Source organism: Pseudorhizobium xiangyangii (assembly GCF_020531965.1).
GTDB lineage: Bacteria > Pseudomonadota > Alphaproteobacteria > Rhizobiales > Rhizobiaceae > Neorhizobium > Neorhizobium xiangyangii.
In genome coordinates this window covers 56,742-114,412 of the sequence record NZ_JAJAWH010000014.1, presented here as the reverse complement: position 1 = coordinate 114,412, position 57,671 = coordinate 56,742, and the positions used below count along the sequence as shown (strand labels likewise).

Here is a 57,671-nt window from a genome sequence, read left to right as displayed (position 1 = left end):
TATGGCTGATGACACCAAGGTCATGACTGACCATGACGAAGGTAAGGCTCCGGTCCCGGCGGGCCTGCTCGAGCAGGTTCAGAATTTCCGCCTGGATCGATGCATCGAGCGCAGAGGTCGGTTCATCCAGCAGCAGGATTTTCGGCTCGACGATCAGCGCACGCGCGATGGCGATGCGCTGCCGCTGCCCACCGGACAACTGATGGGAATAACGGAAGCGAAAACCGGACCCGAGGCCGACTTCATCGAGCGCGCGCGCAATGCGGGCATCGACATTGTCGAAGCCGTGGATCGCGAGCGGCTCCAGCAGCAACCGGTCGACCGTCTGGCGTGGGTGCAGCGACCCGTACGGATCCTGGAACACCATCTGAACCGTGCGGTAGAACTCCCGGTCTCTTTTCCGGCCGTTGAAGTTGCGGCTATCGACCGTGAGACTGCCCTCCTGGAAGGCGGACAGGCCCGAAATCGCCCGCAGGAGCGTGGACTTGCCCGACCCGGATTCGCCGACGATACCGAAGGATTCTTGATGCTGAACATCGAGGCTGACACGGTTCAATGCCGCAAAGTCCTCGTAGACGACCAGCATGTCGCGAACAGAAAGCGCGGTTGTCGTCATAGTGCCCACTCCGGCTTTCGTTCCAGCACCGGAAGCGGATGGCGATCAGCGCCGATCTGCGGCAGGCAATTCAACAGACCCTGCGTGTAGGGATGCTGCGCCTCGTGCAGGTTTGCCGAGGATAGTTCCTCGACCACGCGTCCCGCATACATGACGAGAACGCGATCACAGAAGGTCGAAACAAGCCGGAGGTCGTGGGAAATGAAGATCAGTCCCATGCCACGATCCGCGACCAGCTTGTCGAGGATCGACAGAACTTCGAGCTGCACAGTCACGTCCAGCGCGGAGGTCGGCTCATCGGCGATCAGCAATTCGGGACCACAAATCAGCATCATGGCGATCATCGCGCGCTGCCCCATGCCGCCCGAAACCTCGTGCGGATAGAGATCGAAGACACGCTCGGGATCCCGGATCTGCACTGCCTCCAGCATGGAAAGCACCCGCGCCCGCGCCTCGCTGCGGCCGACACTCTCATGCGTCTTCAAGGTTTCGATGATCTGGCGTCCGATGGTCATCACCGGATTGAGGGAATATTTCGGATCCTGCAGGATCATCGCCAGTCGCTTGCCGCGCAAATCACGACGCTGCCTGGCAGACATCGTCAGCAGATCCGTTTCTCCGAAGGCAAGCTTCTTGGCTCGGATCTCGGCACTGGGCGATGTCAGCCCCATGATCGCCCGCCCGGTCTGGGACTTTCCCGAACCGGATTCGCCGACGATGGCAAGGCGTTCGCGACCGAGTGTGAAGGAAACACCGCGGACCGCCTCGACCTTGCCGGTGCGAGTGGGAAAGCTGACGCGCAGATCGTCGACCGTCAGGAGCGGCGTCATTGGCCCGCCTCCTTCGGATCGAGTGCGTCACGCAGGCCATCCCCCAGGAGATTGAACCCGAGGCTGACGATGAGGATGGCAGCGCCGGGCATGGCCGCAACCCACCACTGATCGAGGATGAACCGGCGGCCCGAGGCAATCATTGCGCCCCATTCCGGCAGCGGCGGCTGGGCACCGAGACCGAGGAAACCGAGGCCAGCAGCCGTCAGGATGATGCCTGCCATGTCGAGCGTCACGCGTACGATCAGCGACGAAAGGCAGAGCGGCATGACGTGACGCAACACGATGCGGAAAGGCGATGCACCCATCAACTGGACCGCGGATATGAACTCCGAGTTCCGGAAGGTCATCGTCTCGGCACGGGCGATGCGCGCATAGGGTGGCCACGAGGTGATGGCAATCGCCAGGATGGCATTCTCGATGCCCGGCCCGAGTGCCGCGACCAGGGCAAGAGCGAGAACTAGCTTCGGAAAGGCGAGGAAGATGTCGGTGATGCGCATCAGGACCGCATCCACCCACCCACCGGCATAACCGGAAACGGTGCCGACGATCAGCCCGACAGGGGCGGCGATCACCGCCACGAGCACGACGACCAGCAACGTCAGCCGGGAGCCATGGATGAGACGCGAGAGAATGTCGCGCCCTTGGTCGTCGGTGCCGAGCAGATAGCCATCCGACCCCGGCGGCAGGAGGCGCGCATAGCGCAGATCGCCCTGCAAGGGATTGTGCGGCGCCAGCACGTCGGCAAAGGCCGCAACGAACAGAAGTCCGATGATGATCATCAGGCCGAAGAGTGCCAGCCGGTTCTCTGCAAACCGCTGCCAGATCACATAGGCTCGGCCGATGCGCGCTTGCTTTCGAGACGTCGGACGGTCGGACAGCAGCCATTCCCGGCTGTAGGGTTTGAGATGTTGTTCCACGACGCTCATCGGCTCCGGGTCCTTGGGTCAAGCGTCCGGTAAAGGAGGTCGGACAGGAGGTTGATGCCGATGAAGACGGAGCCGATCACCACCGTTCCGCCGAGCACGGCATTCATGTCGGCGTTCTGGAGCGAATTGGTGATGTAGAGGCCAAGCCCGGGCCAGGCAAAAATGGTTTCGGTCAGCACGGAGCCTTCGAGAAGGCCGGCATAGGAGAGCGCAATCACCGTAACCAATGGCACGGCAGCGTTGCGAAGCGCGTGGAACCAGATGATGCGCGCTTCCGACAGCCCCTTGGCCCGTGCTGCCACAACGTATTCCTGGCTAAGCTCGTTCAGCATGAACGAGCGTGTCATGCGACTGATGTAGGCGAGCGAGAAGTAGCCGAGCAGCGACCCCGGCAGGATGATGTGGCGGAACAGGTCCCATACCACGTCCCACTGGCGCTGCATGACCGCATCGAGAATAAAGAAGCCGGTGACGGGCGTGAAGCTGTATTCGTAGATGATGTCGACGCGGCCGGGATAGGCGACCCAGCGGAGCTTCGCGTAGAAGAGCAGCAGCGACAGCAATCCGAGCCAGAAGATCGGCACGGAATAGCCTATCAGCCCGATCACCCGGACAATCTGGTCGATCAGGCTTCCGCGCTTGACCGCAGCCAGCACACCGAGCGGCACGCCGAAGACGGCGCCGATGATCGTTCCGACGGTAGCAAGCTCGATGGTGGCGGGAAACACCCGCTTTATGTCGGCCAGTACGGGGTTGGTCGTCAGAACCGACGTGCCGAAATCCCCGCTCAGCGCCTGTTTCAGGTAGATCCAGAACTGCTGCCAGAGCGGCAGATGCAGTCCGAGTTCCATGCGGACGCGCTCGACGACGTGAGCCGGCGCCCGGTCTCCGACGATAGCAAGCGCCGGATCGATCGGAATGACGCGGCCGATGAAGAAGGTGACGGCCAGGAGGCCGAGGAAGGTGGTGACGACCGTCAGCAGAAAGCCGAGGATCGCCATGCCGCGACGCCTGGCGCGGCTTTTGCCGCGCCAGGGTTTCGCATTCGTGTCAATAATTGCCAACGATCCGGACCAACTATTCCTTCGAGACCGAAGAGACGAAGTTGGTATCGAAGCTCGGACCAAGCTTGTAGTTCTTCAGCTTGTCCGAATGCCCTGCCACTTCGGTCTGCTGGAAGACGATGACATAGGGTCCGTTCGCCAGGACTTCCTTCTGGAGATCCTGGTAGATCGCGGCACGCTTGTCGCTATCCTGTTCGAGGAGAGCGGCCTGCGTCTTCTTGCTGAGTTCTGCCGGATCCCAGGCATTACGCCATGCGAGCGTCTTGTTCGTGCCTTCGTCGGAATTGTCGGAATTGAACGTGAACGTTTCCGCATTCGAATTCGGATCGAAGTAGTCCGAGCCCCACTGGCCGATATAGATGTCGTGTGTGCGGGCACGATACTTGGTAAGCGTCTGCTTGCCGTCGCCCGGAATGATCTCGAGCTTGATGCCGGCCTGCGCCAGCGTCTGCTGGACGTTCTCGGCGATGCCGGTGACCGGCTGGGTGTTGCGGACGTCCATCGTCACCGTGAAGCCCTCAGGGACGCCGGCCTTGGCCAGCAGTTCCTTCGCCTTTTCAACGTTCAGGGTGTAGGGCTTGTCATCGAGTGCGCCGAGCTGGCCGGCGGGCAGGAAGGTCTGGCGGATCGTGCCGATGCCCTTGATCAAGGTCTCACCGATCGCGTCATAGTCGATGAGGTATTTGAACGCCTCGATGACTTCCGGCTTCGCAAGCGTCTCGTTCTTCTGGTTAAGGCTGTAATAGTAGATCGTGCCCTTCGGCGCGGACGTCGTCGCCATCCCCTCCTTGCCGGAGATCGCCTCGATGTCGCCTGGCTCGAGATTGCGGGCCACGTCGATATCGCCGTTTTCCAGCGCCAGGCGCTGTCCGGCGCTTTCCTTCATATGGCGATAGATGACGCGGGCAAGCGTGGGCTTCTCGCCGAAGTAATTGTCATTGCGTTCCAGCACCACCACTTCGTTGGCGCGCCATTCGCGGGTCTTGAATGGGCCGGAGCCGGCATAGCCGGTCTTCAGGAATTCGTTGCCGAAGTCGGTGTCGTACTTGTAGTCGTCGTTCGGCGTGACGGGTTTCGCATTCTCCGTTACCAGCTTCTTGTCCACGACGGACGCCACGGTGGACGTCAGCACGTTGAGCACGAAGGTCGGCGCATAGGGCTTGTCGACCGTCAGCACGAACGTGCTCTCGTCGGCCGCCTTCGCCTTTTCCGTCACGTTGTCGCCCGACAGGCCGAACTGAGTGAGAAGGAAGGCCGGAGACTTGTCCAGCTTGATCGCACGTTCGAACGAGAACGCAACATCGTCGGCGGTGATCGGATTGCCGGACGCGAATTTCAGGCCGGACTTCAGCTTGAACGTGTAGGTCAGGCCATCGTCGGAAACAGTCCAGCTGTCGGCCAGTTCACCCTTGACCTTCGACGTATCGGCCTGATCGAGGCGTACGAGCAGGTTATAGGTGTTGGCAGTGACCTCCGCAGTCGAGAGCTCGAACGCTTCCGCCGGATCAAGCGAAATGATGTCGTCAAATGCAAAGCCCAGAACGAGCGTATCCGCGGGCGTTGCAGCAAACGCCTGCGGAGCTCCCGCCAGCAGCAGCGCCACGGCAGCGCTGGAAGCCAGCAGACGCACGCGTTTATTCAGCAAGTCGATCATGTTTTTGTTCCCCTGTTGATGAGCTGTTTTTAGCTGCCCAGCGGCTATTCGCGCAAGGCAGACGCCAGGATCCTGAGCCAGTTCTCCCGGCAAATCTTCCCCAGTTCCTCGTCAGCGTATCCCGCGTCCCTGAGGGCCGCAACCAGATTTTGATTGCCGGCGGCGTCCTTGATTCCCTCTGGAATCGTGGCTCCGTCGAAGTCCGATCCGAGCGCCACATGATCGATGCCCATGCGCTCCACCATATGGTCGATGTGGCGGACCATGTCGGACAGCGGCGTTGCCGCATTGTCCCTGCCGTCGGGGCGCAACATGGTCACGGCATAGTTGAGGCCGACCAGCCCGCCGCTCTCCTTGATCGCGTCAAATTGCCTGTCCGTCAGGTTGCGCGCCACCGAGGTAAGCGCATGCGCATTCGAATGGCTGGCAACGAGCGGCTGGTCCGTCGTCTTCGCCACGTCCCAAAAACCCTGCTCGGTGATGTGAGCAAGGTCGACGAGGATGCCCATTCTGTTGCACGCCTTGATCAGTTCGAAGCCAAGGTCGGTAAGACCCGGCGCTGTGTCGGGAGACATGGGATAGGCAAACGGCACGCCATGGCCGAAAATATTGTGCCGGCTCCACACGGGCCCGAGCGAACGCAGACCTGCCGCGTAGAAAACCTCGAGGTTTTCGAGGTCGGGATCGAGCGCCTCGCAGCCTTCGATGTGCAGGACGCTCGCGAAGATGCCATCCTCCATCGACTTGCGGATATCTGCCGTGGAGCGGCATAGACGCCAGGCTCCCGCCCGATCGAGGCGCAGTGCTATCGCTGCTTTCTCAAGCGCAATCTCAAGCGACGGTTCGAGGGCCAGAGGCGCCGAAAGCGGCGTCTCGTAGTGACCGTTTGCGTCCGGCTCCTTGAGGATAAGATCACCCGAAGGAATGTAGATGGCGCAGAACCCGCCCGCGAGCCCGCCCTTCTTCGCACGGGGCGCATCGATGTGACCTTCGGAGATGCCGTCCATGAACTCAGCGACCGGATCGCCGCCGGATTTCATCGTCCGCCAAAGCCGCAAAAGCACATCATTATGGCCGTCGAACACCAATTCCATTCGCATATCCTGATTGTGGAGAAAACCGCTTGAAGTGATTTGTGGCGATAATCCTAGCGGCCTCGCCCTCGACCGCAAGGGAGGAATGCGCATTTTCCGCATCGCCCTCCAACGGGCCTGCTACGTCATAACGACGCACATGCTGTCCTACCAAGCCATCACTTCACCGCCGCGGTAGCGCTCGACTTCCTCCAGCAACCAAGAGCGGAATGCCACGACCGGCCGGAAATCGGTCTTGGTCAACGGCGCCACGGCATAGTAGGCGCTGGGGCTTCGGACCTGATGAGGATAGGCCTGCACGATCTGCCCGCTCGCCAGCTCGGAATCGATGAGGAACAGCGGCATCAAGGCCACGCCGAGCCCGGCCGCACAGGCCTGCGCGACATTGGAAAACTGCTCGAACCGCATTCCCTGCGATGTGGCACCCGACAGCCCGAGGCTCTGGAACCAGTGGCTCCACGCTCCCGGTCGGGATGCCATGTGCAAGAGCGGCAATGCCAGAATGTCCCGTGGCTCCTTGACCGGATGGCTATCGAGAAAGGCCTGACTGCAGACCGGCGCCACCATCTCCTCCATCAGAAAGGTGCAGTCGGCTCCCGGCCAGTCCGGCTGGCCGATGTGGATGGCAATGTCGATGCCGTCGCGGTCGAAATCGAAGACGCCGATGCGTGTGGCGAAGTTCAGCGTGATCTCCGGGTGCCGAGCCACGAAACTCGGAATGCGCGGCATCAGCCAACGCGTGCCAAAGGTTGGCAGGATGGCAAGATTGAGCGTATCGCTATGCCGTTTGGTCATGGCCTGCAGCGATGCCGATCGGATCTGCGACAGCGCCGCTCCGACTGATTTCGCATAATCCGCGCCTACCGACGTCAGTATGACGCCACGGCTCGTCCTTTCAAAAAGCAGAACGCCCAGAAGCTCCTCCAGGCCCGAAACCTGCCGACTTATGGCCCCTTGCGTAAGTGCGAGCTCTTCGGCCGCCACGGAAAAACTGCGCAGGCGCGCAACCGACTCGAAGGCGGCAAGCGCGGCGGTAGACGGCAGGAGACGGCGGCTCAGAGTGCTCATGGTCTATTACTATCAATCATGCCCTAATGAGTAAACGCGCCTTGCCGATAGACAAGACGTCATCGATAATCGAGCTCCAAACTGGAGGCATACTTGTGAGCGGACGCGCGGCATTTTCCTGGAACGACCCCTTTCTACTTGAAGAGCAGCTTTCGGATGAAGAGCGGATGATCCGTGACTCGGCCGCAGCCTTCAGCAAATCGGAATTGCTGCCACGTGTGCAGGAAGCCTATCTGAACGAGGCGTCCGAGCCGGAACTGTTCCGGCTGATGGGCCAGGCCGGGCTTCTCGGCGTAACGCTGCCGGAAAAATACGGCGCCGCCGATGCAAGCTACGTCGCCTACGGCCTCGTAGCGCGCGAAGTAGAACGCATCGATAGCGGCTATCGGTCTATGATGAGCGTCCAGTCGTCACTGGTGATCTACCCGATCTACGCCTACGGCTCCGAGGAGCAGAAGGACAAGTACCTGCCGGGTCTCGTTTCCGGCGAACTGATCGGCTGTTTCGGCCTGACAGAGCCGGATGCCGGTTCCGATCCGGGCGGCATGAAGACGCGCGCGGAGAAGATCGAGGGCGGCTACCGCCTGCGCGGCGCCAAGATGTGGATCTCCAACTCCCCGATCGCCGATGTCTTCGTCGTCTGGGCGAAGTCCGAAGCCCATAACAACGAGATCCGCGGCTTCGTGCTCGAAAAGGGCATGAAGGGCCTGTCCGCCCCCAAGATCGGCGGCAAGCTGTCGTTGCGCGCCTCGATCACCGGCGAAATCGTCATGGACGGCGTGGAAGTCGGCGAGGATGCGCTGCTCCCCAACGTTTCAGGTCTTAAAGGACCTTTCGGCTGCCTCAACCGCGCCCGCTACGGCATTTCCTGGGGCGTCATGGGCGCGGCGGAAGACTGCTGGCTCCGCGCCCGCCAGTACGGCCTCGATCGCAAGCAGTTCGGTAAGCCGCTTGCAGGAATGCAGCTCTACCAGAAGAAGCTCGCAGACATGCAGACGGAGATCGCTCTCGGACTTCAGGCGTCGCTCCGCGTCGGCCGCTTGATGGACGAGCACAAGATGGCTCCCGAGATGATCTCCATCGTCAAACGCAACAATTGCGGCAAGGCCCTGGATATTGCCCGTCAGGCCCGTGACATGCACGGCGGCAACGGTATCCAGATCGAGTACCACGTCATGCGTCACTCGCAGAACCTCGAGACGGTCAACACCTACGAGGGTACGCATGACGTCCATGCTCTCATCCTCGGCCGCGCGCAAACCGGCATTCAGGCGTTCTTCTGATCAATCCGTGGTCGGCCTATGGTCGGCCGCGTTATCGCGGCCGACCATTCTTCACAGCAATTTCTGCGTTGTCTGACAACTGCGTCTTGGATCATCGGCGCCGGCGTCCTACATAGGACATGCGAGGCATCTCGCTCCTCCCGCTTCAAACGGCGGTCAAAATTAGTCCCTATGTTCCCGGCAGCAGCGGCAGCGTTCTCCCAAGCACCGACGTTGCAGCCGCCCGTCCAGGCGCCAACCAGATATGACGCCCACTCGCAATGAAGGTCCATTCCATGCACAGCTATCCCGACGTTCAGCTTTTCATCAACGGCACGTGGCGCGATGCCATTGGCGGCGAGACGCTGCCGGTCATCGACCCGGCGACGGAAGAGGTAATCGGCAAGATAGCGCATGCCCGCAAGGCAGATCTCGATCTGGCGCTGGAGGCTGCTGACAAGGGCTTCAAGATCTGGCGCGAGACGTCTGCTTTCGATCGCTCCAAGATGATGCGCAAGGCCGCCGACATCCTGCGCTCGCGAGTCGATGCGATCGCCTACGTGATGACCCGCGAACAGGGTAAGCCGCTGGGGCAATCCAAGATGGAAATCATGGGTGCGGCCGACACGATCGACTGGTTCGCCGAAGAAGCACGCCGTACCTATGGCCAGGTCATCCCATCGCGCTTCAGCGGCGTGTCGCAGATGGCCATCAAGTTGCCGGTCGGCCCCGTTGCCGCCTTCACACCGTGGAACTTCCCGATCAACCAGATCGTCCGCAAGCTCTCCGCTGCGGTTTCCACCGGTTGCTCGATCATCGTCAAGGCACCGGAAGAAACCCCGGCTTCGCCAGCCGAACTGATCCGTGCCTTCGCCGATGCGGGCGTGCCCGCAGGCGTGGTCAATCTCGTCTATGGCATCCCCGCTGAAATCTCCGAATACCTCATCTCGCACCCCATCATCCGCAAGATCTCGTTCACCGGCTCGACCCCGGTCGGCAAGCATCTCGCGGCACTGGCCGGCAAGCACATGAAGCGCGCCACGATGGAACTGGGCGGCCACGCGCCGGCGATCATCTTCGACGACGCCGATCTGGAAAAGGCGATCGAGGTTACCGCGGGCTCCAAGTTCCGCAATGCCGGCCAGGTCTGTGTCGCGCCGACGCGCTTCCTCGTTCAGGAAGGCATTGCCGACAAGTTCCTCGAAGGCTTCGTGAAGGCCGCAGAAGCTCTCAAGGTCGGCAACGGACTGGAGGACGGCATCGGAATGGGCCCGCTTGCCAACGACCGCCGCATCCCGGCCATGGAAGACATGATCCACGACGCGGTCAGCCACGGCGCCACGCTGAAGACCGGCGGCAAGCGCATCGGCAACAAGGGGTACTTCTTCGAGCCGACGGTACTGGCCGACGTTCCCACCTCGGCCAAGATGATGAACGACGAGCCCTTCGGTCCGCTGGCGATCGTCAATCGCTTCTCCAGCCTTGAAGATGCACTGGAAGAAGCAAACCGCCTGCCCTTCGGTCTCGCATCCTACGCGTTTACCGGCTCGGTGAAGACCGCGCATGCGCTCAGCCGCCACATGGAGGCCGGCATGCTCACGATCAATCACAACGGCCTGGCCATTCCGGAAGTGCCGTTCGGCGGCATCAAGGATTCCGGCTACGGCACGGAAGGCGGCTCGGAAGCGGTCGAAGCCTATCTGGAAACTCGCTTCGTCACCCAGATGAACTGAGTTACCGGTACAAACTAAGAGGCCGGCGGATCGCTCCGCCGGCCTCTTTGTATTTATGCGCTTGCCTCACAATCAGACAGCAAACACCTGTGCGCGACGCAGGCTCACATAACCCTGCTGCCCCGCGCGCACCGAAAGCTCGGGCTCCACATCAAACTCCAGATGATCGCCGTCCGTGGTGATGGTGATCACGCGACGCCCGCCCGGACGGTCCAGCACGCGGGTGATGGATGCCGCAATACCTGGCCCTTCCTGCGACCAGGACAAATCGCCCGGCCGCGCATAAAGCTCGGCGGCACCGTCGGCCAAATCACCGGCGGCAATGGACGCGCCTCCCGCATAGGCTATGCCGCCACGAACCTCAGCCGACAGCCGGTTGGCGTCGCCGAGGAAGCGCGTGACGAAGGCGGACTTCGGGTCGCGGCACACCTGCTCCGGCGTACCCTGCTGGACGATCTGGCCCTCGTTCAGGATAACCACCCGGTCAGCGAGATCGAGCGCCTCTTCCTGGTCATGCGTAACGAACAGCGTGGTAATGCCAAGCTCGTCGTGAATCTCGCGCAGCCAGCGGCGGAGATCGCGTCGTACATTGGCGTCGAGAGCGCCGAACGGCTCGTCGAGCAGAAGCACTTTCGGGTCGACTGCCAATGCGCGCGCGAGAGCCACACGCTGCCGCTGCCCACCCGAAATCTGCGCGGGAAACCGGCCACCCAGCCCCTCCAGTCGGACAAGGCGGAGAAGGTCCTCCACGCGCGACGCGATCTCCGCCTTCTCACGCTTCACCTTGGAGACCTTCATGCCGAAGGCAATGTTTTCCGCAACCGTCATGTGCGGGAAGAGCGCGTAGTGCTGGAAGACGAAACCGACACCACGATCACGAACCGGAATGTCGGTGGCATCCTGCTCGCCGAAGTAGATGTGGCCGCCGTCGGCATATTCGAGACCGGCAACCATGCGCAGAATGGTGGTCTTGCCGGAGCCGGACGGCCCGAGCAGCGCAACCAGTTCACCGCTCTCGATATCGAGCGACACGTCCTTGACGGCGCGGAAGGTGTTGAACGTCTTGACGACGCGGTCGAGACGGATCTTCATGGCTTGGTCTCCGAAGCAACTGCAACCTGGGTAACGAGCGCAGGGCGAGGCACGCGACCCGCGCCCTGACGCTCCAGCGCCACTTTCGCAATGATGGTAATGACGGCGAGGATCGCCAGGATGGATGCGGATGCGAAAGCCCCGGCAGCCTGATAGTCGTGGTAAAGAAGCTCGATATGCAGCGGCAGCGTGTTCGTCTGGCCGCGTATATTTCCGGAGACGACGGAAACGGCGCCGAATTCGCCCATGACGCGGGCATTGCAGAGCACGACGCCGTAAAGCAGCGCCCATTTGATGTTCGGCAGCGTGACGGTCAGGAACGTGCGCCATCCCGATGCGCCAAGCGACGTTGCCGCCTCTTCGAGATCACGACCCTGCGCCTGCATCAACGGAATGAGTTCACGCGCAACGAATGGAGCCGTGACGAACATCGACGCGAGAATGATACCTGGCAATGCAAACAGGATCTTGATCTCGTAGGTATCGAGAACCGGCCCGAACAACCCCTGCAGCCCGTAGACGAAGAGATAGGCGACGCCCGCGACGATCGGAGAGATGGAGAACGGGATTTCGATCAGGACGAGCAGGAAGCGACGCCCCGGAAAATCGAACTTGGTGATTGCCCAGGCAGCGGCGATTCCGAAGATCGTGTTGATCGGAACGGCGATCAGCGCCGTGATCACCGTCAGAAGGATGGCGTGGCGCGTATCCGGGTGGACCAGCGTGGAGGCATAGACGCGCCAACCATCCGAGAACGCCTGAAACCCGATGAGGATGAGCGGTGCGAGAACAAGGATGGCGCCGACAATCAACACGATGCCGATCAGCAGCCCCCGGAAAAGCGGGTTGTCCCCGACACGCGGCGGCTTTCTACCCGTACGAATGGCGCTCATCGTCAGCTCCTCACCGTATAGCGCAGGGCGCGGGCCTGCAGGATGTTGGTGACGGCCAGCATGACGAAGGCGGTGATCAAGAGAACGGAGGCAATCGCTGCCGCTGCCTGGTAGTCGTACTCCTCGAGCCGGATGAAGACGAGCAATGCGGTGATCTCGGTCGACATCGGTTGGTTGCCGGCGATGAAGATGATCGCGCCGAATTCACCGAGCGAGCGGGCGAAGGAAAGCGACAGTCCGGCAAGAATTGCGGGCGTCAGCAGCGGCAGGATGACCTTGCGGAAAATCGTCCAGTCGCTTCCGCCGAGCGACTGCGCCGCTTCCTCGAGCGCCGGGTCGAGATCTTCAAGAACCGGCTGGACCGTCCGCACGATGAAAGGCAGGCTTGTGAAGGCCATCGCCACCATGATGCCGAGCGGAGTGTAGGCAACCTTGATGCCGAAATCGGCAAGCACGGAACCGAACCAGCCGTTGCTCGCAAACAGCGCGGTCAACGAGATGCCGGCCACGGCAGTCGGCAGTGCAAATGGCAGGTCGACCATAGCATCGACGAAGCGCCAGCCGGGAAAGCGGTACCGTGTCAGCACCCAGGCAAGTGCCAGCCCGAAGACGAGGTTGAACACCGTTGCCCCAAGGGCGCACAATACCGTGACCCGATAGCTCGCCACGGCGCGCGGTGAGGAAATGATCGCCCAATAGTCCGACGGGCCGAGGCTCGCAGCCTTGAAGGCAAGCGCAGCCAGCGGCAACACGACGATCAGGCCGACATAGAAGAGCGTCACGCCGAGTGACAGAGGCAGGCCCGGCAGCACATTACGTTTCAAGCGTAGATTTCCAGGTCCATGAACAGCAGGACCCGGCAGACTTTCATCCGCCGGGCTTCAATCTTGACAGGGTGCGATTACCGGCTGCCGTAGATCTTGTCGAGGGCTGCACCGGAGGCGAAGTGTTCTTCCTGAACCTTCGGCCAACCACCGAAGACATCCTCGACAGTCACCAGCCGGATTTCAGGGAACTCGTCCTTGAATTCGGTGGAGATTTTTTCGTTGTGGACACGATGGCCGAATTCGGCTGCGATCCGCTGGCCTTGTTCCGTGTAGAGGAAGTCGAGGTAAGACTTGGCGAGGTCACGCGAGCCGCGCTTGTCGACCACCTTGTCGACAATCGCCACCGGAAACTCCGCGAGCAGGCTGACGGAAGGAACGACGCTTTCAAACTTGTCGGTGCCGTACTGCTTGGCGATCGAGCGGGTTTCCGCTTCGAAGGTGACGATCACGTCGCCGATCTCGCGCTCGACGAAAGTCGTCGTGGCCGCACGACCGCCGGTGTCGAAGACCGGAACGTTGTCGAAGATCTTCGTGATGAACGCCTCGATCTTCTCCTCGTCACCGCCGAAGGCCTCCTTGGCAAAGGCGACCGCAGCGAGATACGTGTAGCGGGCGTTACCGGAAGTCTTGGGGTTCGGGAACACAACCTTCACATCGTCGCGGGCAAGATCGTCCCAGTTCTTGATGTTCTTCGGGTTGCCGGCGCGCACCAGGAAGGACGGGAAGGAATAGAAGGGCGACGCGCTGTTGGCGAAATCCTGCTGCCAGTCGTCGGTGACGAAGCCCTGCTTTACCAGGAAGGAGATGTCGGTGACCTGATTGAAGGTGACGACGTCCGCCTCCAGGCCTTCGACGATGGCGCGAGCCTGCTTCGACGTGCCGGCATGCGACTGGTCGACGGTAACGCCGGGGTGCTGCTTGATGAATGCCTCATTCTCGGCGGCAAAGACTTCGCGCGCGACATCGTAGGACGCATTAAGCAGAGTGGTCGGTGACTGCGCGAATGCAGGCGCGGCAAACAGGGCGGCAAGTGCCGTACCGAGGATCAGGAAGCGGTTCATGGAAGGCTCCGGTAAATCGTTGATGCCGCAAACCTATCCGGGCCCGGGACCGGCGGCGAGAAACCGCCAACTCTGGAGCTGAAGCGCGTTAGAATTTCTGTTCCTTTTATGGAGCCAGACGCAACTCTTTTCCCGAGCTAAAGCCGATGGTCCGGGAACAGAGTGCCGTGCCTGCCGCCGAGATAGCGGTCGATGCTCTCGCTTTGAACATCTGCCAGGGTGGCAGGCGACCACTTCGGGTTCCGGTCCTTGTCTATGATCGCGGCACGCACGCCCTCGTAGAAGTCGTGGTTACGAAGGATTTCGAGCCCTGCCGCGAATTCACGCTCCAGGCATTCGACAAGACCGGAACTCTCGCGGCCGGCCCGAATAAGTCGCAAGGCGAGCTTCAGGCTCGTCGGCGACCGTTTGAGGATGGTTTCCCTGGCATGCCTTGCAAAATCATCGTCCTCGCCTGAGAGCGCGTCCAGCACCTCCTCTACGGTGTCGAAGCCAAAGCAGCGGTCGATCAGTGCACGGTTCTGCTCCAGGGTGCCTTGACCGGGAGAGATTGCGAAGTCCGCGATGACCGCCTCGACACCCTTGTCTCCCGCTTCGGCATTGAGCGCCCCAAGCGCCTCGATCATGTCCGGCAACCGCCCGGATGAAACGCAGGCGTCCGCGAGACCCGCGTAGATCGCGTCGGCGCCATTGATTTCCAGTCCAGTCAGACCCATCCATGTTCCCACTTCGCCCGGCGCCTTTGGCAGAAGCCAGGTGGCACCCACGTCCGGGAAATAGCCTATGCCGGTCTCGGGCATGGCAAGCCGTGTCCGTTCCGTCACGACACGATGGCGACCATGGGCAGACAGGCCGACGCCACCGCCCATGGTGATGCCGTCCATCAACGCCACGAATGGCTTCGGATAGTGCGATATCGCATAGTTGAGCGGAAACTCCTCGCGCCAGAAACGGGTGGTTTCCGGATCGTCAGCCTTGCCCATGTCGAAGAGCACCCGGATATCGCCGCCGGCACAGAAGGCTCGGCCTCCCTCTCCCGCCAGAACCACGGCGGAAATGGAAGGATCGTCGGCATGATCGTCGAGCGCGGCACGTATGGCCTGGACCATCGGCAGATTGATGCTGTTCAGCGCCTTCGGCCGGTTCAGCCGGATGACGGCAGCCGATCCGACACGATCGAGAATGACTTCCTCTGTGTTGCCGGCCAGATCACTCACGCTCATCTCCTGTATGTCGCCCGCCATTATCGGCTATCGGCCAGAATCATCTCGGCCGCCTTCTCGGCAATCATGATAGTCGGCGAATTGGTATTGCCGGAAACGATATTGGGCATGATCGAGGCATCTGCCACCCTTAACCGCCCGAAGGCCCGCAATCGCAGCCGCGGGTCGACGACGCTTTCCGGGTCCGACCCCATCCGTGCCGTTCCCACCGGATGGAAAATCGTGGTGCCAATGTCGCCGGCAACCTTCTCGAGATCCGCATCGGTTTCGTATTCGGGGCCGGGCTTGTACTCCTGCGGGTGGTAGCGCGCGAAAGAGGGCTCCGAGACTATTTTCCGTGTCAGCCGGATCGAGCGCACGGCCACGTCGCGGTCTGCCGCTGTCGAAAGGTAGTTCGGCTGTATGGCCGGCGCGGCGGCAAAATCGGCGCTCTTCACATGAACCGATCCGCGGCTTTCAGGGCGCAGGTTGCACACGCTTGCCGTCATTGCCGGGAAGGCGTGAACGGGATCACCGAACTTGTCGAGCGAGACCGGCTGGATGTGATATTGCAGGTCCGGCGTCTCCTTGTCCGGCCCAGAGCGGGTGAAGATGCCGAGCTGGCTCGGCGCCATCGACATCGGGCCGGAACGGCGGAAGGCATATTCCAGGCCGATCGCTGCCTTTCCGAGCAGGCGAGAGGCCTTTTCGTTGAGCGTGGGCACCCCGGTCACCTTGTAGATCATGCGAAGCTGCAGATGGTCCTGCAGGTTCTCTCCGACGCCCTTCACCTCGCTGACCGTGTCGATGCCGGCGTTTTGCAGAACATCGCCACGGCCGATGCCGGACAGTTCCAGGATATGCGGAGAGCCGATCGAGCCGGCGCTGAGAATGGTTTCGCACGAGGCGTAGGCGCGCTTTGCAACACCTTCGTGCTGAAATTCGACACCCCGGACCTCGCCCTCTTCGATGATGAGCCGGCGGACATGCGCCTTGGTCAGCACCCTTAGGTTGGCACGCCGCTTGGCGGGCCGCAGGAAGGCCTTCGCCGTATTCCAGCGGATGCCGGACCGCTGGTTGACGTCGAAATAGCCGGAGCCTTCGTTCGTGCCGCGATTGAAGTCTTCGGTGATCGGAATTCCGGCCTCTTCGGCCGCCTTCTGGAACGCTTCGAGGACGGCCCAGCGGACGCGCGCCTTCTCCACCCGCCACTCACCGCCCGATCCATGCATCTCGTCGGAACCGCGGTAGTGGTCCTCGGATTTCCTGAAATACGGAAGGATGTCGTCCCAGCCCCAGCCCTCGCAGCCCATCTGCCGCCACAGATCGTAATCGCGGGCCTGTCCGCGCATGTAGATCATGCCGTTGATCGAAGAGCAGCCGCCGAGAAGCTTGCCCCGAGGGTAAAAGAGCGAGCGTCCGTTCAGCCCCTGCTCTTTCTCCGTCGTGAAGCACCAGTCGGTTCGCGGGTTGTTGATGCAATAGAGATAACCAACGGGAATGTGGACCCAGTGGTAATTGTCCGTGCCCCCTGCCTCCAGAAGCAGCACGCGATTGCGCGCATCCTCGGACAGCCGGTTGGCGAGCACGCACCCGGCGCTCCCCGCCCCTACCACGATATAGTCATACCGCTCCATCTTGCCTCCAAAGGCCGGCCGTTGCCGCAGGCGCTCGCCTGCGATCCGATCCGCCTCGACTTGTTCATGTTCGACGCGCCGCCCGACGCGTCTTCCCGTGCTAGTGCCGGTGTTCGAAGCCCAATCGCCGCCCAAGGCGGGATGCGTAGAACTCTCCGATGAGGCCGCGCCGGAAGAGCAGCACGCAGGCCATGAAGACGACACCCGTGATGATCGTGACCGGAAAATCCGATGTCGCCAGATAGTTCTGCAGCGTGACGACGAGGCCCGCTCCGAAGATCGGCCCGATCAACGTTCCTATGCCACCAAGCAGCGTCATCAGGATCACCTCGCCAGACATCTGCCAGGTCACGTCGGTGAGCGTCGCGAACTGGAAGACCAGCGACTTCACGCCACCGGCAAGACCTGCCAGCGCAGCCGACATGACGAATGCACCGAGCTTGTAACGGGCCACGGAATAGCCGAGCGAGGTTGCCCGTGCCTCGTTCTCGCGGATCGACTTCAGGATCATCCCGAACGGCGAGTTGATGAAACGCCAGATGATCACCATGCCGATCAGGAAGACCGCCAGCACGAAATAGTACATGTTCGTCGCCACCGAGAGATCGATGAAGCCGAAGAGGTGCCCGCGCGGCACCTGTTGGATGCCGTCTTCGCCCCGGGTGAATTCCGCCTGAAGGCAGAAGAAGAAGAACATCTGCGACAGTGCCAGCGTGATCATCGCGAAATAGATGCCCTGGCGACGGATCGCCACGAAACCCATGATGAGGCCAAGCGCTGCCGCACCGGCGACGCCGAGAAGCACGCCGAGCTCCGGCGTCAAACCCCATTCCTTCACGGCGTGAGCCGTAAAGTAGGCCGCACCCCCGAAGAACGTCGCATGGCCGAACGACAGCAAGCCGGTATAGCCAAGCAAAAGATTGAAGGCGCAGGCGAAGAGCGCGAAGCACAGAAGCTTCATCAGGAATATCGGATAGAAGAAGAGCGGCGCAACGACGAGCAGTGCGAGCCCCGTCAGCAGGAAGACGGCGTAGGTAAGCGACGCTGACTGCGAGCGCTCCGATCTCTTGCTCGATGATGCTTCGGTGTGAGTGGCGTGGCTCATGTCAAACATCCCGTCCAAAGAGGCCAGCGGGCCGGATGAGCAAAACGATCGCCATGATCACGAAGATGACGATGTTGGATGCTTCCGGGTAAAACACCTTGGTCAGGCCCTCCGCGATGCCGAGCATGTAGCCGGTGATAATCGCCCCCATGATCGATCCCATGCCGCCGACCACGACGACCGCAAACACGACGATGATGAGGTTGGTGCCCATCAGCGGTGAGACCTGGTAAATGGGCGCCGCCAGGACACCGGCGAATGCGGCAAGCGCGGCCCCAAGTGCATAGGTCAGCGTCAGGAGCATCGGCACGTTGACCCCGAAGGCCTGCACAAGCACCGGATTCTCCGTCGCGGCTCGGAGGTAGGAACCGAGCTTGGTCTTCTCGATGAGGAGCCAGGTTCCGATGCAGGCAACCAGCGAAATCACCACCACCCAGCCGCGGTAGTTGGGCAGGAACATGAAGCCGAGATTGGTTCCTCCGGCCAGTGCGGCGGGGACGGAATAGGGCTGGCCGGCAGCACCATAAAGGTAACGGAACGTTCCTTCGATCGTCAGCGCCAGACCGAATGTAAAGAGCAGTCCGTAGAGCGGGTCCAGCTTGTAGAGACGGCTCAACATCGTGCGTTCGATGGCGGCTCCCAGCAGCCCCACGATAATGGGGGCGAGGATGAGGGCGAGCCAGTAGCTGACGGCGAAATACTGCAGCAGCAGGAATGCGACGAAGGCGCCGAGCATGTACTGGGCGCCATGGGCGAAGTTAATGACCCGCAGCAGGCCAAAAATGACGGCGAGGCCAAGGCTGAGCAACGCGTAGAACGACCCGTTGATGAGGCCGATCAGCAATTGGCCGAGAAACGCCTGGACAGGGATGCCGAAGATCATCGTCATCGTCAGACCCCCAGAACCTTATGGAGCGTATCCATACGCGACGGCAATTCGCCGACCGGGAAATCTGCCACCATCTGCCCATGCTCCATCAGGTAGAAACGGTCGGCGATGCGGCTGGCAAAGCGGAAGTTCTGTTCGACCAGAAGCACCGTCATGCCCCGTTCCTTGAGTTTCTTCAAAACTTCTCCGATACGCTGGACGATGACCGGCGCAAGGCCTTCCGTCGGCTCGTCGAGGATCAGAAGGCGGACACCGGTCCGCAGAATGCGCGCTATCGCCAGCATCTGCTGCTCGCCGCCGGAAAGCTTCGTTCCCGGGCTCGAGCGCCGCTCGAGCAAGTTCGGAAACAGGTCGTAGATCTCATCGACAGGCATGCCATTGCCCGCCACGACAGGCGGCAGCACGAGATTTTCCTCCACGGTGAGCGTCGCGAAGATCCCGCGCTCCTCCGGCACGAAGCCAATTCCGCTATGGGCGGTCCGGTGGAGCGGCACCCCCATCATGTCCTTGCCGTCGAAAGTGATCTGACCCTTTCGCTCGCGGATGATGCCCATGATCGTCCGGAGCGTCGTCGTCTTTCCGACGCCGTTGCGGCCAAGGATGGTGACCATCTCCCCCTCGCCCACAGTCATGTCGACACCGTGCAGCACATGGCTTTCGCCATACCAGGCATTGAGGCCTGAAACCTGAAGCAGGGGTTTCATCTCAGTCGTCCTCCGTGCCCATGTAGGCGGTGCGCACCCGTGGATCCTGACTCACGGTCGCATAGTCGCCTTCCGCGAGGATTTCCCCGCGCTGAAGAACCGTCACGTGGTGGCAGATGTTGGCGACGACGGACAGGTTGTGCTCCACCATCAACACCGCCCGCTCCTTCGCGACATCCTTGATAATGCCGGAAACGGTTCCGATGTCTTCCTGGCCCATTCCGGCCATCGGCTCGTCGAGAAGCAGCACCTTGGGGTCAAGCGCCAGCGTCGTGGCAATCTCGAGCACCCGTTTGCGCCCGTAGGAAAGATCGGCCGCGACGGCATTGCGCTCGTTGTGCAGGCCCACCGAAACGAGAAGCTCTTCCGCCCTGTCGTTCAGGCGATCGAGCGACGACATGGGTAGCCAGAACTGGGTCGACAGATTGTTCGGTCGCTGCAAGGCAACGCGCACATTGTCCAGAACCGTCAGGTGCGGAAAGACGGCGGATATCTGGAACGAGCGGACCAGGCCCATCCGGGCCACCTTGTCCGGTGCGGTCCTGGTGATGTCCGTCCCAAGCAGGTTGATGCTGCCGGCCGACGGTTGCAGGAACTTGGTCAGCAGGTTGAAGACGGTCGTCTTTCCCGCTCCGTTCGGTCCGATGAGTGCATGGACACGGGCGTGATGGACATCGAGATCGACATCCTTCACTGCCGCGAACGACCCAAATCGCTTGGTGAGACCACGGGCGGAAAGCACCACCCGCGGCTCCACTTGCGTCTGTAACGACGACTGCGCCATGATGGCTTACTTCACCAGATCGCAGCCGCTCTTGGCGGGATCGATGTACGCTTCCTTGCCGGGGATCGTGGAAAGCACGTTGAAGTAATCCCATGGCTCGTCGCTTTCGCCCGGCTTCTTCACCTGGAGAAGATACATGTCATGGATCATGCGGCCATTGGCACCGACGGTGCCATTGCGGGCGAAGAAGTCGTCCACCGGCATTTCATGCAATGCCTTGGCGACGGCCTCGGTCTCGTCGGTGCCGGCTTTCTCGATCGCCTTGAGGTACTGCAGGACGGACGAGTATGTCCCGGCATGAACCATGTTCGGCATCCTGCCGGTGCGCTCGAAGAAGCGCTTGCCGAACTCTCGGCTCTGGTCGTCGAGGTTCCAGTAATAGCCTTCCGTCAAGGTCAGGCCCTGTGCTGCCTCGACGCCGAGACCATGCACTTCAGCCAGCGTGAAAAGCAGCGCGGCAAGGTTCTGGCCGCCGGCCGTAATTCCAAACTCGGCAGCCTGCTTGATGGCATTCGACGTATCGAGACCCGCATTGGCGAGACCGATAACCTTCGCACCCGAAGACTGCGCCTGCAGCAGGAAGGACGAGAAATCGTTGGTGGCGAGTGGGTGACGCACTGCGCCCGAGACCGTACCGCCAGCAGATTTCACAAACGCGCTCGTCTGTTCCTCCAGGGAGTAGCCGAAAGCGTAGTCGGCCGTCAGGAAGAACCAGCTGTCGCCGCCCTGCTTGACGAGCGCACCGCCTGTGCCGACCGCGAGCGCGTGTGTGTCATAGGCCCAGTGGAAGCCGTAGGGGCTGCACTGCTTGCCCGTGAGTTCCGTTGTCGCAGCGCCGGTAACAATGTTGATCTTCTTCTTTTCCTTGCTGAGCGCCTGAACAGCGAGGGCCACCGACGACGTCGTCAGTTCCATGATCGCATCGACCTGCTCGGTGTCGTACCACTGGCGCGCAATGTTGGATGCGATGTCGGCCTTGTTCTGGTGGTCCGCATCGACGAGCTCGACCGGCAGGTCCAGCACCTTTCCGCCAAAGTCCTCGATTGCCATCTTGGCGGCTTCCACCGAGGACTTGCCGCCGAAGTCTGCGTAGACCCCGGACTGGTCGTTCAGAACGCCGATCTTGACCTTGCCGTCGGATGCGCTTTGAGCAAGAGCAGCCGTGCTCCCGGCCAACAGGAATGCCAGAGACGTAACGAGATTCATTCGCATAATGTTCTCCTCCCAGAGAAAGCCAGAGCGCGAGTCTGTTCAAATTTGGGAGATCGCCCTCCTCAAGGCGACCCTTACCGCCCGCATGGTTTCGGAATTCCATGATTGACGCAAGGCAATTTCACTAACTAAATGCAAACAGCCTCTGTGCATTTTTGAACAGAACAGGATCCATGAAGCCTAATTCGAACTTTACCTGGGACGACCTCCAGTACTTCCTCGCGGTGGCGAGGACCGGACAATTATCAACGGCGGCCCGCCACCTGCGCACCAGCCACGCAACCGTCTCCCGGCGTATCGACCGGCTCGAATTCGCGCTGAAGGTGAAGCTGTTCGAGCGCAATCCACGTGGTTATGTGCTGACCTCCATTGGCCAACGCTTCATAGAGACTGCCGAAAAGATCGAGGCGGAAACGGATCGTCTTCAGGCCGATGTCGCCACCGGCGTTACGGCGCAACGCGGCGTCATCCGCATGAGCGCGCCCGAAGGCTTCGCTAATTTCTTTTTCACCCAACGCATGGGAGCATTCTACGCTCAGCATCCCAATATTTCGCTCGAACTGGTGACGATCCAGCAGATCATGTCCCTCTCCCGCAAGGAGGCAGACATCGCCGTGACGCTCGATCCGCCCAAGGCGGGTCCATACAGCACCGACAAGATCACCGACTACAATCTGAACGTCTATGCCTCTGCCGAATATCTCGCAAAATCAGGCCCGATCCGCCGTCGGGACGATCTCCTGGCGCATCCCTTTATCGGCTACATCGAAGACATGATCTTTGCCCCTGGACTGGATTATCTTGGTGACGTCCATCCCGGCATAAAGCCGCGCTTCCAGAGCTCCAGCATCTTTGCGCAGCTGACGGCGACGAAGAACGGCTTCGGGCTGTGCGTCCTGCCCCATTTCATCGCCCGCGCGCAGCCGGATCTGACGATCGTGCTGCCGGAGGAAGTTACCCTGACGCGCAGCTACTGGCTCGTCTGTCATCGCGACCTCAGCAGCGTGCCACGGGTTCGGTCCGTCTCCGACTATATCTACTCGGCCGTGCGGACCAATCAGGAAGCGTTCCTGCGAGCCAGTACCGGCGGCTGACGCCGCCGGGCCCTATTCCGCCGCCAGATGGATATCCGCCGCGCCACCTTCATGGTCTGAGTTCGCCGGCTGAACGCCCTCGTCGGTCTTCGGGCCTCGGCCGAAGAACAGCGCGTAGCCCGCCGGCAGGACCAGAATTGTCAGGACGGTGGCAACGAGGATACCGCCCATCATCGAGTAGGCGAGAGGCCCCCAGAACAGGCCCCGAGAGATCGGGATGAGAGCAAGAACCGCGGTCATGGCCGTCAACATGATCGGGCGGAAACGGCGCACCGCCGCTCCGATGATTGCCTCCTGACGCTCCATGCCGGCAGCGATGTCCTGGTCGATCTGGTCGATGAGAATGATCGAGTTGCGGATGATGATCCCCAGCAGCGCGATAACTCCGAGGATAGCGACGAAACCGAAAGGCGCGCCGGTCACCAGCAGCGCAAGTGCTGCCCCGATCACGCCGAGCGGCCCGGTGGCGAGAACGAGCATCGCCTTGCCGAAATGCTGAAGCTGGATCATCAGCAGAGCCAGAATGATCAGCAGCATGATCGGCGCCTTGGCGGCAATCGACGCCTGGCTTTCCTCCGCATCCTCCGCACCGCCCTGGATTTCGACGCTGTAGCCTGCCGGCAGGCTTTCACGAAGGTCGGACATCTCGGCATAGAGGTGCTTGGAGACTTCCGTCGGCTCCACGCCATCCGGAAGCGTGGCTTTGACGGTTATGGTCGGCAGGCGATCCCGTCGCCACTCGATACCCTGTTCGAGGATCGGAACCACTCTGGCAATCTGGGACACGGGCACGAAGCCGCCGGTGTCCGTGGGAATATAGACGGAATTGACCGCAGAGAGCAGATTGCGCGTCGCATCCGGCTCACGCGCCACGATGGAAACGGTCTCCTCACCGTCGCGGAAGTCGCCAAGCGGTGCGCCGGACACGGCAGCATAGAGCATCTGTCGAACACGCTGCGATGTGACACCGAGTGCCCGGGCACGATCCTGGTCGATCACCAGCTTCATGGCCGGCACCGGCTCCATCCAGTCGTCGTGGATGGCACCGAAGAGCGGGTTCGCTTCATAGCGCTGCTTGACGGCATCGGCGATGCGGCGAACTTCGTCACGATCAGGACCGGTTACACGCATCTGCACCGGCCAACCGACCGGCGGCCCGAGGAACAGACGGTCTACCTTCGCCCGCACCGAGGGGAAATCCTCGGCAAGGATTTTGCGCAGCTTGACGATCAGGCGTTCGCGCTCTTCGAGCCCGTTTGCCATCACCAGAAGCTGGGCATAGTTCGGATTGCGAAGCTGCTGGTCGAGCGGCAGGAAGAAACGAGGCGCACCTTCCCCGATGAAGGTCGCAACGAAATGCTTGTCGGGATCGGGCAGTATCAGCTCCTCGAGCGCCTTGGCCTGCCGCTCCACTTCCGCAACGCTGGTCCCCTCCGGCAGCCACATGTCCACAAGGATTTCCGGCCGTGAGGACTGCGGGAAGAAGCTCTGCGGAATGAAGTTGAAGGCAAAGAGGCTACCGCCGAACGCACCGAGCGTCATCAGGAGGACAATGACGCGGTGGCGGACGGCCCAGCCGATGGTCGCGCGAAGGCGGTGATAGAAGCGTGTGTCGTAGGCATCATGATGCGTGCCGGCGTGCGCCCGCTGCTTCAGGATCATGTATCCAAGCCAGGGCGTGAAATAGACGGCGACGAACCATGAAGTGACCAGCGCGATGCCGACGACGAAGAAGAGCGAGCGCACGTATTCGCCGGCAGTGGAATCGGCAAAGCCGACCGGGATGAAGCCAGCGGTCGTAATCAGCGTGCCGGTCAACATCGGGAAGGCCGTGGAGCGGTACGCAAAGGTCGCCGCCTCGAGCCGTTCCAACCCCTCCTCCAGCTTCCGCTCCATCAGTTCAACGACGATCATGGCATCATCGACGAGGAGCCCCAGCGCAATGATCAACGCACCGAGGGAAATTCTCTGAAGCTCGATGCCGAGATAGTACATCATCGCGAATGTCGCGGAGAGAACGAGCGGAATGGTGATGGCGATGACGATACCGGAGCGCCAGCCGATCGAAATCAGCGAGACGATCAGGACAATGAGAAGCGCCTCGACGAGAGCCTTCGTGAACTCGCCAACCGCCTCGGTGACGACCTCCGGCTGGTTGGAGATCTGTTCCACGGAGACGCCGAACGGCAGCGACTGCGCAAACTGAGCATAGGTTTCGTTCACCGCGGCACCCACATCGGTGACCTTGAACCCCTGGGCCATCACGACACCGATCTGGACGCTGTCCCGGCCGTTGAAGCGGAACTTTCGCTGGAAAGGATCCTCGAGGCCGGAACTGACGGTCGCTATATCGCCGAGCCGGAAGACCTGATCGCCGGAGCGCAGGCGCAGTTCCCGCACATCTTCCGGCGTGGTGACGCCGCCCTCGACCGAAATCCGAACGGAGCGCTCGGCCGTGTTGATGGCGCCTGCGGGATCAATCGCGTTCTGCCCCGACAGCGCATCACGGATATTGTTCAATGTCAGGCCGCGTTCGGCGAGAACCTTGGATGAAACGTCGATGTAGATCTTCTGCGGCTGATCACCGAGAACCACTGCTTTCTCGACGCCGGGCGTCGCCAGCAGCATGTCGCGGGCCTGAATGGCAAAGTCCTTCAGCTCGGGATAGCCGTAGTCCTCGCCGGTGATGGCATGCAGGGTAATATAGGTGTCGCCGAACTCGTCGTTGAAGTACGGCCCCAAAAGGCCTTCAGGCAATTCCTGCCCGATGTCGCCCATCTTCTTGCGCACCTGATAGAAGGCGTCGGCCACCTCTTCCGCGTTGGTGTCGCCCTTGACCTGGATGGTGGTGATGGAGGTGCCGGCCCGGGTGAAGGACTTCACCCAGTCGAGATGCGGTGTCTCCTGCAGTTTCCGCTCGATCTTGTTGACGACCTGGTCCTGCATTTCCTCGATCGAGGCGCCGGGCCACACGGTCTGCACAACCATGACGCGGAATGTAAAATCCGGATCTTCCTTCTGCCCCATGTTCATGAGCCCAAGGGCACCCATGACAATGATGAGGCCGAACAGGAACCGGGCAATGCTCGGATGTTCGATGGCCCACCGCGACAGGTTGAAGCGATCTGTTCCCTGGGGGTCGATGTGGTTGGAAGTCATCGTCCCGTCCCTCCAATATCAATCAGCGCAGCGCGGCGTCGTCGTTGCCTTCCGGCGCCGATGAGACCAGTTCAAACTGCTCCGGAAGCTTGACCTTCATGTCGTCCTTCATGAACTGCGTTCCGGCGGCGACGACCACGTCACCGGTTGAAACGCCTTCCGACAGGCGCGCACCATGGTCTGAGAAGTCCGACACGGTTACCTTTTTCGCGTGAACTAGCGATGTGCCGCGATCGACGACCCATACGATCGTGTGACCGTCCCTCTCGCCCAGCGAAGCAAGTGGCACGTCGTAGGTGGACAGCTTCCGTTGCTCCACGGCTTCGACGGTCGCAGTCATTCCGAGAAGTATCTGCGGATCCTCTGGAAGGCTGACACGGACCGCAAAGGTGCGCGACTGAGGATCGGCGCTTCCCGACACTTCGCGGATGGAACCTTCGAGCTCGAGATCGGAATGCGACCAGAACCGGACCTTGACCGTCTTGCCGACTGTAAAATGGGTAATATCGGTCTCGGGCACAGCGATCTGCGCCTCTTTGGCCCCATCAACAGCAACGTGGACGACCGGCGTACCGGACGCAACGACCTGCCCGATGTCCGCACCGATCAATGTCACGATACCGCTCATGTCGGACTTCAGTTCGGTGTAGGCAACCTGATTGCGCGCCTGCTCTAGGCTCGCCTCGGCGGCCTCGCGGGAGGATATAGCCTGGTCGTGGGATAGCACCGCCTGCTCGAGTTCGGAGCGAGAGGCAACATTCTTGCTGGCAAGGGTCTCGGCGCGACGACGTGCAAGTGCAGCGATTTCCTCTTGCTTGCGCGCGGCACTCAGGTTCGCCTCGGCGCTGCGAACAGAAAGACCGTAATCCGTCGCATCAAGCCGCGCCAGTACGTCACCCGGCTTCACATGCTGGCCCACGTCGACGAGACGTTCGGTAATCTTTCCGTTGACGCGAAAGCCGAGAGCCATCTGGGTTCTGGCCTTCACGGAGCCGGAATATTCCATCCGCCTGCCGGTATCGGGCTCTGTGACTTCCACCACCTTGACCGGACGCACGGGCTCGACTGCGACTGCAGCCTGCTCATCCGAGCATCCGACAAGGATGGCAAGGAGACTGACGACACCTATAGCCCGAGAAAGCCGGAAGCTCTCCAACGCTGCTTGAACCGACACCATGATACCTACTCCCGGCAATACGCCCAACGGCGCCGCAGATTTATTTCAGGCCCCGCAGGGCAAACTCGACCACCTGTTCAGGCGTGCAGATCTTGAACTCGGATACGCAGGTCGCCACCATTTGCGGATGACAGAGGGCAGCCGTCGCAGACATGAAGCAATCTGCGGCTACCTCCGGATCCGTATCGCGGAACTCACCGGCCGCGATCCCCTCTCTGACGACCTCGGTAACGAGAGTCCTCAGGCGCCGCAGGTGCGCGTCGATCACCGGCCATTGCTGTTCAATGGCGATGACCACCATTTCGTGGACTTTCTGCTCGCTGATCATCGTTTCCAGCGTCATCTGGAACTGCTGCAAGATATGCTTTCTGAGCCTATCCGAGGCATTGCCGGGACCGCTTAGCGTCTCTGCCGCAAGCTGGTAACCCGCATCGAGCATCCGCTGCGCCAGCGCTTGATGGATATCGGCCTTCGATCCGAAGAATCGATAGATGTTCGCCGGAGACATGCCCAGGTCACGGGCGATGTCGGCGACATTCGTTTTCGTATAGCCGTAGTGTTTGAAGAGACGCTCCGCCGCATCAAGGATACGGGTTACGTTCTCTTGTCTTACAGCCTCAGAAGCACCACTCGCATCCATGGCGGGCACTTTCGATTTACGGGTGACGTTTTTCATATTTCGTCATTCGTAAGCCGAGATCATCGGATTGTCAATCCTGCGGGACCGTTGCGGAGGGAGTTTGAAAGAGTAAGGAACTAAATAAGGAAATGCGGATTATATGATCTCGACTGCTTAAGGCGAAGCAGGGGGACACATCAGCTTTATGCAGACTCATTCTCAGGTCACGCTCGTGCAAGAAGAGCGCTATCGGCTTCTCGTAGACGCCATCACGGACTATGCCATCTATATGCTCGACCCGGAAGGAAGGGTCAGCAGCTGGAATCCCGGTGCGCAGCGCTTCAAGGGATATATGGCTCACGAAATCCTGGGAAAGCATTTCTCGCGTTTCTACACCGAGGAAGATCGCGCCGAAAACCTGCCTGCAAGAGCATTATCAATGGCTCAGACAGAAGGTCGCTTCGAAAACGAAGGCTGGCGACTGCGCAAGGACGGGAGCCGGTTCTGGGCACACGTGGTTATCGATCCGATCTGGAGCCCCAACGGCACCCTCCTGGGTTTTGCCAAGGTCACGAGGGACCTGACCGAACGCAAGCGGGCAGAAGCAGAGCTTGCAAAGAGCGAGCAGCAATTTCATCTGCTGGTTCAGGGAGTGACGGACTACGCCATCTACATGCTGGATCCAAATGGTCGGATAACCAGCTGGAATGCCGGCGCCGAGCGCATCAAGGGCTATAGCAGCGCGGAAATCATCGGCTCGCATTTTTCACGCTTCTATACGGAAGAGGATCGCAGCGCCGGCGTGCCGGAAAAGGGGCTGGAGACGGCCCGTCGCGAAGGACGTTTCGAAAAAGAAGGTATCCGGCTGAGGAAGGACGGCTCACATTTCTGGGCCCATGTCATTATCGACGCCATTCGAGACGATACCGGCGAGCTTCTCGGCTTTGCAAAGGTTACCCGCGATATCACCTCGAAGGTCGAAGCCCAGAAGATCTTGATCCAGACACGCGAAGAACTGTTCCAGGCGCAGAAGATGGAGGCCATCGGTCAGCTGACCGGCGGCATCGCTCATGATTTCAACAACCTGCTCATGGCGGTACTCGGCAGCCTGGGCATTCTGAAGAGAAGACTACCTGACGATCCCTCGTTGATGCCGCTTCTCGACAACGCGATTCAGGGGGCCGAACGGGGCGTCGCCCTCATCCAGCGCATGCTTGCCTATTCCCGGAAGCAGGATCTCAACATGGCTCCTGTCGACATTCCGGACCTCGTGTCGGGCATGATGGAACTTGTCCAGCGCTCCGTGGGATCAACTATCCAGATCAATGCGAGCCTCCCGAATGACTTGCCCTGCGTCATGACCGACGCCGTTCAGCTGGAAGCGGCACTGCTCAACCTCATCGTGAATGCACGGGATGCGATGCCTCAAGGCGGCACGATTACCATTCACGCCGAGCGGGCGAAGCCATCCGGCAAGGATAGCCGGCAATTTGTACGTCTGTCCGTGACGGACACAGGCGAAGGAATGAACGAAGCTACCGCCCAGCAAGCAACCACCCCATTCTTCACGACGAAAGGCGTCGGCAAAGGAACGGGACTTGGATTGTCCATGGTGCAGGGACTTGCAGAGCAATCTGGAGGCAAATTGACGATAGAAAGCCGCACGGGCGCAGGAACAACCATTTCCCTTGTCCTGCCTGTCACCGAGAGCGATCCCGCCACCTTGTCTGTCGAAGAGGACCACAACGCGGAAAAAATGGTACCGATACAAACCTCCCTGACCATACTCGCGGTCGACGACGACGCACTTGTGCTGATGAACACGACATTGATGCTGGAAGACCTGGGTCACAAGGTCATCGAAGCCTACAATGGCTCACAGGCGTTGCAGGTACTGAAGGATGGAACGCAGGTCGATATCGTCCTGACCGATCATTCGATGCCTAAGATGACCGGTGCCGAGCTTGCAAGCCATATCCAGGCCGAATGGCCGCATATTCCGGTGGTTCTGGCGACAGGATATGCCGAACTCCCGTCAGGGGCCGGTGCGCAACTGCCGAAGTTGTCAAAGCCATTCTCACAGCAGCAACTGGAAGACGTGATCGCCACCGCCATCCAATGAACGATCGCCCGACGTTTCGTTACGGCGGGCAGGATTGCAGAAGCTGAACATATGAAAGAAGGCCCGGACAGCATATGCCGCCCGGGCCTTCTTTCATTACTTAGTTCCTCGGCAGCGCGTATGCGATGACATAGTCGCCGGGCTTGGTTCCGACAGAACCGTGCCCGCCAGCCACCATGACCACGAACTGGCGGCCATCCTCGACTGCGTAGGTCATCGGTGTCGCTTGCCCACCGGCCGGCAACCGCGCCGTCCAGAGAATATCGCCCGTTGTCAGATTGTAGGCTCGCAGATAGTCGTCGACCGCCGCCCCAAGGAAGGCGACGCCCCCCTTGGTGATCATCGGCCCGCCGATCCCCGGCACACCGACCTTGAACGACAGTGGCAGCGGCGTCATGTCGTAGACGGTACCATTGCGATGCTTGTAGGCGATTTCCCCGGTACGCAGGTCGGCACCGGCGACATAACCCCACGGCGGCGCCTGGCAGGGAATTTGCAGCGGTCCAAGGAATGGTCCCATGAAGACGCCGTAGGGCGCACCGTCGTTCCGGTTCAGGCCCTGCTCGCTTCCCTTCTCGTCCTGCCCCTTCGGCGGGATATCGGCACGTGGTACGAGCTTCGCCGTGAACGCGAGGTAGGTCGGCATGCCGAACATCACCTGTCGCTCGGGATCGACCGCGACACTGCCCCAGTTGAACGTGCCGAAGTTACCGGGATAGACGATCGTGCCGTTGAGCGACGGCGGCGTATATCGACCCTCGTAGTTCAGCTGGTGGAACCGGATGCGGCACACCATCTGGTCGAACATGCTGATGCCCCACATATCCTTTTCCTCGAGAGGGTCGGGCTTGAACGTCAGTGCAGACGTGGGCTGCGTGGGTGCGGTGAAATCCTCCGGTATTGCGCCACCCGGAGCGGGTTCTTCCGTCACATCGATGATTGGTTGGCCAGTTCGGCGGTCGAGGACGTAGATGTCACCCTGCTTGGTCGGCCCCACCAGGGCCGGCACGACAGTACCGTCATCCCGTGTCAGGTTGAACAGCACCGGCTGGGCCGGGACGTCCATGTCCCACAAATCATGATGGACGGTCTGGAATACCCAGCGATCGGCACCGGTGTTCATGTCGAGCGCGACGATCGATGACGAGTATTTCTCGACGGACTCGCTGCGTCCCATGCCGAGCTGGTCGGGCACCTGGTTGCCGAGCGGAATGTAGACCAGCCCCAGTTCCTCATCGACGCTGAAAATCGACCAGCTATTGGGCGAGTTGGCGGTGTATGTCTGTCCTTCGGCCAACGGTGTCGTCTGCGTCGGATTTCCGGAATCCCAGTTCCACAGCAGTTCCCCGCTATTGACGTCAAAGGCGCGAATGACGCCCGACTGGGACTGCGTCGAGTAATTGTCGTTGACGGCGCCACCGATGATGATCTTGCCGGCGACGATGACAGGCGGAGACGTCGAGTAATAGTAGCCCGCCGGGTTGTACGGCATTCCGGTCTCGAGCTGCAGCGTTCCCTCGTCTGCAAACGAGGTGCAGATTTGCCCGTTCGCCGCATCGAGCGCGATCAGCCGCGCATCCGAGGTCGGCAGGTAGACGCGCGAGGCACAGGGAGCGCCCGGTTGGGCCGCAGGGTCGACATGGTAGGTCACGCCACGGCACGTCTGGTGCTGCCGGTCGGGATTGAGGCCGGCATGCGGATCGAACTTCCATTTCTCCTCACCGGTCGTCGCATCGAGGGCGATTGCCCAGTTGTGCGGCGTGCAAAGAAAAAGGCTGTTTCCAACTTTGAGAGGGGTCACCTGGTAGGTCGTCTCGCCGACGTCCTCGGGAAGTTTCACGTCGCCCGTCTGGTATCTCCAGACCTCTTCCAGATCGCCCACATTCTCGACGTTTATCTGGTCGAGCGGCGAGTAGCGCTGACCGAAAGGCGTGCGGCCGTATTGGTGCCATTCACCCGGAGAAAAGTCGGCGCCCAGAGCGGGCGCCGCAGCGACGGACTCTTCCGGCAGCTCGCCGTCGATGTCGTGCGGGTCCATGAACATCGACAGGACCGCGATAACGATCGCGAGCCCGACAGCGGCGGCCAGAGGCGTGGCATTGACCGGATAGCGCATGCCCGTCGGGCTTTGGAAGCCGAGCGGTCGGCGCACCCAGGGCGTCAGGAGCCAGAGCCCCAACAGAATGATCACGCCGCCGCGTGGTCCAAGCTGCCACCAATCGAAGCCGACTTCCCACAAGGCCCAACCGAGCGAGCCCAGGATGATCAACGCGTATACGATCAAAGCCAGCGGCTTGCGCATGAACATGAGGATGGCGGTGAGAACGAAGGCGATGCCCGTGACGAGATAATAGGCGCTTCCACCCAGGGCCACGAGCTGCCCCCCACCGACGGCAAGCGCCAACCCGATGAGTGTGAATACGATCGCGGTAATTAAAAGAGCCATTTTCTCAAAGTCCTGTCCCGACTGCCGCATCGGTCCGCGGCTCACGCCGCGCACCCCCGCCCGTCAACACACTGCCGCTGCAAAAGTTCCAACGGCAAAGTTCGCTGAGGCCGATCGATTGTTCCGTGGGAACTAATGACCCGACATGGCGGTTTTCCCGCTCGGGCTGGCGACGGAAACAGAGGAGCACAGATGACCTACCAACTCTATTACTGGGACGGCATCCAGGGTCGCGGCGAATTCGTCCGGCTGGCTCTGGAGGAGGCCGGGGCCGACTACCGCGACGTCGCGCGTGAGAACGGCGGCGTTGAAAAGATGATGGCTTTCCTGGAAGGCAGGGGCGGACACATGATCCCCTTTGCGCCTCCATTCCTGACGGATGGCAGCGACGTCATTTCGCATGTCGCAAACATACTTCACTATCTCGGACCGAAGCTGAACCTCGTCCCGGCGGATGAAACCTCCCACTTTTTCGCTCATGGCCTTCAGTTGACCATCACCGATTTCATCACCGAGATCCACGACACCCACCATCCACTGGGCACCGACGACTACTACGAGGACCAGAAGCGCGAGGCAAAGATCCGCGCTGGCCGTTTCCTCAAGTCGAGACTACCGAAGTTCCTCGAATATTTTGAAAGCATTCTGGCGCACAATCCGACCGGCCCGGCACACGCAATCGGCGGGCGTCTCAGCTATGTCGATCTGTCGCTATTCCAGGTTCTGGAAGGCCTCCGCTACGCCTTTCCCAATGCACTCAAGCGCCATGAGCCGTCTTATCCCAATCTCCTCAAACTCCACGCCATGGTGAAAGAGCGCCCGAACATACGGGCTTACCTTTCATCGAGACGAAGGCTGGCATTCAACGAATCCGGCATCTTCCGGCATTACCCGGAACTCGATCAGGACACGTGACGCAGCAGGCGGGAAGATGTACCGGTTAATGCTGCAATGATCGCTGGTGCGTGCAGTTTCATCAGATCATTTCGGAACCGTGTCCTCGCCCAGCTCATGCAGGATCTGGTGGCGGGCGCGATTGAGCCGGCTTTTGACGGTGCCAACAGCACAATCGCAGATCTCGGCGGTCGCCTCGTAACTTTCACCGAGTATCGCTACGAGTGTCAGGACTTCGCGATAGTGCGGCGGCAGCTTCAGCAGAGCTCGCTGCACTTCCCTGGTACGGGCGCTTAGCTCCTGCGTGGCCGGCATCGGGGTATCCCCGGAGACTGGCTCGTCCGTGCCCGGCGCCTCGCGCCCCAACACTTTCGATCGGGTGTAATAAGTGTTGCGCATGATCGTGAAGAGCCACGATTTGAGCTTGGTGCCTGGCTCGAACTTGTCGAGGTTGGCCAGCGACTTCATGAGCGTTTCCTGCACGAGATCGTCCGCATCTGTCGAATTCCGGCAGAAAGTACGGGCAAACGCACGGAGAGCGGGGATAAGCCGAACTATGTCTGCACGTGCGGGATCACGATTCAACTGTGATTCAGACACCGTTGCCTACCTCTTCGATGGTCGATGGTGGGAATGACGCTGGCAAACGCGCTTTTCACGTCTTTGGTTCCCCTGTTCGACTGGAACGATCTTCTAAGTGAGCGGTGAACGGAAGCGACGGAACAAAGTTCCCCAACCCATGTTGATAGAGCGTTTCAGGGAGTTGTGTCGTGGCACCGCGTGCAAACTGGAAGGGTTATCTGAAGGTCGGGGAGCTGAGCTGCCAAGTGGCGCTCTATACGGCTGCGTCGACCTCGGATCGTGTGAGTTTTCACATCATCAATCGCGATACCGGTCATCGCGTCCACCGGCAGATGGTGGACGTCGATACCGGGCGCGAGGTCGACAAGGACGACATCGTCAAGGGTTACGAGGTCGCCAGTGGCGAATACGTTATTCTGGAGCCTGACGAGATCAAGTCAGCGGCTCCCGAAAGCGACAAGACCCTTAATCTGGAAGCCTTCATACCGTGTGGTGACGTGGACACCATCTTTCTGGACAGGCCGTATTATCTTGCGCCTGCCGACAAGGCCGCAGCAGATGTCTACGCGCTGATCCGAGAGGGCCTTCAGGAAAAGAATGTCGCAGCACTTGCGCGCACTGTCCTCTTCCGTCGGCTTCGCACACTGCTGATCAGACCGACCGACGAAGGCCTGACCGCAAGCACGCTGAACTTCGACTACGAGGTCCGGTCCGCGAAGGAGGTCTTTTCCGACATCGCGACGTTCAAGATCGAAGGCGAAATGCTGGATCTGGCGAAACATATCATCGGCACCAAGAAGGGCGCGTTCGATCCGACCGAGTTTGACGACCGGTATGAAACCGCGCTTGCCGAGTTGATAAAGGCCAAGATCGAAGGACGAAAACTGCCGAAGAAGACCAAGCCCGAGGTCAAGAAGGTTTCAAACCTTCTTGATGCGTTGCGAGAGAGTGCGGGCGCAAAGGCCAGCAGCGGTAAAAAAGCCGCGACGGCCAAGAAGACCACGCGGAAGCCGAAAACAGCTGCTCCCCAACGGAAGGCCGGCTGACGATGGCCCTCGAGACCTATAACGAGAAGCGCAATTTCAATGCGTCTCCGGAACCGAAGGGCAGGACGGCGAAGACAGGCGGCAACAGCTTCGTCATTCAGAAACATGCGGCACGGCGGCTGCATTATGATTTTCGCCTGGAGATGGACGGCGTACTGAAGAGCTGGGCCGTCACCCGCGGCCCTAGTCTTGTCCCCGGCGACAAGCGGCTTGCGGTGCATGTCGAAGACCATCCGCTGGACTATGGGGGTTTCGAGGGCACCATTCCCGACGGCAACTACGGTGCAGGCGCCGTGCTGTTGTGGGACCGGGGCACCTGGGAGCCGATCGGCGATCCGCACAAGGCCTACAAGAAGGGCCATATGGAGTTCGAGCTCAAGGGCGAGAAGCTTGAGGGACGCTGGCATCTTGTACGGATGGCGAACCGCCAGGGCGAGAAGCGTGAAAACTGGCTGCTCATCAAGGGCGAGGACGAGTTCGCCCGCAGCGAAAGCGATCCCGACATTCTCGAAGAGCTGCCCAACTCGGTAAAGAGCGGTCGCGTGATCGAGGAGTTGCAGGGTAAGAAGGTGCCGAGGATCCGGAAGGCCAAGGCGCTGACCAGGACGACCGATCCGGCGCCGACCGCGGAGGCGCTAAACGTTTCAGCGGACCTGAATCTCGGGACGATCAAGGGGGCGAAACAGGCCCCGATGCCGGATTTCATCACGCCCCAGCTTGCTTCCTTGGCCAAAAGTGCGCCTTCCGGCAAGCGGTGGATCCATGAGATCAAGCTGGACGGCTATCGGCTCCAGGCCCGGATCGACAACGGAAAAGTCCGCTTGCTGACCCGCACCGGCCTCGACTGGACCCATAAGTTCGGCGACGGAATATTGGGCGCATTCAAAGGATTGCCCATCACCCAAGCCATCATAGACGGCGAGGTCGCAGTCAATGCCGGGTCGGGAGCCACAGACTTCTCGCTTCTGCAGCAGGATCTCAGCGAAGGCCGGACGGATCGTTTCGTGTTCTTCGCGTTCGATCTCATTTACCTCGACGGGCTCGACCTTACGAGTGCCAAGCTACTGAGCCGCAAGGAGGCATTGGAAACCTTACTGTCCGGGGGGAGCGAGGTACTTCGCTACAGCGAACATTTCGGCGAGGAAGGCGGGCTCGTGCTGAAGCATGCCTGCCGCCTGAGCCTGGAAGGCATCATATCGAAGATCGAGGATGCACCGTACCGCGGTGGTCGCGGGCGTGACTGGATCAAGTCCAAGTGCTCGGCGCGACAGGAGTTCGTCGTTGCTGGCTATGTTCCGTCCTCGGTATCCAGGGGCGCGATCGGCTCGCTGGTCATGGGCTACTACGAAAACGGCAAGCTGAGGCACGCCGGCCGCGTGGGCACGGGCTATAGTAATCAGGTAGCGCGATCTCTCTTCGGGCAACTGGAAGAGTTTCGCGTCGAGAAGAGTCCGTTTGACGAAAAGCTCTCGGGGATCGAAAAAAAGGATGTTGTCTTTCTGAAGCCGGACCTGGTGGCTGAAGTGGAGTTCCGCGGCTGGACCGCCGATTCTCATATTCGTCACGCAGCCTATCGGGGCTTGAGGGAAGACAAGCGGGCAATAGACGTCGTGCGCGAGGGCGGACCGATGAAGACTGCCGATGAACATACCGAGGAGCCCGCCAGGCGAAGCGTGAACCTGACACATCCCGATCGCGTCTACTGGCCGGACGTCGGTGTGACCAAGGCGGGGCTCGCCGACTATTATATCCAGGTGTGGCGCCTGATGGCTCCATATGTGGTCAACCGCCCACTTGCCCTGGTCAGGGGACCCGAGGGCGTGGGCAAGCCACTGTTTTTCCAGAAGCATGCCTGGAAGGGCATGAACAGCCAGATCAAGACCGCCAAGGATCCGGCAGATCCGGCAGAAGAGGATATCGTCATCCAAGACCTGGATGGTCTCCTGGGACTGGTTCAGGGCGGCACTCTTGAGATCCACCCATGGGGATCGACCATCGAGAGATGGGAAAAGCCCGACATGGTCAATATCGACCTTGACCCCGGCGACGGCACGACCTGGGAGGACATCATCGTGGCCGCACAAGAGGTGCGGGAACGGTTCGAGGCGATGGGTTTGACCGGTTTCGTGAAAACCTCCGGCGGCAAGGGGCTTCATGTGGTCGCCCCGGTGAAGCCAAAGGCAGAGTGGCCCGACGTGAAGGCCGCCATGAAGGCGTTGGCAGACGGAATGGCGGGAGACAGTCCGGACCGTTATGTCTCGACGATCACCAAGTCGAAGCGCAAGGGAAAGATCCTGCTCGACTACCTGCGCAACGGGCGCGGCGCGACGGCGGTCGCTCCCTACTCGACGCGAGCCCGTGCCGGTGCTCCGGTTTCCATGCCGATCGCATGGGAAGAACTCACCGACGCCATCGGCCCCGCCTACTTCACGGTAAACAACGCGACAGTTCGACTGGAACAGCTGGCCAACGATCCGTGGGCGGACTTCAGGTCGGCCGAGGCAGAGATCAAGGTGGCCTCCAAAAGCCGGCCGAAGCGTTAGAGGCTATTTCTGCGGCGACTTTCGTTCCGCCGCCAGGCTCTTCTTGAGCGCGCTCATGATGTCGATGACATTGCTCGGTTGTTCTGCCACTTTGGGTTCGGGCCGCTTCCTGCTGGTCTTGCCCTTCTTCCGCTCAGCAATGATATCGAGAAGACGATCCTGCACCGGATCATCCGCCATAGATGGCTTCCAGTGCTCGGTTCGCTCGTCAATCAGCTTCTTCATCATGGTGAGGTGCTGGGATGTCGGCTTGTCGCCGCTGGCATTGTCGAAATAATCCTTGGCGTCACGCACTTCGTCGCCGTAGCGGAGCGTCCACACGACAATACCCTTATCCTTCGGCACAAGCAGGACAGCACGCTCGCGTCGGTACATGACGAGGCGCGCAACGCCCGCGGTGTGGGTCGTGGCCATGGCCTCTCGAATGACGGAAAATGCCTCCGCGCTGACCTCGTCGTCCGGGGCCAGATAGTGCGGCCGATCGTACCAGATCCAGCTGATCGAACCCGCAGGAACGAATGTGTCGATATCAATCGTCCGTGTGCTCTCAAGCCCCACGTCCTCGATCTCGTCATCCTCGAACATGACGTAATCGTCTTCGCCTTTCGGGTAGCCCTTGACCTGATCCTCGTCTTCGACCGCCTCCCCCGTGACCGCATCGACGTACTGGCTAAGCACCCGATTGTGCGTCTCGCGATTGAGATTGTGGAACCGCACCTTCGCGGACTCGGATACTGCCGGCGTCATGCTGACGCGGCATGTGACGAGAGACAGCTTGAGATAGCCCTTCCAGAATGCGCGTGGTGCCACGGCCCTGGCCTCCGTTGCCTTTGTCCAAAAACGGGTAGTTCCCGCGTTGGTTCCTCATCCCACGGGAACTATCGCGATACGCCGGCGTTTTTCTAAGCAAACTTGAAAGAGGGTACGAAAATGAACGTGAGCGAACAGGACAAGGAAAAGCTGCGGAAGGACCAGAAAACGACGCCGTCGGCGCGGGAGCGGAATGACGCTGCCGAGCTGGAAGAGCAGCTGGACGAGGGTCTTGAAGACACGTTTCCGGCGAGCGACCCGGTCTCGACGACGATAACCTCAATCCCGACAGGCAGTCATCCTCCATCCCGCCGCTGAACGGTTCTCAAGGTCCAATCATGGCGGCCGCCGGTCTGCGGTCGCCATTTCATTTGTGCCCTGTGACATTTTCGAGTTTCCGAAGTTTTAGTTATTGCTGTAAGGAGGACTGAGGTAAGGTCGGCACCACAAGGTGGAGCGATGACCAGAATGACGTCGTCAGAGGTCGGAATGGCGAAAAAGAGCGATCAGGGTACAGATTCCGAACTTCGTTTCGGACGGCGTGTCAGCCGCGAAGTATCAGTCCTGCTCACCGAGATTGAAAAAGAGCCGGTACCAGACCGCCTGCTGGACCTAGCTCAGCAGCTTCAAAAAGCGCTATCAGACAAACTCGCCAACGAGAACTGATACTCAATCGACCTGAGTTGGCACGATATTGTCCACCCGGACTTGGCCATCGACAACCATTCGCGACCCTTCCACGGGAAATCGGCCGCTCTCGTCAAGAATAACCGTATAGAGCTTCTCGTTTCGGAAAGCGCTCGCCATCTCAGTCGAATTTCCCTCCGCTGGAAGCGCATCGACCTCTGTGAAATCCAGTTCTGCTCCGCTGGCTACCACTCGCGCATCGCCGGTGGAGCGTGCACGTACGGTGATTTCACCCTGTGAGGGACTGTTCTGCCAATTCGGGTCATCGGGGGCAGCCGTCGGCACGAGCCTGTAGATTTTCATTTCTTCCTGCATTTTCTCAACCTCCATCGTTCCGGCGATTGAAACGCGTGTCTCGGCGCGCAAGTTCCCTTCGATGGAGCCGCAGAACAGATCCGCCAAGGAGAGATCAGGCGAACGACTCTGTGACGGCCGAGGAAAGCAAGACGGATGAAGCGCTGACCAACCTCGCCAAGACAGCTGTCAATTCCGCTGCCCAAAAGGCTGCTTGAGGACGTCTGGATTGCGGGCGCCGTGGCGGCGGCTCCCACAGAAAAGCCCGGTCGAGTGACCGGGCTTTTCTTTAAGAAGCATGAGCTTGGATTCAGCCTGCAAAAGGCGCCTGACGGAATGCGACTGGGCGAACAGGAAGCATGTCGCCGTTCAGCTCACGGCGGCGGAAGACCCTCTCGCGGGTCTCCGTGGCGAGCTGGGATTTCGCGGCCGCTACTGCGAGTTCATAAGTATGGAACGCGCACTCCGATTCAACGCCGTTGAGGATGTACGTCCATCCGTCAGCATGCGGGACAATGTCGCAATAATTCTCCATGAGAGACGTCCTCCTTTTCCCGCGCAAGAACTTTCCTGGCGTCAAAAGGTTCCTTGTGACGAAAGAGGAAAATGCCTGCCGAATAATTTGTGTCGTCGGTGGGGAACCACCGCTTCCAACACGCGTTTCATTTCGGGCGAATGGAGACGAGAATGGCGGAAAACGAGGAAGAGTGGGTAAGGAAACGTGCATATGCCCTCTGGGAGGAGGAGGGCTATCCATCCGGAAAGCACGACGACCATTGGGAAAGGGCGAGGCGGGAATTCGCAGCCTTTGGATCAAGTCCGGCCAAGCGCACCCCAACGCCACGAACCGCATCGTCTCCTTCCAGCAAGTCGTCCCCGCCGGCCGCAGAACCGACTGCCAGCAAGCCGGCGACCAAGCGTATAAAAAAGCCCACTTCCGGAAGCTGATTTTATCTACCCGTTTTGTCGTGCCGCGGCGCCTGCCGCGGCTTTTACATTTTGCGTGGACCGGATCCAGTTGCGTGCCTGACGAATTGAAACCGCTTTTCTCGTGGAACGCCACAACCTCTCTGGCAGTTTGGTAGAGGGAGCCAAGGTGGAGGCAGACATGTTGAACGCTTACTTTCCGCTGACCAATTCCGGGGCGGACCGGGAAGAAAAGGCGGAAACTGGGACCGTCAAGGGAAAGCAGCCTATCTTGCCAATGAAGGTCCTCTCCGTAACGTCTGAAGTGTTTCCATTGGTCAAGACAGGTGGGCTTGGGGACGTCACCGGCTCTCTACCGAAGGCATTGGCGCGGACCGGGGTGGAGACCTCCACTATCGTTCCGGGGTACCCTGAGGTCATGCGGAAGCTGTTCAATGCGCCTCCGCTTCTTGCCTTCGATGATCTGCTGGGTGAGCGCGCATCTCTCCTGCATGTCCGCAAGAATGGCCTGAGCCTCTTTGTTCTCGATTGCCCGGCGCTCTATGATCGGCCCGGCGGTCCTTATGTCGATGCCGCGGGTAATGATCATCCCGACAATTGGAAACGTTTTGCCGCATTAAGTCTGGCAGCGGCGGAGATCGCAGCCGGCGCGTTGCCGGGTTGGGTGCCCGACCTCGTCCACACCCACGACTGGCAGTCTGCGTTGACTTCTGTCTACATGCGGGAAATGGGTCTCTCGACCCCCGTGGTCATCACCATCCACAACATCGCTTTCCAGGGGCAGTTCCCCGCCACGCTCCTTCCGGCCCTCGGCTTGCGCGCAGATCTGTATTCCACGGATAGCCTGGAATATTTCGGCGACATCAGCTTCCTGAAAGGCGGACTGCAGACCGCAGATGCGATTACCACCGTCAGTCCCACCTATGCCCGTGAGATCCTGACGCCCCGCTTCGGCATGGGAATGGACGGGGTTCTCAATGAGAGGGTTGCCCTATTGCGCGGGATCGTCAACGGCATCGATCTCGATGTTTGGGATCCGTCCACCGACCCTCATCTCCCGGTCACCTATGATGTCACATCCCTCCGGCGCAAACGCGAAAACCGCGCCGTCTTGACGACTAGGTTCGGACTGGACGATGGCGATGAAGGCCCGATCTTTTCTGCCGTCAGCCGCCTTACGTGGCAGAAGGGGATGGATATGCTTGCTGAAACCGCCGACGAGATCATCTGGAACGGTGGCAAGCTTATCGTTTTCGGGCAAGGCGATCATGCAATCGAGCAGCAGCTCCTGGAAGTCGCCGGACGTTACCCGGGCCGCATGGCCGTCCATATCGGCTACGATGAACCGACAGCACATCTGATCCATGGCGGCTCGGATGCGATCGTACAGCCTTCCCGCTTCGAGCCATGCGGGCTCACGCAGCTCTACGCGCTTCGGTATGGTTGTGTCCCCGTCGTATCCCGCACCGGCGGTTTGTCCGAGACGATTATAGATGCCAACGATGCGGCGATGTCCGCACGCGCGGCAACCGGCTTCCAGTTCCATCCCGTAACGACCGACGGACTGAGGATGGCCCTTCGCCGTGCCCTCCACGTGTTCGCGGATCCCAAGCAATGGGCCAGACTGCAGAACCAGGGAATGAAGGCGAGGTTCAGCTGGGATCGAAGTGCCCACCAATATGCAGCCGTCTATGCCAGCCTTGTTCGCAAATCTGGCGCGGAGCCGATCGCCGGCCTTCGTCGCGCTGTTCCATAAGACGGCCTCCCGGCAGAACGCCTAAAGAGACCCGGTCTGAGAGCCGGGTCTCTTTATCGATGCCGGTTGATCCTAAGCCCGCCTGAGGATGACGAGGCAGCGTCCCTCGAGATCGAAATCCTGATCCTCCTCGATCTCAATGCCCTTGATGGAAGGGTCGGCCGTCGTCAGTTCCAGAATCCATCGGCCCTCACCCATCGGCGGAACATGGAATGGAATATTGCCTTCGAACGGGTTGAAAAGGACAAGGACATTGGACCAGGCGCCGTGCTCGGTGTCGAGATCCGGGCGCTTGAGATTGAGCGCTATCGTCGACCCCTCGTCCCATTGCTCAGGCAGTTGCTCGCCGCCACCGGCATTGAACCACCGAACCTCCATGCCGTCGCGCCAGCTCTCCCGCCGGAAGATCGGCTGCGCCTTCCTCAATTCGATGATCTGCCGGGTGAAATCACGCAACTGCTCGTTGGTCTCCGGAAGCCCTTCCCAGCGCACCCAGGAAATCTCGCTGTCCTGGCAATAGCCGTTATTGTTGCCTAGCTGGCTGCGGCCGAACTCGTCGCCGGCGAGCAGCATCGGCGTTCCATGCGAAAGGAAGAGAGTGGCGAGGAAATTGCGCTTCTGGCGTTCACGGACAGCGTTGATGCCCTCGTCGTCCGTCGGCCCTTCGGCACCGTAGTTGTAGCTGCGGTTGTCATCGTGGCCGTCGTTGTTGTCCTCGCCGTTCGCTTCGTTGTGCTTTTCATCGTAGGAGACGAGGTCGTTCAGGGTGAAGCCGTCATGAGCAGCGATGAAGTTGACGCTCGACCACGGACGGCGACCGCGCAGGTCATAGATATCGCCGGAGCCAAGCAGGCGCGCGGCAAAATCTGCCGGCACGTTGTCGCCCTTCCAGTATTCGCGGACCGTATCGCGATACTTGTCGTTCCACTCCGCCCAGCCGGGTGGAAAACCACCGACCTGATAGCCGCCCGGCCCGATATCCCAGGGTTCGCCGATCAGCTTCACGCGCGAGAGGATCGGGCATTGCGTAATGGCGTCGAAGAAACCGCCGCGCTGGTCGAAGCCTTCCGGCTCGCGGCCCAGGATGGTTCCGAGATCGAAGCGGAAACCGTCGACATGCATGTGCTGCACCCAGTACCGCAGGGAATCCATGATTAGCTGCAGTACTCGCGGATGCGAGGTGTTGACGGTGTTTCCGGTACCGGTGTCGTTGATGTAGTAGCGGTGCTGGTCGGGCATCGTGCGGTAGTACGAGAAATTGTCGATGCCCTTGAACGACAGCGTCGGTCCGAGTTCGTTGCCTTCGGCGGTATGATTGTAGACGACGTCCAGGATCACCTCGATCCCGGCGTCGTGGTAGTTGCGGACCATCTCGCGAAAGCCCTCGAAACCCCTCGGGCCATAGTAGCGTGATGCCGGCGCAAAGAAGCCGAGCGTGTTGTAGCCCCAGAAATTATGCAGCCCCTTGTCCAATAGATGCTGATCGTCCGGGAAATAATGAACGGGCATCAGTTCCACCAAGGTGATGCCGAGGCTCTTGATGTAATCCACGCTGGCGGGATGCCCCATGCCATCGAACGTGCCGCGCAACTCCTTCGGGATACCCGGATTGAGTTGCGTGAAGCCCTTTACATGAGTCTCGTAGACGATTGCCGACGACCAGGGGATGTTGGGGCGTGTCGCGTCATGCCAATCGAAGCCGGTCGGATCCAGCACCCGGCATTTCGGCATGAAGGGTGCGCTGTCCGTTGCATCGAATATCAGATCCTTGTCTTCGTGCAGAAGATCATAGGCGAAGTGCGCATCATTCCACTCCACATCGCCGACAAGTTCCTTTGCGTAAGGGTCGACAAGAAGCTTGTTTGCATTGAACCTATGGCCGTTCTCCGGGTCGTAGGGACCATGAACACGATAGCCGTAGAGCGCACCGGGCTTGAGGCCGGGCACATAACCGTGCCAGATTTCGTGCGTATATTCCGGAAGCTCCAGCCGTGCGATTTCGGTCTTGCCGCTGCTGTCGAACAGGCACAGCTCGATGCGTTCGGCGTGGGCCGAGAAGATGGCGAAGTTTACCCCATCACCATCGAAGGTCGCACCGAGTTGCTCCCAGCTCCCCGGCTGGATGATATAGCTGTGGGATTTCGTGTCCATGCATAGCCCCTGTGAAAGACTCTTTGACAATGGGGCGTTGAGATATTCGTTCCTTTGAATTCCGGGCCTTTGTCGCTTTTCCCTACCGACTTCGCTTTGGACGCACCGACATTGTTCCCCTTTTCAGGAGAGCACCTATCTACTCAAAGCCAAGGCAACAGATGGAGGAATTGAATGAGCGCGCTGTCAGCTGAAGAACTCGAAGGCCGCCTGAACGCTCACCGTGAGCTGATGATCGATATGCTTGCCGCAATGATCGGTGGCGAGGTAACGATCACGCAGTTCCTGCAAAGACTGCGCGACGATGCGACCTTCAAGGATAATGAAGAAGACCCGGGCGTGATGCCGGGTGAAGGCTTTGCTATCGAGAATGCAACCGCCCGGGAACTGAGATCCATCCTGGAAGCGGCGCGCGCCAGGGCCGCTGCCGACAAGGGCTAGCGACATTTTCACATTTAAGGCAGCTTTGTCATCTTCGTGTCCATTCTGTGGAACAGTATGGCCATGTCATCGTTCACTGCTCGAATAGCAATGGAGGTAGTCGTGGTCAAAGAATGGGTGGAAGCCGCTGGTTTCGTGATGGTGGTTGCGGCTTGCTACATGATGGTCGTACCGATCTGAGATTACACGGCCTCACTTGGCTTTCGTGGCGAAATAGGCGCTCGCCGCCGCAATGTCGTCTTCTTCCAGGTATTTGGCCGCCTCCGTCATGAGGTGGTGATAGCGGGTTCCCCCACGCACCCCATCCTTGAACAAGGTCAACTGGCGCTCCAGGTACGGTTGGGCCTGGCCTGACAGCTTGGGATATACCGGATTGGCGCCGGGCTTCTCATGGCAGGAAAGGCAGGCGGGGATCTTGTCTTGCGGACGTCCCCTTTCCGCAAGTTCCCGTCCTCTCTCAATCAACGCCGCATCTATCGATTGAACGGGTCGCTCAGGCCGTGATTGACCTGCATAGTAGCGGGCGAGGTCCGGCAATGCTTCCTGCGGCAAGGTTCCGACGGCCACGCCCATGACGCCGCTCGCTCGCCTGCCGCCCGCATAGGCTCGCAGGCTTTCCAGCAGGTATGCCTCGGACTGTCCGGCAAGGCTCGGGATCAGGCTTCCGGAATTCAGCTTTCGCTCGCCGTGACAGCTTTCACAGGTAATCGGCATGGGGGAAACCTCACCTTCCATGGGTGGCTGGTGAAGCCCCGAGACATCGTAGTATTTGGCCGCATCCATGTCCGGCAACTTGCGCAAAAAGGCCGCCATCGCCCACGCTTCATCCGGCCGCACCTGCGTGGGCCAGGCGGGCATGCCGGTGTAGCGAACGCCATGCTGGACGATCTGGAAAAGCTGTTCGTCTGTCCAGGAAGGCACCACCGCCTGGAGGTCTGGAGGGGGAGGCAGCATGGCAAGAACGGCGTCGGAACGGGGCTGTGCCGGCGAGCCATGGCAAACGGCGCAGGCCGTTTCGTAATGACCTGCGGCAAGCGGCAGAAGCGCCGGATCATCCAGTGGCGGGGCCTCCATCGAAAGCGCCGCGGTCTCGACGGAGTTTCGCATCACCCAGTGCAGAAACCAGTCGGTGACGGCCCAGTGCCCACCACTCGCACCGATACCGATCAGCCCCGTCCAGCCGACGAACAGGCCGACGATCGGCACAGCCACGACGGAGGCAATCGCATGCTTCCAGCCAATGTTCACAAGCGCCCCCCTGAAGTCTCACGCGGTTCCAGTGCCGATGCAAGAAGGACGACGCCACCGAGCAGGTAGACCACGGCTCCGACGAGCAGCATCACCACTCCCCCGGCCTGCTGATCGGTGACGGCGCTTAGCGGAATGCCGAAACAGGTTACATCGCCGCTGCCGTAAAGCGGTCGGAGTGACAGTGCCAGCAACGCACCGAGCAGGGTCATATGCATCGACGTGAACAACAGACCGAATGTGCCGGCAAGCCGGCGGCCTTCCCGGCCATCCGCAGCCCCGCCCAGGCATGACAGCCAAAGAAGCAGCCCTGCCCCCAGGAACGTCACCTGTTCAAGGGCTGTAACGACCCAGGATGCCTCCGCAGCAGCGCGGGCGGGGGGGAGATGCCAGCCCCAGACAGCCGCAAGTTCCACAACCGAAGCCACCACGGGCGTGAACCAGGGCCAGTGCATGGTCACATCGTAACGGGTGCCGGAAGCGAAGATCGCAACCAGAGGCGCGACACCGGCAACGACACCCATATGGACAACCATATGGACGGAGAAGGATTCCCGCCCCGCCAGCGGCAGGACCAGCGCCCACAGCACGACCAGCAAGATGATACCCGCCATCAGGGAAAGCATCTTCATTGTTGACACCCCGCGATGAAGATCAGTGGGATGGCGACATAGACGACCGCAACGAAACTCAGCCCCGACAGGAGCAGGGTCGCAAAGCCCTGGAACCGCTTGCGGTCCTGATCTGTGGCGCCGTCATGCGGCGGATCGCCGGCCCCGAACCCCCATTGCCGCCAGGCGAGATATGCGGACAGGACAATCATCGCCAGCGCAAGCAGCGTGAAGATGCCCAGGGCTGTTCTTACGTTACCGAAATCGACATCCCAGACGGCAGCTTTCTCGCAGTAGATCGCGACTGCGGCATAGCAGACGACGAAATGCGCGGCCCACACCACAGGCGCTGTAAAAAGAGTCCAGAGGCTTTCGATTTCCGGCGGCAAAAGGTGTTTCATGCTCTCACCTCACCAGCGGGAACAGGCCAACGACGCCGAAGCTGACGACCGCGGTGATCGTCAGGAAGTGCCAGTACAGCGTTACGTTGACGATATCCTGGTCGTAGCGGGCCGTCATGATGCCGGCGAAGCTCCGCGCCAGGCAGTAAAGCTGCATGATGCAGCCGACCACCGCGTGAACCACGGCCCATATGACAATGATCCATACAATAGCCGGGTAGACATGGGTCGTTGGCTGCATGTCGTAGACATAGGGTCCGAGCAGGCCCGCGACAGAGCCGCCGAGCGAAGCGGCCAGAGAAAAGATCAAGGCCAGACGAGCGCCCGCGATCTTGTCGCCCCGGTTGAGATGGCGCGCCGCCAACATCAGCCCCCAGGAGACGATGAAGAGAGCGATCGCGACAGAGGGCCAGAATACACCCGGACCATTTAGTCCTGCCGTGAAGTCGTCGTGGATCGTCCAGTAGAAGAAATAACCGAACATGAGGCTGGCGAATGCCGTTCCGTCTCCGACCATCGTGATGAACATGGCCCACCAGCCGACAGATGCAGGCCCGGAGACATAGATCGGCAGGCTTTTCCCCAGACCGACATCCATCTCCGGCGTGGGCGGTATCTCGGCGGTACCCGTCCACAGCCAGTAAAGGATCGCCATCAGCGTGATGACCGCGCAGACTATGGTTGTGATCCACCAGTGGAACGTCAAAGCAATAAACACGCCGCCCAAAGCCAATGCAGCGACGATCGTCACGTAGGACGTGCCGCCCACGCGAAGGCACTGGATCGGCTCGGCATCGAGAACCGACGTCACCAGCGTTTCGCGCCGTCCCGATTGCGCATCGGGAAGATAGTACCTGCCCGCTTCGATGTCCCGCTGAAGGCCGGGTTGATCCCAAAGAGGATAACGGCTGCTGATGATCGGGACGGAACGCATCCCCCAGCTCTCATCCGGATTATTCGTCCATTCCAGCGTTCCGGAGCGCCAGGGATTGAGATCGTTCAGCTTCGTCTTCGGCCGGAAGATGTCGACAACCACCGTCAGTACGCCAGTCGCGAAGATAAAGGCGCCGATGGTGGAGATCAGATTGAACCAGTCCCAGCCGACATCGCCCGGATAGGTGAACACTCTTCTCGGCATACCGCGCAAGCCGGAGAAATGCATGGGAAAGAAGGCGATGTTGAAGCCCACGAACATCAGCCAGAACGCCGCCTTTCCCCAGGCATCGCTTAGCTTCTTGCCGCTGAAGAAGGGAAAATAATAGTAGATGCCGGCAATGATCGGGAAGAGCATGCCGCCGATCAGGACATAGTGCAGGTGAGCAACCACGAAATAGGTGTCGTGCGCCTGCCAGTCGAAGGGTACGAGCGCGACCATGACGCCCGTCAATCCACCGATCACGAAGACGACCAGCCCTCCCGCGCCAAAGAGCATCGGCACCGAAAAGATCACACGCCCGGCGAGCATGGTGGCGATGAAGACGAATATCTGTACGCCGGTCGGGATCACAACCGCTTCGGAGGCCGCCGAGAAGAAGGCGAGCGATATCTGCGGCAGACCGGTGGTGAACATGTGATGCACCCACAGCCCGAAGCTCAGGAAGCCGGTCCCGACCGCAGCCAGCACGATCCACGAATAGCCGACGATGGGGCGCTGCGAGAACGTCGGCACGATCATTGCCATCAACGCAATCGCGGGCAGGAAGATGATGTAGACTTCAGGGTGCCCGAATATCCAGAACAGATGCTGCCACAGCAGTGGATCCCCTCCTCGCTCGGCATCGAAGAAGGGCCAGCCAAACATCCGTTCCATCTCGAACAGGATGTCGCCGGCGATCAGCGGCGGGAAGGCGAACAGGATCATTCCCGCGACGATCAGCAGGTACCAGGCGAACATCGGCATCATGTTGATCCGCATGCCCGGCGCCCGGCATTTCATGATGCCGACGATGATCTCGACGGCGGCCGCAATCGACGCAACCTCTATGAACGAAAGCCCCAGCAGCCAGATATCCGCGCCAATGCCGGAATATTCCTTGCTGGTCGCGAGCGGCGGATACATGAACCAGCCGGTGCTGGGGGCCGAGTTGAAGAAAATCGAACCGCAGACGAAAACGCCGCCGAGCAGGAAGCTCCAGAACCCAAAGGCCGACAGGCGCGGAAATGGCAGTTCTCGCGCGCCGAGCATCGAGGGCAAGAGGAAGATCGCGATCGCCTCGAAGATCGGCACCGCGAACAGGAACATCATCACCGTGCCATGCAGCGTGAAGGCCTGGTTGAAGAAATCCGCCGTCAGCAGATCATTGTTCGGCACGGCAAGCTGCAGCCGCACCAGCAGTGCCAGAACGCCGGCAAAGAGCATGAAGCCGAATGCAGTCACGCCGTACCAGAGCCCGATCTGGCTGTTGTTGACCGAGGTCCAGTAGCGCCAGCCCTTTGGTGTCTCCCATGCCTTCCGAAGCCGCTCTTCCTGAGCGGCGCGTTCGTCCGGTGAGAACTCGCCGAGTGCTGTCGTCATTTCAGTCCCTTCAGATAGGCAGCAATTTCCTCTGCATCGCCCTCGGGGATCATGCCGAACGAGGGCATACGCGCCTGCGGCTTGATTTCGGAGGGATGGCGGATGAAGCGGGCGATATGTTCCTCGGTGTTGGGAAGGGTTCCGGCCCCCACTGTGCCCCTTGCTCCGAAGGCGGAAAGGTTCGGCCCGATCGTCCCCCGCGCGTCGGTACCGTCGATCGCGTGGCATGCGTTGCAGCCGTGCCGGAGAAAGAGTGCAAGTCCCTGCGAACCCGGGTTGCTAGCCGCGTTCTGCCGGCCGGAAAGCCAGGCTTCGAATTCACCGCGCTCGAGAGCTTCGACGGAAAAAGCCATCAGCGCATGAGACGGGCCGCAGAATTCGGCACAGACACCGCGATACGTTCCCGGTTTGGAGGCCTCGAGCGCCAGGCGGTTTGTCCTCCCCGGAATCATGTCCATCTTGCCGCCAAGCGAAGGTATCCAGAAGGAGTGAATGACATCCGGCGACTTCAGGACGAAGAGCACGCGCTCGCCCACCGGCATCACGACTTCGTTCGCCGTTTCGAACAGCACGTTTCCTTCGGGATCGAGATACCGGACCCGCCACCAGAACTGCTCCCCCGAGACCTCAATCTGGCGAAGCCCTCCTTCCCCGCCTGAAGACCACGGCCGCATGTTCGGCATCAGCCAAACCGCATAGGACAAGAGGGCCGCAAGGACGATCACCGGGATGATTGCACCACACCACAGAATAACGAGACCGGCGGTTCGCTCGGAGTAAGGCTCCCTCGCCCTGCGGCCTGCGTGGAACAACGCACCGACAACGCCAAGCCATATGACAACGCCACCAATCAGCATGACATGAAAAAGCGTGGCGACGTCTGAAGCTTCCGGCCCAGCCGGATCGAGCGCCGACTGAACTCCGGAACAGGAGGAAAGGATCACAGATTGCAGGATGATCGTTCCCGCGGTCAATGCCGAGCCACGCCACGAACTCGTGCCGCGGCAAGCTCCGCGACAGGGGGTAAAGCGCACAAACGAAACTGAACTGCCCGTCAACTGACCCTCTCGTCGAGACTTCGATGGGTGACCCGGCCCAACACTGGCGGCCACGGGCATTCGAAATCAAACTCCACCGGGGGAATTTAGTTCCAAGAGGCGCATCACACTTATCATCGCACCTACAAATTCCGGGAACGAATGAGGCTGCCGCGTGTTTCAGGATAACGGGCGGAGGCCCTTTCCAAGGAAAGGAATAGGACGATGCAGACGTTATTCCAACGTTTCTTCGGCAGGTTCGGCGCGGCCGAGAAACCCATCCCTGAGGCCGGTCACCCGGAGGAGGTTCAGGTCCTGGTTCCCGAACAGGTGAAACTGCCGCTTCCCAAGGCACCTTACGAAGAGATCTGCGTGCCTGCCTCGATCAACGGGCGGGATCTGCAGAGCGGACAGCTGTAGGCGCAACCGACGAAACGGGCACGCACGCCGCGCGACCTGCTCAGACCTTTCCGGCTGCGGCTTTCAGCTGTTCGGTCAGCGTGGCCGCAACCGGCTCCCCGGCTGCGGATTTCAGAAAGCTCAAAAGGCGCCTTTCATCTGCCCTCAACCCTCGTGGTTGCGAGAACTCCGCGTTTGCAGAAAAGATCCTTTCCAGCGGTGAGATGTCTTCCGCCAGCGACAGAATTGCGGGATGGACGTAGCTGGAGCGGCAGACGGCAGCCGTGTTGTGCAGACGATCGGAGGCGGCCTGGCAGATGGCCTTGATCCTTGGCTTCCTGCCTTCCTTTGCAACCTGAAGGACGGCTGAAAATCCAGCAAGACTGCCACCCCAGGTCCTGAAGGTTTTCGCCGAAAGCGGAAAACCGGCAATCTGCGCCAGATACGCATTGAGCCTGCCGGAATCCACCGGCCGAGCAATGCCGTCCTCGTCAGGCCACGAGAACAACTGGCGTCCCGGCAGATCCGCGATCTCCTCGAAAATCCGCTGAAGGCGCGGATGCTTGATGGTGTGGCTGACCCTCTTGCCGCCCTTAGCTGTAAAGCGCAGGACCACAACCTCATCCGAAAGGCTCATGTGCCGCTTGAGCAGGGTCGTGGCGCCATAAGTTCGGTTTTGCTTGGCATAGGCTCGGTTGCCGACCCGGAGATGCGCTGTGTCCATCAGTGCGATGATAGCCGCAAGGACGGTCTCGGGATTGTCCAGCTCGAGGGCAAGATCTCGTTCGATCCGCCGACGGATGCGGGGCAGCGCCTCGCCAAAGCGCACCAGTTGGTCGAACTTCAACTCGCTGCGCAGGTTCTGCCAGTCGGAATGATAGCGGTACTGCTTGCGGCCGCGTGCATCGTAACCTGTTGCCTGTAGATGTCCTCTTGGATCCATGCAGATCCAGACGTCGTCATAGGCGGGCGGCAGCCCCAGCGACGCGATACGGCGCTTCACATCGGGGGCCGAGACGAGTTTGCCGTCCGGTAGCCGGTAACAGAACCCCCGCCCCTTGCGGAGCCGCCGTATGCCAGGCTCGGCGTCACTGACATAGGAAAGGCCGGCGGCCCGAAGTGACTGTTCATCGAAAACGGAAAAGTCTGAGACAGCATCCATGCGCCGTAAAACGGCATCGACGCTTCTTCGTTCCGGAGCGGCAGTATCAGCCGATCAGTTCTTGCAGAGTTTCGCCGGCACCGCGTTCAAATGCCTCACGCGGCGCCGTCAGCGTCCACACAAGACCGGTGGCACGGTATTGGATATCGACCTGCCCTCCAAATGCAGCCGCTGCGTGCCGTTTGATGATTGTCGTGCCGAAACCTGTCTCGGTGGGCTCTGTCGCCGGAGGCCCGCCGATTTCCTCCCAGCTGAGATGGAGCAGCGAGGCCAGATCGTCCGGGTCGTCCTGCCGCCAGGAAATACGAATGCGACCTTCCGGAACAGACAGGGCACCGTACTTGATGGAGTTGGTGGCAAGCTCGTGAAGAACGAGGCCGAAGTTCTGAACCGCCTCGGCGCGCAGCATGAAATCTTCCCCCTGCAGTTCGACGCGGTCTGCCCCTTCTGCGAAGGTTTCCAGCTGAATGAAAACGAGCCGCTTGAAAGGAACACCGGCCCACTGCTCGCTCGCCAAGGCCTCGATCGATTTCCCCAGTCCCTGAAGCCGGGTCGAAATTGCCTTCTGAAACTCGTCCATGCTCGTTTCCTGACGCGCCAGTTGGCGTATCATGGCCTGGACCAGCGTCAGGATGTTCTTCGTCCGATGGACGAGTTCGTGCAGGATAAGGTGAATCCGGTCTTCCGCCACGCTACGGTCGAACGAAGCATTGGAGAGAGCGACAGCGATCTGGCTTGCCTCGCGGATACGGGTCTCGACAGGAGATACGATCTCCCCTTGGCCGATGCGCTCCGCCATGCCGGCGATCTGCCGGATCGGTATCCTGAGCTGCCGTGCAATCAGATAGCCACACAGCATGCCGATACCGAGGAAGAGCAGGCTGCCGACGATCAGTTGGCGTGATGTGGTGATAATATCCGCCTGCGCAGTCTCGATCGAGCCCCAGACCACCGCCTTCCAGGGTGAACCAAGGACCTGCGCATAACCATACATCTGCATCGGTTCGCCACCCACGTCCTCGATCGTCCCGTTGACGCCCGACATCAACTTCAGCGTCTCCTCGGGAAACGAACTGATGGGAGAGGCATTGCTGGCGCCGTTCGAGGCGATGATTTTTCCCCCGCCGTCAACGATAGCGACTGACCATCCCGGCGGCAGGCCCTCGGTAGAGATCAGCTTTCCGAGGTCCGCCGCATTCTGGCTCATGATCAGGGCAACAGCGCCGGAAGATTCGGCCACAGACTCGGGTAGCGGCATCGTTACGTTGAAGACGAACTGGCCACTGGTCGCCCCGAAGAATACATCCGAAACCTGGGTAACCCGGTCTTCCAATGCCGCTTGCAAGGACGCCGGATCGGAGATCCGACGCAAGGGCGTGCCAAAGGGAAGACGGGTGTTGAGCAGCTGTTGTCCATCCGCATCAACCGCCAACACATACAGCGAATTGGAGAGAAGGCTGTTCTGCGTCCGATTGTGAAAGGATCGGAGATCGCCCTTTTCGAGTTCGGGGGACGTGGCCAGCACTCTCAAAGTCGTTGTCATGTCCTGGAGCGCACGATCGACCGAGCGTGCCACCATCTGCGCATCTTCCGCAGTGCTTCCCGCTAGAATCTCCCGATCGCGGTGCTCCAGCTCCATCATCAGGAACAGGACGAATACGACCAACGGCAGCGCGACAACGGCCGACAGCGCCACGAGGTACACGCCAATCGACGCCGTTGGAAAAACGCGGGACAGCCTGAACAGATCCCGCACTAGAACATCCCCTCAGCGGCCAAACATTTGGCTGCGCCGGCAGAAAGCCTCATTTATCCCGCCCTTTGCTAAAATAGCACGAGGACGTTTTAGCCGCTTTTCCAAAATGGGCCAACATTTTGATTGTCTACGATGAAAATTCGCCCACACCGGGGTAAAGGCATTTTTCTACAGGAGAGCCACTTGTCTCCTTATGACCGGATCGGAGGAGATCTGGCCCAAGACGAGACAGCCACGAGAGGTTCTGGCGATCGGCCGTTGAGCGTTCGCCCTCGTGCGGCTCAGACGAGACGTAGCCCGGAAGAGGGATCGAAGAGTACCGCCTTGTCGAGATTGAAGACGAACGTGAACCGCTGGTCCGGAGCAATTGAGACGTCTGCCCGGACCCTCCCGACAAAGTTCGTTCCGTCAAGTTTTGCGATGACGAACGTGTCCGATCCTGTCGGTTCGACCAGCGTAACGTCCGCTTCGATCTTCGCCATCGAAACGACAGTCGGATCGACAAGGCCCTCGTCGGTGATCCCCTCGGGGCGCAGGCCGAGGATGATCTCCTTGCCGTCGGGAAGATCCTGATCGGCAACGGAAGAAGGCATCGCCACACGGGTATTGTTGTCGAGGATTTCAATCTCGCGAACACCGTTGGTCGTCACCACCGATCCCTTGAACATGTTCATTGCCGGGGAACCCATGAAGTCTGCGACGAACAGATTGGCGGGTCGGTTGTAGATCTCGGCGGGCGTGCCGACCTGCTGGATCACCCCTTCTTTAAGCACGACGATTTTGGTCGCGAGCGTCATGGCCTCGATCTGGTCGTGCGTGACGTAGATGATCGTCGCGTGGGTTTTATGGTGCAGACGTTTGATCTCGGCGCGCATCTCGACACGAAGCTTGGCGTCGAGGTTTGAAAGCGGCTCATCGAACAGAAAAACGCGCGGCTGGCGGACGAGTGCGCGGCCCATGGCGACACGCTGGCGCTGACCGCCGGAAAGCTGGCTCGGACGGCGGTCGAGCAGATGCTCTATCTGCAGGGTCTTTGCAACGTTGCGGATCGCCGCGGCGCGAGCTGCCTTTTCTACGCCGCGCATCTCGAGGGCAAAGCCGATATTCTCCTCCACAGTCATGTTCGGATAGAGTGCGTAGCTCTGGAAAACCATGGCGATATCACGCTTGGAAGGGTGAAGGTCGTTGATCACCTGGCCATCGATGGAAATCTCGCCCGACGTCAAGGGCATCAGGCCAGCAATTGCATTAAGCAGGGTCGACTTGCCGCAACCGGAGGGCCCGACGAGCACCAGGAAGCCGCCCTTCTCCAGTTCGATATTGATGTCCTTCAGAACGTCGTTGCTGCCGATTTTCTTGTATAGATTTTTGACCTGAAGAAAGCTCATTGCGATTATCCCTTGACTGCGCCGGCCATCAGGCCGCGCACGAAATAACGTCCGGCGACGATATAGACGAGCAGCGTCGGCAGCGCCGCGAACACGGCGGCCGCCATATCGACGTTGTATTCCTTGACGCCGGTGGAGGATGAAACGAGGTTGTTGAGCGCTACCGTCATCGGTGAGGCACCGCCTGATGAAAACGAGACGCCGAACAGGAAGTCGTTCCAGATATTGGTGAACTGGTAGATCACGGTGACGACGATGATCGGCCCCGAATTTGGCAGCAGTATCCTCCAGAAGATCTTGAAGAACCCGGCGCCGTCGATCATCGCCGCCTTGACCAGCTCATCCGGGAACGCCTCGTAGTAGTTTCGGAAGAAGAGCGTGGTGAAGCCCAGACCGTAGACGACGTGGACGAAGATCAGGCCGGCCGTGGAGTTAGCCAGGCCGAATATGCCGAGCACCCGCGCCATCGGAATGAGCACCGCCTGGAACGGAATGAAGCAAGCAAACAGCATCAGTCCGAAGACGAGCTTGTGCCCGGGGAACCGCCACTTGGTCAGGACATAGCCGTTAAGTGCCCCGAGGATCGTGGAGATCGCCACGGCCGGCACGACCATCTTGATGGAATTCCAGAAGTAGCCCTTGATCCCTTCGCAGGTCACTCCGATGCAGGCCTCGCCCCAGGCCTTGTACCAAGAGGCGAGCGATGGCTGGCGCGGCAGTGCCAGCATGTCGCCGGCCCGGATCTCGTCCAGCGGCTTCAGCGAAGTCGTCAGCATGACGTAGAGCGGCAGGAGATAGACTGCCGCCAGTACCAGGAGCAACGCATAGATGACGATGCGCGCGGTGCGGGCAGAACCGCCGCTGACCGTTTCGGTGGCAGCACTCATGAGCGCTTCTCCCGCAGCTCTGAATAGAGATAGGGGACGATGATCGCCGTGATACCCATCAGCATCATCACCGCACTGGCCGAACCGACCGCCATCTGGCTGCGGGTGAAGGTGTAGGAATACATGAAGGTCGAGGGCAATTCGGTCGCGTTCCCCGGCCCACCGCCAGTCAGCGCGATCACCAGGTCATAGGATTTGATCGCCATGTGCGCGAGCACGATGATCGCCGACAGGAAGACCGGACGGAGCAGCGGAATGATGATGCGGCGATAGATAGCGATGGTGGGCGCGCCGTCGATCTGCGCTGCCTTGATGATTTCGCCGTCGATCCCGCGCAACCCGGCGAGGAACATCGCCATGACGAAGCCCGACGCCTGCCACACGCCGGCGATCACGACGGTGTAGATCGCCATGTCGGTGTTGACCAGCCAATCGAACTTGAAGCTTTCCCAGCCCAGATTGTGCATGGTCTTCTCCAGGCCGAGGCCCGGATTGAGAAACCACTTCCAGGCAGTGCCGGTAACGACGAAGGACAGCGCCATCGGATACAGGAATATCGGCCGCAGGATGCCCTCGGCACGGATGCGCTGGTCCATCAGGATGGCGATGCACAGGCCGATGGCGATGCACAGGCCGATGTAAAGAACGCCGAAGATCGCCAGGTTCTTGATGGCCATGTACCAGTTCGGCTGCGACCACAGGCGATAGTAGGCGTCGAAGCCCACCAGTTCGTAGACCGGCAGGATCCGCGAGCGCGTGAACGACAGATAGACCGTCCACAGGATGAAGCCATAGACGAAGATCAGGGTAATGGCGAAGGAGGGAGCCAGCACGATCTTCGGCAGCATGGAACCCAGCCGATCCACAAAGGAACGCCGATGTTGTCGTTGCTCCACGATGGGAACCGGTTCTATCGTTGTCATGCGCCACCTCCGGCCATGGTCCCGAATAATGATTCTGGGGTCCTGAGTTAGAAATGGCCGGGAGAGCCCGGCCATTTCACGATCCTGGGACGACAGTCTTTACTGCGCGGCCGCGATGGCCTTCGGCAGACGCTCCAGCGCCTGATCCGTCGTCAACTGGCCGTTCAGGTGCTGCGTGACGACGTCGAAAACGGCTTCCTTGACGGCAGACGGCTGGGCATGGCCATGCGCGAGCGAGCCGGCCAGCGTGCCGCCGGAAGCAGCATCAGCCAGATCCTTCATGCCCTTCTTGCCGCAATCATCGAACTCGGTGTCCGGTACATCGGTGCGTGCCGGAACCGAACCCTTGACCGTGTTGAATGCGATCTGGAAGGCCGGATCCTCGACAGCCGAAGCCATCTTGAGCTGCGCGTTGCGCTTTTCTTCACCGACATCGAACATCACGAACTGGTCGGAGTTGAAGAGAACCGATCCCTGCGTGCCGGGGAAGCGGATGCAGACAAAGTCCGTACCCGGCTTCTTGTCGGCGCGCAGCCATTCGCCCTTCGACCAGTCACCCATCTGCTGGGCGCCAGCCTTGCCCTCGATCACGAGCGCGGTGGAGAGGTTCCAGTCGCGACCCGAGAAGTTGGGATCAAAGTACCCACGCAGCTTGGTCATGTTGTCGAACACGGTACGCATGGTATCGCCCGAAAGCGCCTCGGTATCGGCGTCGATCACGGCCTTCTTGTAGAAGTCCATACCGCCAACCGACAACACCACGGATTCCCACAGCGTCCCGTCCTGCCAGGGCTGACCGCCATGAGCAAGCGGAACGAGGCCCTGCTCCTTGAACTTGTCGAGCAGCGCGATCAGTTCGTCGAACGTTTCCGGCGTCTTGCCACCCGCCTTGTCGAGGGCGGCCTTGCTGAGCCACAGCCAGTTCGTCGAATGGACATTC

The 57,671-nt window shown here is 60.3% G+C and carries 51 protein-coding genes (2 of these 51 cut by a window edge); 13 read left to right on the top strand and 38 right to left on the bottom strand.

The window, feature by feature from the left end:
• The 7 genes from LH464_RS14465 to LH464_RS14435 form a co-directional block, all read right to left on the bottom strand.
• On the bottom strand, nucleotides 1-616 hold the 5' portion of the coding sequence (locus LH464_RS14465; protein WP_226787102.1) for an ABC transporter ATP-binding protein. The gene continues 137 nt to the left of window position 1, outside the view; only the first 616 of its 753 coding nucleotides appear in the window; it begins with the start codon at nucleotides 614-616; its stop codon lies off the left edge, out of view.
• A complete protein-coding gene (locus tag LH464_RS14460; RefSeq protein ID WP_226787101.1) occupies nucleotides 613-1,446 on the bottom strand; it encodes an ABC transporter ATP-binding protein in 834 nt (277 codons plus the stop codon). Before LH464_RS14460 ends, LH464_RS14465 begins: the two co-directional genes overlap by 4 nt.
• Nucleotides 1,443-2,375 (bottom strand): ABC transporter permease, encoded by a 933-nt coding sequence (locus tag LH464_RS14455; protein WP_226787100.1) that lies wholly within the window; start codon nucleotides 2,373-2,375, stop codon nucleotides 1,443-1,445. Before LH464_RS14455 ends, LH464_RS14460 begins: the two co-directional genes overlap by 4 nt.
• Nucleotides 2,372-3,376: an ABC transporter permease gene (locus tag LH464_RS14450; RefSeq protein WP_390624986.1), complete on the bottom strand. Its 1,005-nt coding sequence runs from the start codon at nucleotides 3,374-3,376 to the stop codon at nucleotides 2,372-2,374. Before LH464_RS14450 ends, LH464_RS14455 begins: the two co-directional genes overlap by 4 nt.
• Before the next feature lie 76 nt (nucleotides 3,377-3,452).
• Nucleotides 3,453-5,093, bottom strand: coding sequence for an ABC transporter substrate-binding protein (locus tag LH464_RS14445; protein WP_226787098.1), 1,641 nt, complete (start codon nucleotides 5,091-5,093; stop codon nucleotides 3,453-3,455).
• Nucleotides 5,094-5,137: 44 nt separating this feature from the next.
• Nucleotides 5,138-6,187, bottom strand: a complete 1,050-nt coding sequence (locus tag LH464_RS14440) for a dipeptidase (RefSeq protein WP_226787097.1) — start codon at nucleotides 6,185-6,187, stop codon at nucleotides 5,138-5,140.
• 147 nt (nucleotides 6,188-6,334) lie between these two features.
• Nucleotides 6,335-7,255, bottom strand: coding sequence for a LysR family transcriptional regulator (locus tag LH464_RS14435; protein WP_226787096.1), 921 nt, complete (start codon nucleotides 7,253-7,255; stop codon nucleotides 6,335-6,337).
• A 95-nt stretch (nucleotides 7,256-7,350) separates the two neighbouring features.
• On the opposite strand from LH464_RS14435, the gene LH464_RS14430 reads away from it, so the two are divergent.
• On the top strand, nucleotides 7,351-8,538 hold the full coding sequence (locus tag LH464_RS14430) for an acyl-CoA dehydrogenase (protein WP_226787095.1): 1,188 nt from the start codon (nucleotides 7,351-7,353) through the stop codon (nucleotides 8,536-8,538).
• Nucleotides 8,539-8,813: 275 nt separating this feature from the next.
• On the top strand, nucleotides 8,814-10,250 hold the full coding sequence (locus LH464_RS14425; RefSeq protein ID WP_226787094.1) for an NAD-dependent succinate-semialdehyde dehydrogenase: 1,437 nt from the start codon (nucleotides 8,814-8,816) through the stop codon (nucleotides 10,248-10,250).
• A gap of 72 nt (nucleotides 10,251-10,322) precedes the next feature.
• On the opposite strand, the gene LH464_RS14420 is transcribed toward LH464_RS14425, so the two are convergent.
• From LH464_RS14420 to LH464_RS14370, 11 genes are all read right to left on the bottom strand, one after another.
• On the bottom strand, nucleotides 10,323-11,342 hold the full coding sequence (locus LH464_RS14420; RefSeq protein ID WP_226787093.1) for a sulfate/molybdate ABC transporter ATP-binding protein: 1,020 nt from the start codon (nucleotides 11,340-11,342) through the stop codon (nucleotides 10,323-10,325).
• A complete protein-coding gene (gene cysW, locus LH464_RS14415; RefSeq protein ID WP_226787092.1) occupies nucleotides 11,339-12,235 on the bottom strand; it encodes a sulfate ABC transporter permease subunit CysW in 897 nt (298 codons plus the stop codon). Before cysW ends, LH464_RS14420 begins: the two co-directional genes overlap by 4 nt.
• Nucleotides 12,236-12,237: 2 nt before the next feature.
• Nucleotides 12,238-13,059, bottom strand: coding sequence for a sulfate ABC transporter permease subunit CysT (gene cysT, locus LH464_RS14410; protein WP_226787091.1), 822 nt, complete (start codon nucleotides 13,057-13,059; stop codon nucleotides 12,238-12,240).
• A gap of 77 nt (nucleotides 13,060-13,136) precedes the next feature.
• Complete coding sequence (cysP, locus tag LH464_RS14405) at nucleotides 13,137-14,123, bottom strand: thiosulfate ABC transporter substrate-binding protein CysP (RefSeq protein ID WP_226787090.1); 987 nt, start codon at nucleotides 14,121-14,123, stop codon at nucleotides 13,137-13,139.
• A 137-nt stretch (nucleotides 14,124-14,260) separates the two neighbouring features.
• Nucleotides 14,261-15,346: an enoyl-CoA hydratase/isomerase family protein gene (locus LH464_RS14400; protein ID WP_315859659.1), complete on the bottom strand. Its 1,086-nt coding sequence runs from the start codon at nucleotides 15,344-15,346 to the stop codon at nucleotides 14,261-14,263.
• A 20-nt stretch (nucleotides 15,347-15,366) separates the two neighbouring features.
• Nucleotides 15,367-16,962, bottom strand: a complete 1,596-nt coding sequence (locus LH464_RS14395; RefSeq protein WP_226787088.1) for a GMC family oxidoreductase — start codon at nucleotides 16,960-16,962, stop codon at nucleotides 15,367-15,369.
• Between the two features lie 100 nt (nucleotides 16,963-17,062).
• On the bottom strand, nucleotides 17,063-18,067 hold the full coding sequence (locus tag LH464_RS14390) for a branched-chain amino acid ABC transporter permease (protein ID WP_226787087.1): 1,005 nt from the start codon (nucleotides 18,065-18,067) through the stop codon (nucleotides 17,063-17,065).
• A 1-nt stretch (nucleotide 18,068) separates the two neighbouring features.
• Nucleotides 18,069-18,956 carry a branched-chain amino acid ABC transporter permease gene (locus LH464_RS14385; protein WP_226787086.1) on the bottom strand — a complete coding sequence of 296 codons (888 nt, stop codon included), beginning with the start codon at nucleotides 18,954-18,956 and terminating at the stop codon, nucleotides 18,069-18,071.
• A 2-nt stretch (nucleotides 18,957-18,958) separates the two neighbouring features.
• The gene (locus LH464_RS14380; RefSeq protein WP_226787085.1) at nucleotides 18,959-19,660 is read right to left on the bottom strand and encodes an ABC transporter ATP-binding protein; all 702 of its coding nucleotides are present in this window, start codon (nucleotides 19,658-19,660) and stop codon (nucleotides 18,959-18,961) included.
• A gap of 1 nt (nucleotide 19,661) precedes the next feature.
• Nucleotides 19,662-20,444 carry an ABC transporter ATP-binding protein gene (locus LH464_RS14375; RefSeq protein WP_226787084.1) on the bottom strand — a complete coding sequence of 261 codons (783 nt, stop codon included), beginning with the start codon at nucleotides 20,442-20,444 and terminating at the stop codon, nucleotides 19,662-19,664.
• Between the two features lie 6 nt (nucleotides 20,445-20,450).
• Nucleotides 20,451-21,656, bottom strand: coding sequence for an ABC transporter substrate-binding protein (locus tag LH464_RS14370; protein ID WP_226787083.1), 1,206 nt, complete (start codon nucleotides 21,654-21,656; stop codon nucleotides 20,451-20,453).
• A gap of 173 nt (nucleotides 21,657-21,829) precedes the next feature.
• Between LH464_RS14370 and LH464_RS14365 the strand changes: the two genes are divergently transcribed.
• Complete coding sequence (locus tag LH464_RS14365; RefSeq protein ID WP_226787082.1) at nucleotides 21,830-22,750, top strand: LysR family transcriptional regulator; 921 nt, start codon at nucleotides 21,830-21,832, stop codon at nucleotides 22,748-22,750.
• Nucleotides 22,751-22,762: 12 nt separating this feature from the next.
• Here LH464_RS14365 and LH464_RS14360 read toward each other — a convergent pair whose 3' ends face one another.
• Genes LH464_RS14360 through LH464_RS14350 form a run of 3 tightly spaced genes read right to left on the bottom strand, consistent with a single transcriptional unit; the run spans nucleotide 22,763 to nucleotide 27,762 of the window.
• Nucleotides 22,763-25,909 (bottom strand): efflux RND transporter permease subunit, encoded by a 3,147-nt coding sequence (locus LH464_RS14360; RefSeq protein ID WP_255648383.1) that lies wholly within the window; start codon nucleotides 25,907-25,909, stop codon nucleotides 22,763-22,765.
• 22 nt (nucleotides 25,910-25,931) lie between these two features.
• The gene (locus LH464_RS14355) at nucleotides 25,932-27,086 is read right to left on the bottom strand and encodes an efflux RND transporter periplasmic adaptor subunit (protein ID WP_226787081.1); all 1,155 of its coding nucleotides are present in this window, start codon (nucleotides 27,084-27,086) and stop codon (nucleotides 25,932-25,934) included.
• Nucleotides 27,087-27,126: 40 nt separating this feature from the next.
• On the bottom strand, nucleotides 27,127-27,762 hold the full coding sequence (locus LH464_RS14350) for a TetR family transcriptional regulator (protein ID WP_390624985.1): 636 nt from the start codon (nucleotides 27,760-27,762) through the stop codon (nucleotides 27,127-27,129).
• 148 nt (nucleotides 27,763-27,910) lie between these two features.
• Between LH464_RS14350 and LH464_RS14345 the strand changes: the two genes are divergently transcribed.
• On the top strand, nucleotides 27,911-29,827 hold the full coding sequence (locus LH464_RS14345; RefSeq protein ID WP_226787080.1) for a hybrid sensor histidine kinase/response regulator: 1,917 nt from the start codon (nucleotides 27,911-27,913) through the stop codon (nucleotides 29,825-29,827).
• A 100-nt stretch (nucleotides 29,828-29,927) separates the two neighbouring features.
• Here LH464_RS14345 and LH464_RS14340 read toward each other — a convergent pair whose 3' ends face one another.
• Nucleotides 29,928-32,273, bottom strand: a complete 2,346-nt coding sequence (locus tag LH464_RS14340) for a glucose/quinate/shikimate family membrane-bound PQQ-dependent dehydrogenase (protein WP_226787079.1) — start codon at nucleotides 32,271-32,273, stop codon at nucleotides 29,928-29,930.
• A gap of 192 nt (nucleotides 32,274-32,465) precedes the next feature.
• Here LH464_RS14340 and LH464_RS14335 point away from each other — a divergent pair, with 192 nt between their 5' ends.
• Nucleotides 32,466-33,188, top strand: a complete 723-nt coding sequence (locus LH464_RS14335; protein WP_226787078.1) for a glutathione S-transferase — start codon at nucleotides 32,466-32,468, stop codon at nucleotides 33,186-33,188.
• 66 nt (nucleotides 33,189-33,254) lie between these two features.
• On the opposite strand, the gene LH464_RS14330 is transcribed toward LH464_RS14335, so the two are convergent.
• Nucleotides 33,255-33,767, bottom strand: a complete 513-nt coding sequence (locus tag LH464_RS14330) for a sigma-70 family RNA polymerase sigma factor (protein WP_226787077.1) — start codon at nucleotides 33,765-33,767, stop codon at nucleotides 33,255-33,257.
• A gap of 170 nt (nucleotides 33,768-33,937) precedes the next feature.
• On the opposite strand from LH464_RS14330, the gene ku (LH464_RS14325) reads away from it, so the two are divergent.
• Nucleotides 33,938-34,795 (top strand): non-homologous end joining protein Ku, encoded by an 858-nt coding sequence (gene ku, locus LH464_RS14325; RefSeq protein ID WP_226787076.1) that lies wholly within the window; start codon nucleotides 33,938-33,940, stop codon nucleotides 34,793-34,795.
• A 2-nt stretch (nucleotides 34,796-34,797) separates the two neighbouring features.
• On the top strand, nucleotides 34,798-37,338 hold the full coding sequence (gene ligD, locus LH464_RS14320; protein WP_226787075.1) for a DNA ligase D: 2,541 nt from the start codon (nucleotides 34,798-34,800) through the stop codon (nucleotides 37,336-37,338).
• 3 nt (nucleotides 37,339-37,341) lie between these two features.
• On the opposite strand, the gene ku (LH464_RS14315) is transcribed toward ligD, so the two are convergent.
• The gene (gene ku / locus LH464_RS14315; protein ID WP_226787074.1) at nucleotides 37,342-38,148 is read right to left on the bottom strand and encodes a non-homologous end joining protein Ku; all 807 of its coding nucleotides are present in this window, start codon (nucleotides 38,146-38,148) and stop codon (nucleotides 37,342-37,344) included.
• Nucleotides 38,149-38,268: 120 nt separating this feature from the next.
• Here ku (LH464_RS14315) and LH464_RS14310 point away from each other — a divergent pair, with 120 nt between their 5' ends.
• Together LH464_RS14310 and LH464_RS14305 are read left to right on the top strand one after the other, a co-directional pair.
• Entirely contained in the window at nucleotides 38,269-38,466 is a 198-nt protein-coding gene (locus tag LH464_RS14310) for a hypothetical protein (RefSeq protein ID WP_226787140.1), read from the top strand.
• Nucleotides 38,467-38,607: 141 nt separating this feature from the next.
• Complete coding sequence (locus LH464_RS14305) at nucleotides 38,608-38,814, top strand: hypothetical protein (RefSeq protein ID WP_226787073.1); 207 nt, start codon at nucleotides 38,608-38,610, stop codon at nucleotides 38,812-38,814.
• Nucleotides 38,815-38,817: 3 nt separating this feature from the next.
• Here LH464_RS14305 and LH464_RS14300 read toward each other — a convergent pair whose 3' ends face one another.
• Together LH464_RS14300 and LH464_RS14295 are read right to left on the bottom strand one after the other, a co-directional pair.
• Complete coding sequence (locus LH464_RS14300) at nucleotides 38,818-39,150, bottom strand: hypothetical protein (RefSeq protein WP_226787072.1); 333 nt, start codon at nucleotides 39,148-39,150, stop codon at nucleotides 38,818-38,820.
• Nucleotides 39,151-39,439: 289 nt separating this feature from the next.
• Nucleotides 39,440-39,664: a hypothetical protein gene (locus LH464_RS14295; protein ID WP_226787071.1), complete on the bottom strand. Its 225-nt coding sequence runs from the start codon at nucleotides 39,662-39,664 to the stop codon at nucleotides 39,440-39,442.
• 140 nt (nucleotides 39,665-39,804) lie between these two features.
• On the opposite strand from LH464_RS14295, the gene LH464_RS14290 reads away from it, so the two are divergent.
• Both LH464_RS14290 and glgA read left to right on the top strand, forming a co-directional pair.
• Complete coding sequence (locus LH464_RS14290; protein ID WP_315859658.1) at nucleotides 39,805-40,077, top strand: DUF2934 domain-containing protein; 273 nt, start codon at nucleotides 39,805-39,807, stop codon at nucleotides 40,075-40,077.
• Between the two features lie 256 nt (nucleotides 40,078-40,333).
• The gene (gene glgA, locus LH464_RS14285) at nucleotides 40,334-41,812 is read left to right on the top strand and encodes a glycogen synthase GlgA (RefSeq protein WP_226787136.1); all 1,479 of its coding nucleotides are present in this window, start codon (nucleotides 40,334-40,336) and stop codon (nucleotides 41,810-41,812) included.
• A 72-nt stretch (nucleotides 41,813-41,884) separates the two neighbouring features.
• Here glgA and glgX read toward each other — a convergent pair whose 3' ends face one another.
• Nucleotides 41,885-43,963 (bottom strand): glycogen debranching protein GlgX, encoded by a 2,079-nt coding sequence (gene glgX, locus LH464_RS14280; protein WP_226787069.1) that lies wholly within the window; start codon nucleotides 43,961-43,963, stop codon nucleotides 41,885-41,887.
• 174 nt (nucleotides 43,964-44,137) lie between these two features.
• Between glgX and LH464_RS14275 the strand changes: the two genes are divergently transcribed.
• Nucleotides 44,138-44,404: a hypothetical protein gene (locus tag LH464_RS14275; RefSeq protein ID WP_226787068.1), complete on the top strand. Its 267-nt coding sequence runs from the start codon at nucleotides 44,138-44,140 to the stop codon at nucleotides 44,402-44,404.
• A gap of 192 nt (nucleotides 44,405-44,596) precedes the next feature.
• Here LH464_RS14275 and LH464_RS14270 read toward each other — a convergent pair whose 3' ends face one another.
• Genes LH464_RS14270 through coxB form a run of 5 tightly spaced genes read right to left on the bottom strand, consistent with a single transcriptional unit; the run spans nucleotide 44,597 to nucleotide 50,237 of the window.
• The gene (locus LH464_RS14270) at nucleotides 44,597-45,652 is read right to left on the bottom strand and encodes a c-type cytochrome (protein WP_226787067.1); all 1,056 of its coding nucleotides are present in this window, start codon (nucleotides 45,650-45,652) and stop codon (nucleotides 44,597-44,599) included.
• Nucleotides 45,649-46,284, bottom strand: a complete 636-nt coding sequence (locus LH464_RS14265) for a cytochrome c oxidase assembly protein (RefSeq protein ID WP_255648382.1) — start codon at nucleotides 46,282-46,284, stop codon at nucleotides 45,649-45,651. Before LH464_RS14265 ends, LH464_RS14270 begins: the two co-directional genes overlap by 4 nt.
• Nucleotides 46,281-46,664, bottom strand: a complete 384-nt coding sequence (locus LH464_RS14260) for a hypothetical protein (protein ID WP_226787065.1) — start codon at nucleotides 46,662-46,664, stop codon at nucleotides 46,281-46,283. Before LH464_RS14260 ends, LH464_RS14265 begins: the two co-directional genes overlap by 4 nt.
• A 4-nt stretch (nucleotides 46,665-46,668) precedes the next feature.
• Nucleotides 46,669-49,179, bottom strand: coding sequence for a cytochrome c oxidase subunit I (gene ctaD / locus LH464_RS14255; protein ID WP_226787064.1), 2,511 nt, complete (start codon nucleotides 49,177-49,179; stop codon nucleotides 46,669-46,671).
• A complete protein-coding gene (coxB, locus tag LH464_RS14250) occupies nucleotides 49,176-50,237 on the bottom strand; it encodes a cytochrome c oxidase subunit II (RefSeq protein ID WP_226787063.1) in 1,062 nt (353 codons plus the stop codon). The genes ctaD and coxB overlap by 4 nt, the downstream gene beginning before the upstream one ends.
• Before the next feature lie 204 nt (nucleotides 50,238-50,441).
• Here coxB and LH464_RS14245 point away from each other — a divergent pair, with 204 nt between their 5' ends.
• Entirely contained in the window at nucleotides 50,442-50,636 is a 195-nt protein-coding gene (locus LH464_RS14245) for a hypothetical protein (RefSeq protein WP_226787062.1), read from the top strand.
• 40 nt (nucleotides 50,637-50,676) lie between these two features.
• On the opposite strand, the gene LH464_RS14240 is transcribed toward LH464_RS14245, so the two are convergent.
• From LH464_RS14240 to LH464_RS14215, 6 genes are all read right to left on the bottom strand, one after another.
• The gene (locus LH464_RS14240) at nucleotides 50,677-51,777 is read right to left on the bottom strand and encodes a DNA topoisomerase IB (RefSeq protein WP_226787061.1); all 1,101 of its coding nucleotides are present in this window, start codon (nucleotides 51,775-51,777) and stop codon (nucleotides 50,677-50,679) included.
• 46 nt (nucleotides 51,778-51,823) lie between these two features.
• A complete protein-coding gene (locus tag LH464_RS14235; RefSeq protein WP_390624984.1) occupies nucleotides 51,824-53,533 on the bottom strand; it encodes an HWE histidine kinase domain-containing protein in 1,710 nt (569 codons plus the stop codon).
• A 281-nt stretch (nucleotides 53,534-53,814) separates the two neighbouring features.
• A complete protein-coding gene (locus tag LH464_RS14230; RefSeq protein WP_226787060.1) occupies nucleotides 53,815-54,921 on the bottom strand; it encodes an ABC transporter ATP-binding protein in 1,107 nt (368 codons plus the stop codon).
• A 5-nt stretch (nucleotides 54,922-54,926) separates the two neighbouring features.
• Entirely contained in the window at nucleotides 54,927-55,808 is an 882-nt protein-coding gene (locus tag LH464_RS14225; protein WP_226787059.1) for a carbohydrate ABC transporter permease, read from the bottom strand.
• Nucleotides 55,805-56,731 (bottom strand): carbohydrate ABC transporter permease, encoded by a 927-nt coding sequence (locus tag LH464_RS14220; RefSeq protein ID WP_226787058.1) that lies wholly within the window; start codon nucleotides 56,729-56,731, stop codon nucleotides 55,805-55,807. Before LH464_RS14220 ends, LH464_RS14225 begins: the two co-directional genes overlap by 4 nt.
• A gap of 99 nt (nucleotides 56,732-56,830) precedes the next feature.
• On the bottom strand, nucleotides 56,831-57,671 hold the 3' portion of the coding sequence (locus LH464_RS14215) for an ABC transporter substrate-binding protein (protein ID WP_226787057.1). The gene runs 416 nt beyond the window's last position; the window shows 841 of its 1,257 coding nt (coding positions 417-1,257); the start codon falls outside the window, past its right edge; it ends in the stop codon at nucleotides 56,831-56,833.

Bases quoted from the DNA above. Each gene is read 5' to 3' on its own strand.
- LH464_RS14460 (WP_226787101.1), bottom strand. From the start codon at position 1,446: ATGACGCCGCTCCTGACGGTCGACGATCTGCGCGTCAGCTTTCCCACT.
- LH464_RS14455 (WP_226787100.1), bottom strand. From the start codon at position 2,375: ATGAGCGTCGTGGAACAACATCTCAAACCCTACAGCCGGGAATGGCTG.
- LH464_RS14450 (WP_390624986.1), bottom strand. From the start codon at position 3,376: ATGGCGATCCTCGGCTTTCTGCTGACGGTCGTCACCACCTTCCTCGGC.
- LH464_RS14445 (WP_226787098.1), bottom strand. From the start codon at position 5,093: ATGATCGACTTGCTGAATAAACGCGTGCGTCTGCTGGCTTCCAGCGCT.
- LH464_RS14440 (WP_226787097.1), bottom strand. From the start codon at position 6,187: ATGGAATTGGTGTTCGACGGCCATAATGATGTGCTTTTGCGGCTTTGG.
- LH464_RS14435 (WP_226787096.1), bottom strand. From the start codon at position 7,255: ATGAGCACTCTGAGCCGCCGTCTCCTGCCGTCTACCGCCGCGCTTGCC.
- LH464_RS14425 (WP_226787094.1), top strand. From the start codon at position 8,814: ATGCACAGCTATCCCGACGTTCAGCTTTTCATCAACGGCACGTGGCGC.
- LH464_RS14420 (WP_226787093.1), bottom strand. From the start codon at position 11,342: ATGAAGATCCGTCTCGACCGCGTCGTCAAGACGTTCAACACCTTCCGC.
- cysW (WP_226787092.1), bottom strand. From the start codon at position 12,235: ATGAGCGCCATTCGTACGGGTAGAAAGCCGCCGCGTGTCGGGGACAAC.
- cysP (WP_226787090.1), bottom strand. From the start codon at position 14,123: ATGAACCGCTTCCTGATCCTCGGTACGGCACTTGCCGCCCTGTTTGCC.
- LH464_RS14400 (WP_315859659.1), bottom strand. From the start codon at position 15,346: ATGAGCGTGAGTGATCTGGCCGGCAACACAGAGGAAGTCATTCTCGAT.
- LH464_RS14395 (WP_226787088.1), bottom strand. From the start codon at position 16,962: ATGGAGCGGTATGACTATATCGTGGTAGGGGCGGGGAGCGCCGGGTGC.
- LH464_RS14390 (WP_226787087.1), bottom strand. From the start codon at position 18,067: ATGAGCCACGCCACTCACACCGAAGCATCATCGAGCAAGAGATCGGAG.
- LH464_RS14385 (WP_226787086.1), bottom strand. From the start codon at position 18,956: ATGACGATGATCTTCGGCATCCCTGTCCAGGCGTTTCTCGGCCAATTG.
- LH464_RS14380 (WP_226787085.1), bottom strand. From the start codon at position 19,660: ATGAAACCCCTGCTTCAGGTTTCAGGCCTCAATGCCTGGTATGGCGAA.
- LH464_RS14375 (WP_226787084.1), bottom strand. From the start codon at position 20,444: ATGGCGCAGTCGTCGTTACAGACGCAAGTGGAGCCGCGGGTGGTGCTT.
- LH464_RS14370 (WP_226787083.1), bottom strand. From the start codon at position 21,656: ATGCGAATGAATCTCGTTACGTCTCTGGCATTCCTGTTGGCCGGGAGC.
- LH464_RS14365 (WP_226787082.1), top strand. From the start codon at position 21,830: ATGAAGCCTAATTCGAACTTTACCTGGGACGACCTCCAGTACTTCCTC.
- LH464_RS14360 (WP_255648383.1), bottom strand. From the start codon at position 25,909: ATGACTTCCAACCACATCGACCCCCAGGGAACAGATCGCTTCAACCTG.
- LH464_RS14355 (WP_226787081.1), bottom strand. From the start codon at position 27,086: ATGGTGTCGGTTCAAGCAGCGTTGGAGAGCTTCCGGCTTTCTCGGGCT.
- LH464_RS14350 (WP_390624985.1), bottom strand. From the start codon at position 27,762: ATGAAAAACGTCACCCGTAAATCGAAAGTGCCCGCCATGGATGCGAGT.
- LH464_RS14345 (WP_226787080.1), top strand. From the start codon at position 27,911: ATGCAGACTCATTCTCAGGTCACGCTCGTGCAAGAAGAGCGCTATCGG.
- LH464_RS14340 (WP_226787079.1), bottom strand. From the start codon at position 32,273: ATGGCTCTTTTAATTACCGCGATCGTATTCACACTCATCGGGTTGGCG.
- LH464_RS14335 (WP_226787078.1), top strand. From the start codon at position 32,466: ATGACCTACCAACTCTATTACTGGGACGGCATCCAGGGTCGCGGCGAA.
- ligD (WP_226787075.1), top strand. From the start codon at position 34,798: ATGGCCCTCGAGACCTATAACGAGAAGCGCAATTTCAATGCGTCTCCG.
- LH464_RS14310 (WP_226787140.1), top strand. From the start codon at position 38,269: ATGAACGTGAGCGAACAGGACAAGGAAAAGCTGCGGAAGGACCAGAAA.
- LH464_RS14305 (WP_226787073.1), top strand. From the start codon at position 38,608: ATGACCAGAATGACGTCGTCAGAGGTCGGAATGGCGAAAAAGAGCGAT.
- LH464_RS14300 (WP_226787072.1), bottom strand. From the start codon at position 39,150: ATGCAGGAAGAAATGAAAATCTACAGGCTCGTGCCGACGGCTGCCCCC.
- LH464_RS14295 (WP_226787071.1), bottom strand. From the start codon at position 39,664: ATGGAGAATTATTGCGACATTGTCCCGCATGCTGACGGATGGACGTAC.
- LH464_RS14290 (WP_315859658.1), top strand. From the start codon at position 39,805: ATGGAGACGAGAATGGCGGAAAACGAGGAAGAGTGGGTAAGGAAACGT.
- glgA (WP_226787136.1), top strand. From the start codon at position 40,334: ATGAAGGTCCTCTCCGTAACGTCTGAAGTGTTTCCATTGGTCAAGACA.
- glgX (WP_226787069.1), bottom strand. From the start codon at position 43,963: ATGGACACGAAATCCCACAGCTATATCATCCAGCCGGGGAGCTGGGAG.
- LH464_RS14275 (WP_226787068.1), top strand. From the start codon at position 44,138: ATGAGCGCGCTGTCAGCTGAAGAACTCGAAGGCCGCCTGAACGCTCAC.
- LH464_RS14265 (WP_255648382.1), bottom strand. From the start codon at position 46,284: ATGAAGATGCTTTCCCTGATGGCGGGTATCATCTTGCTGGTCGTGCTG.
- LH464_RS14260 (WP_226787065.1), bottom strand. From the start codon at position 46,664: ATGAAACACCTTTTGCCGCCGGAAATCGAAAGCCTCTGGACTCTTTTT.
- ctaD (WP_226787064.1), bottom strand. From the start codon at position 49,179: ATGACGACAGCACTCGGCGAGTTCTCACCGGACGAACGCGCCGCTCAG.
- LH464_RS14245 (WP_226787062.1), top strand. From the start codon at position 50,442: ATGCAGACGTTATTCCAACGTTTCTTCGGCAGGTTCGGCGCGGCCGAG.
- LH464_RS14240 (WP_226787061.1), bottom strand. From the start codon at position 51,777: ATGGATGCTGTCTCAGACTTTTCCGTTTTCGATGAACAGTCACTTCGG.
- LH464_RS14230 (WP_226787060.1), bottom strand. From the start codon at position 54,921: ATGAGCTTTCTTCAGGTCAAAAATCTATACAAGAAAATCGGCAGCAAC.
- LH464_RS14225 (WP_226787059.1), bottom strand. From the start codon at position 55,808: ATGAGTGCTGCCACCGAAACGGTCAGCGGCGGTTCTGCCCGCACCGCG.
- LH464_RS14220 (WP_226787058.1), bottom strand. From the start codon at position 56,731: ATGACAACGATAGAACCGGTTCCCATCGTGGAGCAACGACAACATCGG.